We start from the raw sequence: 56970 nt of genomic DNA, 5'->3' as shown, positions 1-56970 counted from the left end.
TTCTCGGCGTCGGCGACCCAGCCGGCCCACCGGTCCCGGCGCTCGGCCGGGAGCTCGGCGACCAGGTCCGCGAGGTCCGGCACGACCCCGTCGAGCACGGCGACGCGGATCGCGTGGCACCACAGCACGCACGCGTCGCCGGCGAGGGGGTCCGCATGGGTCAGCCCCGAGATCGCGCGCGCCCGCTCGGTGAGGGCCGCGGGGTCGTCGAGGAACGCGAGGGCCACCGGCGCCGTGCGCATCAGCGAGCCGTTGCCGGCGGTGTGACCGGTCCGGGCGTGCAGGCCGTACGACGCCAGCCGGGCGTCCTCCGCCGGCGTGGAGCGCGACCCCGCGGCGACCTCGCCCAGCACCGCCCGGGTCTGGTTGCCGACGTCCGAGGCACCGCCGCGCAGCCAGTCGGTCCAGCCCTCGACGACCGCGTCGAGCGCGGCCCCGTCGCCGAGGCCACCCTCGGCAGCAACCCGGGCGATGACCACGGCCATCTGGGTGTCGTCGCTCCACTCGCCGGGAGCGTAGGGGCCGAGCCCGCCGCCGATCATCCGCGGGACCTCGCCCGCGGCCAGCGGCGCCGACCCGAACTCGTACGGCACCCCGAGCGCGTCGCCGCACGCCCCGCCGAGCAGCGTGCCCTCGACGCGGTCGGTCGTCCCACCCTGCGGCTGGACCGTCATCGCGCCTCGCGGCTCCTCGGGTGGAGGGAGGTCACTCGCTCCTCGACGTGCGTCAGGTCAGAGACCATCGCCGCTCCGATCATCCGGCCGCGTCGAGCTCGTTGGTGACACCCTGCACATCGACCAGCTCATCGGTCGGCGCCGTGGCCTCGTAGACGCCCGGCTCGACGAGGTTCGCCCCGACGGACAGGGCCTGCTCCTCGTCATCGGACAGGACCAGCAGGTGGCTGGTGGTGCCGTCGGACCGCAGCACACGGACCGGGACGTCGCGCCAGGTCGCCGTCAGGACGACCTCGAAGATCTCGCACTCCTGCAGCGGCAGCGCCGCGGTCCAGACTCCCGGCCGCACCTGCTCCCAGCCCTCCGGCCCGGCATCGGCCGCCGCGCTCACCAGAACGCCGTCGCCGACCACGTCGGCGACGAGCTCCGCACCGCGCCACCGGGCGCGCGGCCCGACCAGCGGGCTCCACGGTCTCCAGCCCTGCGCGCCACGCCAGCCTCGCGCTGCCCCCTGGTAGGCCGACAGGCACTTCTGCTCGCCGTCGGAGCGGATCCGCCAGTACTCCGCACCGTAGGAGTAGCGGGTGCGGGCGAGCTCCCACACCGGGACGACGGCGTCCGCGCGCAGGAAACCGGTGGGGTACGTCGGCCAGGACCGCTCCTCGGCGGACGGGCGCTCGAGCCGGGCGAGCGGCGGCGCCGCGAAGCGCACCACGTCGACGTACTCCTGGCCGCTGGCCTCGAACCCGTAGGCGGCGAGCAGGCGGTCGGGGGTGTCGAGCGTGACCGCGTCGGCCGCGCTCACGACGATGCCGCCGACGTGGTCGTAGCCGTCCTCGACGATGGCCTTGCCCAGGTCTGCCGTGAGCAGCTTCTGCAGCACGAGCCGGTCGGGATCGTTGCTGGTCATGACACCTTCTCCTCGGACACCTCGACGTCGCTCAGCTCGGCGACCGGCGCACGCCCGAGCCACCCCTGGTGCTGGTCGCCCGGGATCCCGAGCCTGGCTGCCCGACGAGGATCGGTCGTCGTCACGCCCACCGTGTCGTCGTGCTCGCTCCCGACGACCGCCACCCGCTCACCCTTCCACACGGCGCTGACGCCCACGCGCCACCACGTCACCTGCGCGGTGGGCAGCTTCACCCACTCCCCGCGGCTGTTGGAGCCGAACTCGAGGGCGTCCGGGAACTCGCCTTCAGGGGCACCGCCGTGCGCCAGCGCGCGCCAGCCGTCCCCGTGGAACAGCAGCTCGTAGCGCCTGCCGCGGTACTCGCCCTCGGCGTGGCTCACCTGCACGTCGTCGCTCCTCGGTCGTCCGCCACTAGTTGCCCTGCGGGATCCACTCGCCGTCGCGCAGCACGGCCGTCAGGCGCTGGTTCCCGTCGGGGAGAACCTCCCACATCTCCGCACCGTCCCTCATCGGCACACCCGCGTTGCCGGCGGCGTCGGGGTAGGACTGGTACTCCGGGATGATGTCGTCGCCGGACTTGGTGAAGCCGTTGCCGGTGAACGGGTCCTTCCAGCCGTCGTAGCTGCCCTGCGTCGTCTGGCCCATCTCCGACCGGAGCGGGGACTCGAAGCGGGGGTCGTCCGTGGCGAAGCGGATCAGGTGGGTGCTGTCGTCGTCGGGCCGGAACGTGGTGCCGTCGTAGTCGAGCCGCAGGCCGTCGTGGATCTGCCCGGGCGTCGTCAGCTGGCTGGTGTCGTCGGCACGCGTCACCGAACCGCGGACCTCGTTGACGTTGAAGTCGGGGTCGCGTCCCATGATGTAGCGGTCGGCCATCTCGGGCGAGATGACCTTCTGCATCACCGTGCTGGCGTCGGGCTTGACGATGTCGCCCTCGAGCGCGCGCATCGTGCGCCACTCGTCCGGCGTCAGCTGCGAGACGGGCTTGTTGATGAGGTCGATCGCCTGGTCGCGGGTGAGGCCGTGGCTGGAGAGGAGGTCGTCGGTGACCTGGCTGCGGCCGAGCTGCTCGGGCGAGAAGGCCGAGCGGTGCGGGACGTCGTCCATCATCGAGTAGATCCGCGAGCCGTCACCGAGGTCGTCGAGGTGCCGCAGGTCGCCCAGGTCGTCGAGGTGTCGGAGCTTGCTCATGTCACCGAGGGCGTCGATCGCGTCCAGGCCACCCTTGACGCCGCGGGTGGCGAGGGCGCCGGTGCCGGCGGTCGCGACGGCGACGATGGCGTCGGGCACGAGGTGTCCGATCGCCCGGGCCGGGTCGTCGGCCCAGGTGTCCCAGTCGAGCAGGCTCTTGCCGAGCTCCTTTCCGAAGCCGACCGGGTCGGTCGTCAGGCCGGTGTAGATGCCTTGGGCCATCGTCCACGCGTTCTCGGCCGAGAGCTCGTACTTGGTCATCAGCTCCTCGGGCGTGATGTCGCCCGTCGCGAGCTTGTAGTGGTCGATCACGAGGTTGACCGGGCTGAAGGGCGTCATCGTCAACAGGTCCCAGACGGCCTCGCCGGCCCCCTCGAAGATCCCGCCGACGAACTTCAGCCCCGACTCGAGCCAGTTGGGTTCCTCCGGCGCGTCGGCGCACCCTGCCTTCACCTGCCCGGCGCAGACGGCCGCGGCGTTGTCGAGGTCCGCGCGAACGGCCTGCATCGCCCGCAGTGCCTCCTGCTGGATCGGGTCGCCCCAGTCGACGAACGGCTCGGCCTGGTCGGTGCCGCCGCTGGCCCAGTAGGTGCGCATCCGGCCCATGTAGGAGTCGTACTGGGTGCGCGCGCTCTCCGACTCGCGCTGCCCGCGCTCGTACTCCGCCTTGGCCTCTCCCGCCCGGCGCTGCCCGTCCTCGAGCGCACCGGCGTACGTCGTCAGTCCCGCCGCGGCCTTCTTGAAGCCGTTGCCCGACTGGATCCAGCGTTCGGGCTCGAGGTCGTGCGCCTCGCGGAACTCGTCGGCGGCACGGCCGGTCCAGCCGGACACGTCGATCTTCGACAGCGCGTCGCCGGTGTCGTAGAAGAGCTGGCCCTTCTGCTCCATCGTGACGACCTTGGCGCGGATGTTGCCGGGGTTGCCCTCGACCTCGAAGTCCGGCACGTCACAGCACCTTGACCGCGGCGATGGTGCCCTTGAGCGCCGAGAGGGCGTCGTACCCGGCCTTGTCGGTCTCGAAGTAGTTCATCGCGATCTTGCCGAGGCGCCCAGCCATCTCCTCGACGTCCTGGCAGAGGTTGTTGACGCCCTCCTCCCAGCGACCCTCGAACTCGTCGATCGCGTTCCAGACGACGTCGCTGCCCACGTCACTCCTGGACGGGACCAGGTCCTCGACGTCCTTGTCCTTGAAGAGCTGGAGCGTCTCGTTGAGCCCCTGGGCAGCCTTGCCCATGCTCTCGAGGTCGACTTCGTAGTCGTAGGACGGCATGGCTCCTCGATTCCCCACGACGCGCTCGCCCAAACCGCGACAACTCCTGCAGTCACGTCGGTGTGAAGAGCGTCCCGCGCGGGTAGGGGCTCCTCGCCAGTGAGGAATCCGGAGACCTGACGGAGAGGGGGCGGCCGTGGCCGTCGGACTTGTGTACGCCGAGATGCAGGCCGCTGCGCAGGCGGTCGCCGACGCGATCGAGCCGCTGCAGACGACGCTGAGCGACCTCGGCGCGATCATCTCGACCGAGGCCGGCGCAGGTTTCAAGGGCCAGGCGGCCGCCGGGTTCGGCGAGGCGGTCAACGAGTGGTTCGACGTCGCCATCACCCTCGGCCCCGTCCTCGACGGCTACGCCCAGAGCCTCATGTACCTCGCGCAGGAGCACCAGACCAACGACGTCGTGCAGGCCGAGCGGGCCGGACAGCTGGCCGACCGCCTCGGCGGGGGACCCCGATGAGCGAGCGCGGGCTGGTCGTGCACCAGGGCGCCCTGTCGACGATGGAGACCGCGCTGGCCGACGCCACGACCGCCATCACCACCCAGATCACCGACCTCCTCGAGCAGGTCGAGACGCTCACGCCCGGCTGGGACGAGACCAGCGAGTCGCACCTAGTGCACGCCGAGCACCAGCAGAAGCTGCGCGACGGAGTCACGAAGCTCACCGAGGCGCTGGACCAGGTGAGGTCCAGGCTCGCGACCTACCGCGAGGACGCCCGCGAGATCGAGGTCGAGAACGTCGCCATCGTGAACTGACGCACGTCTCCTCGCGCGCGCAAGTTACCTGCGGGTAGGCTCTTTCTCACTGGCAGGAGCCCTGCCGCCGGCACGCAAGGCGGTCATATGCTCCGGCTCAGCACGCCCGATTCGAGGAGCAGCCCTTCATGCAGATGTTCGCGATCGTCGTCTCGTTCGCCCTCACCGTCGCCGCCGTGGCGATGCTGGTGCCGGCCGTACGACGCATGCTGGGCGTGATCCGCAGCGGTCAACCCGACACCAGCCGCGGCGAGAACCCGTCGGGCCGCGCGGTCACGATGCTCAAGGAGACGTTCCTCCACACTCGGATGCTCCAGTGGCACTGGGTCGGCATCATGCACTGGTTCGTCTACGCGGCGTTCCTGTTCCTCAGCACGGCCGTGCTGGCGGCGTACTTCCAGCTCTTCGAGCCGTCGTTCGCCTGGCCGCTCATCGGTCACTGGTACCCCTACGAGTGGTTCAGTGAGCTGATCGGCCTGCTGAGCACCGTCGGCATCGTCTACCTGATCGTCTACCGCCAGAGGCACCACCCGCGCAGCGAGGGACGCAAGAGCCGGTTCTTCGGCTCGAACTTCTGGCAGGCCTACTTCGTCGAGGCGCTCGCCCTCCTCGAGGGTGGCGCGATCCTGTTCGTGCGTGCCGCGGAGTGGAAGCTCGACGAGGACGCCGGGCGCAGCCACTACCCGATCGCGTCGTGGATCGGCGACGCGTTCTACTCCAACGACCCCGAGACGCTCTACAACGTCATCTACGCCATCGCGGCCTTCAAGATCGCGCTCGCGATGATCTGGCTGATGGTGATCGCCCGCAACATCACCATGGGCATCGCCTGGCACCGGTTCACCGCGTGGTTCAACATCTACTTCAAGCGCGAGGCCGACGGCACCACCGCGCTCGGCGCGATGAAGCCGCTCACGTCCGCCGGCAAGCCGATCACCCTCGACGACATCGACGACCTCGACGAGGACTCGGTGCTCGGCGTCGGCAAGGCCGAGGACTTCTCGTGGAAGGGCATCCTCGACTTCACGACCTGCACCGAGTGCGGCCGCTGCCAGTCGCAGTGCCCGGCCTGGAACACCGAGAAGCCGCTCTCGCCCAAGCTGCTCATCACCGCGCTCCGCGACCACACCTACGCCAAGCACGACGGGGTCGAGGGCCACGCCGAGCGCGCCCTGGTCGGCTCCGGCACGAAGGGCGAGTCGGCCGGCGCCGGCACCGACGTCCTCGACTACTTCTACAACCCCGAGGACGCGCCCTTCGTCATCGACGAGGACGTGCTGTGGAGCTGCACCTCGTGCGGCGCTTGCGTCCAGCAGTGCCCCGTCGACATCGAGCACGTCGACCACATCATGGACATGCGGCGCTACCAGCTGCTCGTCGAGTCGAACTTCCCCGCCGAGCTCAACCAGCTCTTCAAGGGCCTGGAGAACAAGGGCAACCCGTGGAACATGTCCGCGTCCGCCCGAATGGACTGGGCCAAGGGCCTCGACTTCGACGTGCCGGTCGTCGGGGAGGACCTGGAGTCCCTCGAGTCGGTGGACTGGCTGTTCTGGGTCGGGTGCGCGGGGGCGTACGAGGACCGCGCGAAGAAGACGACCCGCGCGGTCGCCGAGCTGCTCGACATGGCGGGGATCTCCTTCGGCGTGCTCGGCAACGGCGAGACCTGCACCGGTGACCCGGCCCGTCGCGCCGGCAACGAGTTCGTCTTCCAGGGCCTCGCGCAGCAGAACGTCGAGACCTTCAAGGAGTACAAGGTCAAGAAGGTCGTCTCGACCTGCGCCCACTGCTTCAACACGCTGAAGAACGAGTACAAGGACTTCGGCATCGAGCTCGAGGTCGTCCACCACACGCAGCTGCTCAACCGCCTCGTGCGCGAGGGCAAGCTCACCCCGGTCAAGGAAGGCGCGGGCGCCGCGAAGCGCTCGATCACCTACCACGACCCGTGCTACCTCGGTCGCCACAACGAGGTCTACTCCCCGCCGCGCGAGCTGCTCCAGGTGCTGCCCGGCGCCGAGGTCATCGAGATGGAGCGCAACTCCGAGCGGTCCTTCTGCTGCGGCGCCGGTGGCGCGCGCATGTGGATGGAGGAGAACCTCGGCGAGCGGATCAACATGAACCGCACCCGTGAGGCCGTCGGCACCGGTGCCGACCAGATCGCGGTCGGCTGCCCGTTCTGCCGCGTGATGCTCTCCGACGGCCTGACCTCCCAGCAGGCCAGCGGCGATGCCCGCGAGGAGGTCGAGGTCCTCGACGTCGCCCAGATGCTGCTCGCGTCGGTGAAGGGCGAGCAAGCCACCAAGGCCGCGCCCGCCGCTGCTCCCGCTGCGGCTGCCGCCGCTCCTGCCGCCGGGGCTGCCTCCTCCGCCTCCTCGGGGGACGTCGCGACCAAGGACGAGCCGGAGGCCGGCGACGTCACGATCACCGAGGACACCGTCACCGAGACCGCCGACGCCGGACCCGCCGCGAAGGCGTCGGGAGGTACGTCGCTCTTCGACACGCCCGCTCCCGAGGCCGAGGCTGCCGCTGAGCCTGCCGCCGGCGGGTCGCTGTTCGACCTCGGCGGATCGGAGCCGGAGCCGGCACCTGCTGCTGAGGCGCCTCAGGACGAGGACCCGGCCGGGCCCGTCGCCGAGGAGAAGCCCGCTGCGACCGACCTGGGCAGCAGCGGTTCGCTCTTCGACGTCGGCACCCCGGAGCCCGAGCCGGCGCCCGCCGCCGAGCCCGAGCCCCCGAAGGACGAGGCACCCGCCGAGCCGGTCGCCGAGGAGAAGCCCGCCGCGACGACCGACCTGGGCACCGGCGGCTCGCTCTTCGACATCGCCGCCCCCGAGCCGACCGAGTCCGCTGACACCACGGCTGAGCCGGAGCCGGAGCCGGATCCCGAGCCCGAGGCGGCAGTGGCCGTTGAGTCTCCCAGCGACTCAAAGCCGACCGAGCCGGCAGCACCGACGCAGCAGGCCGACCTGGGCAGCGGATCCCTCTTCGACATCGAGGCCCCCGCACCCGCCGCCGGGGCCCCCGCCGAGGAGGAGCCCGAGCCGGCAGTGGCCGGTGAGTCTCCCAGCGACTCAACGTCCAGCGAGCCCGAGCCCGAGGCGCCGGTGGACGTTGAGTCTCCCAGCGACTCAACGTCCAGCGAGCCCGAGCCGGCCGCCGCCTCGAGCGGTACGACGTCGGCGCCAGCGACGGACGTGGACCTGTCGAGCGTCGGCTCGCTGTTCGACATCGAGACGCCGGCAGCCGTTGAGTCTCCCAGCGACTCAATGCCCAGCGAGCCCAAGGCAGAGCCCGAGCCAGAGTCGCCCGCGGCTGTTGAGTCACCCAGCGACTCAGCGCCCAGCGAGCCAGAGCCAGAGCCAGAGTCCGAGCCCGAGGCGCCCGTGGACGTTGAGTCTCCCAGCGACTCAACGCCCAGTGAGCCCGAGCCGGAGCGCGACTCGGCTCCGAGCGCGCCTCCGAGCGGTGCCGACCTGAGCAAGGCAGCGCTGTTCGCCGAGCCGGAGGACGGCGACGCCCCCGCAGCCGAGGAGCCGGCAGCGGAGTCGAGCCCCGAGCCCGACTCCGCGAAGACCGAGGAACCCGACACGATCCTCGACTCCGACGACGACGGGGGCGCCGAGGCCGACGAAGCCGACGAGGAGAAGCCGGCGGTCAAGCCTGCCCCCGCTGCCGAGTCGCCCGGCCACACGCCACGCACGGACGCGGACATCAGCGGCTCGGGTTCCCTCTTCGACCTCTGACCTTGTCAGGGACTCGCTGAACTTGTCGGCCCGTGCATGGGCCGACAAGTTCAGCGATCCCCGGTCAGCCGGGGGTCACGAAAGAGGCGGTGACAGCGCCGCGATGTCACTCCGACATCAGATGACATCAGCTTGGTATTGACATGACATCACGGTGATGTCAGAGTGGTGCACATGGACCTCACCCCCTACGTCGACACCCTGCGCCGCGACCTCGTCGCGGCGGCCGAGGCGGGCAGCGACGACCTCAAGCAGGCAGCCGAGCGGCTCGCCTTCGCGCTCGACCCCAGCGCCCGGCTGGCCCTGATGGAGGCCATCTCCCACGCGGCCGCCGAGATCACCGCGGAGCTGCCCGACGGCAGCGTCGACGTACGACTCAACGGTCGCGAGCTGGACTTCGTCGTCGAGATCGCGCCGCAGGCAGAGATGCCCGCGCCTCCCCCGCCGCCGGCACCACCGGCGCCGCCCGAGGAGGAGGACGGCGACCTGGCTCGCATCACGCTCCGGATCCCGGAGGCCGTCAAGGCACGGGCCGAGGAGAAGGCCGCAGCCGCCGGGCAGAGCCTCAACACGTGGCTCGTCGGGGTCGTGCGCAGCGCGAGCAGCGAGCACTCGATCAACGTCGACATCGACCTCAGCAGCGTCCCCTTCGTGGGCTACGACCCCTTCGCCGCCAACCGCAGGCAGGGCAAGGGCAACAACCGCCGGATGACCGGCTGGCTCTGATCCCACTCGACCCACGCCGTCACGACTGACGGCCCCTCGCACCGCCCCAGCGGACCGGCACTCGCCGGCCCGGTAGACGAACACACCCGAAACCGGAGACCCCGATGAGCAACCAGATCGACCACACCTTCGACACCTCCGAGCCGATCGTGCTGCACGTCGAGAACGGTCGCGGCCTCGTCGACGTGACCGCCACCGACACCACGCAGACCACGATCCGGATCACCGGCGAGCGCGCCGACGAGTTCGACGTCCGCGACCTGGGCGACCGGATCGCGATCATCGCTCCGCACCGCAGCGGCGGGATCTTCGGCAAGGACGCCCGCGCCGAGATCGTCGTCGAGGTGCCCGTCGCCAGTGGCCTCAGCGCCAAGGTCGGCAGCAGCGACGTCGTCACGCACGGCCGCTTCTCCGACACCCGCGTCGACGCGGGCTCGGGCGACATCTCCCTCGACGTCGTCGACGGCGACGCCTCCGTGCAGTCGGGGTCCGGCGACGTGGTCGCCGAGCACCTCGCCGGCGACGCCCGGATCAAGACCGGCTCGGGCGACATCAGGGTCGTCCGCGCCGACTCCGAGGTCGTCATCACGACCGGTTCCGGCGACGTACGCGTCGAGCAGGCCTCCGACGAGCTCGCCGTCAAGACCGGTTCGGGCGACGTCCAGGTCGGTGCCGTCGACGGCGACGTGGTCTTCACCACCGGCTCGGGCGACCTCGTCATCGGCCGGGCCTCGTCGGGCCGGATCACCGCCAAGACCGCGAGCGGCGACGTCAGCATCGGCGTCGCAGGAGGTACGCCGGTGTGGACCGACGTCCGCACCGCGAGCGGCCGCCTCTCGTCCTCGCTGCCCAGCACGGGCGAGCCCGCCGAGGGCCAGCCGTTCCTCGAGGTCCGCGCCACCACCGCCTCGGGCGACGTCACCCTCCACCAGGGCTGACCCCCGCCAGCCACCTCAGACAGGAAGGAGCACGGCCGTGTTCGACTCACTCACCGACATCGAGCTCATCGCCCGCCACCGCATCGCCGAGCGCGTGCGCTACTCGCCCCGCGCCCCCAAGCGCCGCTGAACCACACTGGCCCGCCCGACTGGGAGGGCGAGTCCGACACTTGTAGGCCGTTGCAAAGGCCTCCGAGTGACAGAGTCCCCGCACGTGCGGGGACTCAGTCAATCGCGAGAGATCAGGACTTCATGGCGACACCGCGACGCCAGTACCCCATGAAGGCGACCTGCCGGCGGTCGAAGCCGAGCTCGTTCACCAGGTGCCGGCGCAGGCCGGTCACGACCTTCGACTCCCCCGCGATCCAGGCGTAGGTGCCGCCGACCACCGTCACGTCGGCGGGCACCTCCTCGCCGGACGAGGAGTAGGTCGGCGTCTCCCACAGGTCGGGGTCGACCTCGTCGGCCGCCACCTCGACCTCGGCCCCCGGGATGCCCAGGTGGGCGACGACCGCGTCGTGGAGGGGCTGGCCGAGGACCGCGTCCTCGCGGGCCAGCCAGGTGACCGAGACCCCGGCGGGACGGCGTACGTCCTGGATGTCACCGGCGTGCGGCACCTCCAGGAACACTGCTCCTCGCGCGTCGTCGGGCAGCTGCTCGAGCACGGTGCACATGGCCGGCAGGGCAGTCTCGTCACCCACCAGCAGCAGGTCGGCGCCCGGCGTCGGCGTGAACTCGATCCCGCCGTAGGGGAAGCCGCGACGCGGCGCCATCAGCACGATGCGGTCGCCGACCACCGCCCGCGAGGCCCAGGTCGAGCCGGGCCCCACGAGGTCACCGTCGAGGTGGAGCACCATGTCGACGACGAAGGTCGTGTGCTCGCCCGAGCCGCGGACGTCGCGGATCGTGTACGTCCGCATGTGGCCGCGCTCCTCCGAGGAGCGCTCGAGCCAGGTGGCCCACCACGACTCGTCGGCACCCTCGGTCGACGTGATGCCGCCGGTCACCGGGTCGGGGAAGATCAGCTTGATCCGCTGGTCCCAGCGCGGACCGTCCACGCCGAACTCCGCGAGCTCCGGGCTGGCGAGCTCGACCCGGGCGAAGGACGGCGAGAGCCGCTCGATCGAGACGACCTCGACCTCGGTGAAGAGCATGGGCAGGGTGGATGCGGTCACGGTCATCGGTTCTCCTGGAGAGGGGCGAGCGGGACGTGGCGGCCCACGGGCACCACGAGCGGGGTGTGCGAGACGGGGTCCTCGATGACCCGGTTGTCGAGGCCGAAGACGGTGCGTACGACGTCCTCGGTGACGACCTCGGCCGGCGTCCCCTCGGCCACGATCCGGCCGGCGTGGAGCGCGACGAGGTGGTCGGCGTAGCGGGCCGAGAGGTTCAGGTCGTGCAGCACCATCACGATCGTGGTGCCGCGGCGGGCGTTGAGCTCGACGAGCAGGTCGAGCATCTCGACCTGGTGCGCCACGTCGAGGTAGGTCGTCGGCTCGTCGAGCAGCAGCAGGTCGGTGCCTTGCGCGAGAGCCATCGCGACCCAGACGCGCTGGCGCTGTCCGCCCGACAGCTCGTCGACGGCCCGGTCGGCGAGGTCGAAGGTGTCGGTGAGCGCCATCGCCTCCTCGACGGCCGCCCGGTCCTCGGCGGTCCAGCGGGTGAAGACGCCCTGGTGCGGGTGCCGGCCGCGGCCGACGAGGTCGGCGACGACGACGCCCTCGGGTGCGATCGGGTTCTGTGGCAGCAGCCCGAGCACCTTGGCGACCTCCTTGGTCGGCCGGCGGTGGATCGCCTCGCCGTCGAGCAGCACGACGCCGCCCTGCGGACGTACGAGCCGGGCCAGGCCCTTGAGCAGCGTGGACTTGCCGCACGCGTTGGGACCGACGACCACGGTGACCTTGCCGTCGGGGATCGCGACGCTGACCTCGTGGACGACCTGCCGGTCGCCGTAGCCGAGGGTCAGGTCCTGGGTGAGCAACCTGTTGCTGCCAGTGGAGTGGGTCATCCGGTCCTCCCGGTCGCGGCGCCGCGCGCCAGTAGCCAGAGCAGGAACGGTCCGCCAACCGCTCCGGTGACGATGCCGACGGGCAGCACCACGTCGGGGACGAGGTACGCCGCGACGTGATCGGCGAGCAGCACGAGGACCGCGCCGACCAGGGCGCCGGCCAGCAGGCTGTGCCGTCCGCCCATCAGGGCGCGCGCGATCGGGCCGGACATGAAGGCGACGAACGCCACCGGCCCGGCGGCCGCGACCGCGACGGCGGTCAGCAGCACGCCCACGAGCAGGAGTGCGTCGGTCCGGTGCCGTCCGACGCCGAGCCCGGCGGCTGCCTCGTCGCCGAGCTCGAGCACCTCGAGCGAGCGCGACATCACGGCGAGGGTCGGCAGCAGCACGGCGAGGCTCACGGCCAGCAGGCCGACGGTCGACCACGGGACGTTGTTGAGGCTGCCGACGAGCCACCGCAGGGCGAGCTGGACGTCCCAGGTGCTGGAGCGCGCAAGGAGGTACTGCACGACCGAGACCATCGCGGCCGCGACGCCGACGCCGGTGAGGACGAGGCGGTAGCCCCCGGTGGTCCCGGCGACCCAGCGCACCACGGCCGAGACCGCGACAGCGCCCACGACGGCGAACGCCGACACCGCTCCGTCGCGCAGGCCGAGGGTCAGCAGCGCGAAGATGCCGGCGGCGCTGGCACCGAGGCTGACGCCGACGATGTCGGGGCTGGCCAGCGGGTTGCGCAGCAGCATCTGGAAGAGCGAGCCCGCCGACCCGAGCGCGAGCCCGACGAGGACCGCGAGCACGGCCCGCGGGAGCTTGCTCTCCATCAGGATGAAGGTCGAGACCGGCAGCTGCTCGCCGAAGAGGATCCGGAAGAAGTCGGGGACGGTGAAGGTGTAGTCGCCGAGCAGCACGCGGATCGCGAACGCGGCCACGAGCGCGACCACGAGTCCGCCGATCACGAGGCGGCGGCGACGGCGAGGGCGCCGCGTCGCGGTGCGGAGGTCGGGCCGGACCTCGGGCTCATCGGGCAGGGTCGTCGTCACGGGCATCGTCGGCGCACTCATCTAGAGCCCCATCCGTCCGCGGCGCACGAGGAGCAGGAAGAACGGCACCCCGACGACGGCCGTCATGATCCCGACCTGCACCTCCGAGGGCGGCAGGACGACCCGGCCGACGGTGTCGGCGAGCAGCACCAGCACCGCGCCGTACCCCGCGCTCAGCGGGAGCAGGTGGCGGTGGTCGGACCCCGTCCGGGTGCGTACGAGGTGGGGGACGATGAGCCCGACGAAGGCGATCGGTCCGGCGGCGGCGGTCGCGGTGCCGGCGAGCAGGACGATGGCCAGGCCCACGAGGACCCGGTCACGGGTCGTGTGCCGGCCGAGCCCGGCGGCCATCTCCTCGCCGAGCGCGAGGGCGTTGAGGGTGCGGCTGAGGGCGAGCGCGAGGACGACGCCGACAGCGAAGACGGGAGCCAGCGAGACGACGACGTCCCACGACCGGCCGCCGATCGAGCCGACCTGCCAGCGGCGCATCACGTCGAGCGCGGTCTGGTCGACGAGCTGCACGGCGACGGTCCAGCTGCTCGCCGCGGCGGCGAACGCGGCCCCGGCCACGGTGAGCTTCGCAGGAGTGGCGCCGTCGCGACCGATCCCCGCGATGGCGTGGACGGCGACCGAGGCGAGCGCCGCACCGACCAGCGCGAGGACGACGTACGACGTCATCCCGCCCGCACCGAGGTAGGCGATGCCGAGCACGATCGCGAGCGCGGCACCGGCGTTGACGCCGAGGATGCCGGGGTCGGCGAGCGGGTTGCGCGTCAGGCCCTGCATGCACGCACCGGCCAGTCCGAGCGCCACCCCGACGAGGACGCCGAGTGCTGTGCGGACCGCGCGGACCTCGAGCACCGTGCGGTCCGGGCCGGCCTCGAGGAGCGCTGTCGGCGAGATCGTCCGCGAGCCGATGAGCACCGACGCGACGGCGGCGACCGCCACCAGCCCGAGCATGACGGCGTACGCCGTCGCCGGGCCGGCCGCGGAGGTGCTCCGCGGCCGGTCCAGCAGCTGGGTCGTGGTGATCGCCATCGTCGTTCGGTCAGCCCTGCCCGGTCAGGACGGCGTGGATCCGTCGCCGTCGACAGCGGCGGCGACCTGCGGGATGTAGCGCTCCATGCCGACCGGGATCGACAGCGGCGACGGCGCGGAGAGACCGATGGCCTCGGTGAGCTCGACGGTCGCGTACCAGCGGTTGTCGGCCACGGCCGGGATCTGCTGGAAGAGCGGGTCGTCGGCGAGCTCCTTCACGTTGGCCTCGGAGGTGGCGTAGGTGAGGAACACGTCGGCGTCGAGCTGCTCGGTGCGCTCGGCGGAGACGTTGAAGAGGAACTGGCCGGGCTCGCTGCGCTCCTCGACGAGGGGCGAGTTGACCATGCCGAGCTCGGCGAGCAGGCGGGGCCGGTTGTCCATCGAGGTGTAGACGTAGAACGACGACGGGTCGGCGTTGGGCCCGGCGAAGGTGAAGGTCTTGCCCTCGAGCTGCGGGAACTCCGCGGCGGTGTCGGCGATGACCTGCTCGGTCTCGGCCTTCAGCTCGTCCGCGACGTCGCTGCGACCCAGCGCCTCGCCGACCATCTCCAGCGACTCCTGCCACGTGGTGTTGTAGGGAGCGTTGGGGTAGGCGACGACGGGGATGCCGGCCTCGGTGAGCTTGTCGTACTCCTCCTGCGTCATGCCGGACTGTGTCGCCGTCACCAGGTCGGGCTGGAGCTTGACGATCTCGTCGACCGGTACGCCGTCGGTGGTGCTGAAGCGGGTCGGCTGCTCGGCGCCGTCGATCTCGGCGAGCGCCTCGTCGAACCAGTCGGACGACGCGTTCTCGTTGCCGGCGTACGCGATCTTGTCCGCACCGACGGGGACGACGCCCAGCGAGAGCGGGTAGTCGGCCTCGGCGTAGCCGACCGCCACGACGCGGGTGGGCTCCGCCTCGATCGTCGTGGTGCCGAGCGCGTGCTCGATCGTGACCGGGAACGCGTCGGCCTCCACCTCGGTGGTGGCCTTCGGCTCGGCGGCCGTGTCGGCGCTGGTCGATCCGGTGCTGCAGCCGGTGAGGGCGGCGACCAGCAGGGTGGCCAGGACGAGAGGGCTGGCAAGCGTGCGCTTCATCGATGCTCCGTGGAGGTGGTGAGGGTGACCTAAGTAAGGCCAGCCTAACCACGCCCACCGGCATTAACGCAACGCGGGTGTGTCCTAATCCACGATCCGGACTAGATCTCCGTGCGGTGGAACCCCTGGAAGGACCGGCTCGGCGTCGGTCCGCGTTGGCCCTGGTAGCGCGAGCCGTACTTCTCCGAGCCGTAGGGGTGCTGGCTCGGCGAGGAGAGCCGGAAGAAGCAGAACTGGCCGATCTTCATCCCCGGGTAGAGCTTGATCGGCAGCGTCGCGACGTTGGCGAGCTCGAGGGTCACGTGGCCGGAGAAGCCGGGGTCGACGAAGCCGGCGGTCGCGTGCGTGAGCAGGCCCAGCCGGCCGAGCGACGACTTGCCCTCGACGCGCGCGGCGACGTCGTCGGGCAGCGACACCACCTCGTACGTCGACCCGAGGACGAACTCGCCCGGGTGCAGGATGAACGGCTCGTCGCCCTCCGGCTCGACCTCCCGCGTGAGCTCGGACTGGTCGGCGGCCGGGTCGATGTGGGGGTAGCGGTGGTTCTCGAAGACCCGGAAGAACCGGTCGAGGCGTACGTCGATGCTCGACGGCTGCAGCATCTGCGGGTCCCACGGGTCCAGCGCGATCCGGCCGGCGTCGATCTCAGCGAGGATGTCGCGATCAGAGAGCAGCACGCGGCCAACCTAGCGGCCGTTTTCTCCCCCGGGGAACGGGTCGCCACAATGGATCGGTGACCTTCCACCGCTACGTCGCCCTCGGCGACTCGTTCACCGAGGGCGTCGGCGACCCCGACCCCTCGCGCCCCAACGGACTGCGCGGCTGGGCCGACCGCGTCGCCGAGGTGCTCGCGACGCAGACCGACGACTTCGGCTACGCCAACCTCGCGATCCGCGGCCGCAAGCTCGCGCCGATCGTCGCCGAGCAGGTCGACGCGGCGATCGCGCTGGAGCCCGACCTGATCACCGTCCACGGCGGCGGCAACGACGTGCTCCGGCCGCGGGTCGACATCGACGCCCTCGCAGCGACGTACGACGCCGCGGTCGCGCGCCTGGTCGCCACGGGTGCGCGCGTGGTGATGTTCACCGTCTACGACCCGGGCGCGGGCGGGATCTACGGACCGATGCGCGGGCGGATGGCGATCTTCAACGAGTGGGTGCGCGAGATTGCCGACCGCCACGACGTGACCCTCGTCGACATGTGGCGGATGCGCGAGGTCGAGATCACCGCCGCGATGGACACCGACCGGATGCACCTCAACTCCTTCGGCCACACCTACATCGCACGCGCCGTGCTCGACGCGATCGGCGTGACGCACACGATCCCGCCCGTCGAGCTCGAGCCGCTGCCCGTCCTCCGCCGCCGCGAGACCTGGGCCGCGAACGCGCAGTGGACCCGCGAGTTCCTCGTGCCGTGGGTGCACCGCCGGATCACCGGCCGCTCCTCGGGCGACACCGTCTCCGCCAAGCATCCAGCACTGTCCAGGGTGCAGTTGCAGGTCAGGTAGCATTCCTGAGCCGTCCACGGACGGCATGCGGATGTAGCTCAGCTGGTAGAGCGCGACCTTCCCAAGGTCGATGTCGCGAGTTCGAATCTCGTCATCCGCTCCACTTCTTGCCTGCAGGTCGAGTGCGAGGCGCTGCAGCGACTACTGCCCCAAGCGCACTCGACCCGATCGAGGCTGAGGCGCGTGGGGAACTTGCGCCTGGTGTGACCAGAGAGGACAGTGAGGCGTCCGCATTCTCGGATCGAAGGCCTTCCCCATGCCCGTGCTTCCCCGCCTCATCGCCCACCGCATCGCCTCGGACGACACCTCCCGCCCGCTGTGGCGGCACCCGGCCACGATCGCCGCGGCCACGCTGGCGCTGACCCTCGGGGCCGTGCCGCTGCTCCCGGACGACGTTGACGACGAGCGCGGCACGATCACCCAGACGGCGGAGACCACCGGGAGCGTCGGCCGGGCGGGTCGTGGCGAGGTGACGCCCGAGATGGAGGCGGAGATCGAGCGCGTGCTGGCCGCGGGCGCCGGGCTCGACCGGGCACAGGGTCGTACGGCGACCGCGCGGGCGTCCGTCCGCTGCGCCACCTTCGACGGCCAGCGCTACTGCCTCGGGTTCGGCTGGACCCACCAGTCGCGCGCGAGCCTGGCCGCCCGGCTCGAGACGCCGCCCACCTTCGGCGCGCGGGCCGAGCGCACGGGCGACCTCGACGCGGACGGCGTACTGGCGCGCACCCAGGCCCTCAGCGCGGCGGCCCGCACCGAGGCCGAGCGCGCCGAGCTCACCATGGCCGCGCAGTCCGTCGGCAAGGTCTGGATGCTGCGCCACGAGATCCAGGGCGTCCCGCTGCCCGACGACTTCGCCGAGGCGCACCCCGAGGTCACGACCGGGTCGTCGGGGATCGACGCCCGCGGCGGGTTCGGCGAGTCGTACCCGATCAAGGACAAGATCCTCACCAGCAAGGTCGCCAAGGCGCAGAACCAGACCTACTGGTGCGGCCCCGCGACGCTGCAGGCCATCGGCTGGAGCTCGCAGGGCAAGCGGAAGACCCAGGGCTACTGGGCCCGTCGCCTCGGGACGACGTCCGCCGGCACCGCGATCACCGACGTGGTGCGCGTCATCAACAACAAGACCGACTACGACGAGGAGACCGCCGCCGGCCCCTACGTCGTGCTCGACATCAGCGACTTCACCCTCAAGCAGTGGTACCGCGTGATGATGCGCCACGTCACCGACTACCGCGCGCCGGTCGTCCTCCACCCCGTGCTGCACAAGCAGTTCTACCCCTACCTCGACGACGACGCGAGCGGGCACTTCCAGGTCGGCCGCGGCTTCGACCAGGACCCCGACGGCAACCGCAAGATCGGCTACTTCGAGCCGTGGGACCAGTCGAGGTTCGACCCCAGCGAGCCGGCGATCGAGCGCGTGCAGTGGCGCAACGCCTACAAGTCCTACCGCGCCAACCTCGACCACTTCCAGCACAACCTCGGCGTCTGACATGAGGGCTCGTACGACGATCGCGCTGGCGCTCGCGATGGCGCTGACCGGCTGCAACGGCACGGTCGACGGCGCCCGACCTGCTCCGAGTGGCGGCGCGATCGACGAGCCGTCGGTCGTCGAGCCCACCACCGACCTGCTCGACTGGCAGGACGCCGGCGCGCCAAGCGGCACCCAGGTGCGCGGCCCCGACTGGCAGGGCTCGTGAGCGAGGACCGCTCGACCGCGGACGTGGCAGGCATCCGCAACCAGCTCACCATTGCGGCGGGGCCGGGCCGCCGGATCTCCGAGCTCCTGATGAGCGAGGGCTGGGCGGTCGTGGTCCGTCAGGACACCGCCGAGACCGACCCCAGCGACGTCGACGTGGTCGACCTCGCGACCGGCGAGCGGAGCGAGCTCGTCGGGCCCGAGCCCGCCAGCGGCGGCTCCTGGGCACTCACCGGCGGCGACCTCTACTACCCGACCTACGGCGACGACCGGGCCTACTGCCTGGCCACCAGCGCACTGGCCGACAGCAACGGCGAGGACGGCTGGTGCGCGCCGGCACGCACCGGCTTCTCGAACCTCACGGCGAGCGAGCACGGCATCGGGATGATGACCTTCGACGACTCGCGCCCGGCCTGCCGCACCGTCAACCTGCTCGAGGCCGGCTTGCCACAGCCGATCGACGGCCCGACGGAGTGCGTCGCGTGGGACGTCGCGGCCACCGCCGACGGCGCCGTCTGGTCGGAGGTGCCGAAGCCGCGACGCCAGGAAGAGGCAGTGTTCCGCGCGTCCGCCGACGGGACGTTCCTCGACCTCGGGCCCGGCACGACCGGGACTGCACTCCCCTGCGGCGACTCCGTCTTCTTCGTCCGCGACCCGCAGGGTCCGGGCGACCCTGCCCGGCTGATGCGCTGGACCCCCGACCACACGCTCGAGGTCGCCTACGAGTCCGCGTCCACCGGCAACGCCTTCCTCGGCGAACCGACCTGCGGCGGCGGGGTGCTCACCCTGTCGTCGTACGGCGAGGAGGGCGACGAGAGCGTCTGGGCGGCCGTCGACTGACGGCCTTCAGCGCGCCTTAAGCGGCTCGCCGCACGCTCTCCCCGACCGTCGTCACCCGGGCGACGCGGAGAGGAGAACCTCATGTCCTTCCTGAGATCCGGCCACGCGCGTGCGACTGCTGCAACCGCCGCACTGCTCGCCCTTCTGGTGCCCACGGCTGCCCACGCCATCGTGTACGGCGAGGCCGACGCCGGTCGGCACCCCTACGTCGGGTCGTTCCTCATCGAGGTGACACCTCCGGGCGGCGAGACCTACCTGTCCCAGTTGTGCACCGGGACACTCGTCACCCCGCGGGTCGTGCTGACTGCCGGCCACTGCATGGAGACACAGGAGTTCCCGGAGGAGTACGGGACGACCATCTGGTTCACGCTCGACGAGGTGATCGACGCCGACGGCGACTGGACGGTCGACCCGACCGTGACCAAGCTTGCGGGCACTCCCGTGCCGCACCCGAAGTACTTCGGCTCGGCCCACTACCGCTACGACGTGGGCGCCTTCGTGCTGGATGCGGACGTGATCCGGGAGACGTACGGGACTCTCGCACCTGTCGGGGCTCTCGACGACAAGGGGCTGCGCCGGCAGCACCGGGCGTTCATCGCCGTCGGCTACGGCATCGAGCGCGAGACCCGGACGAAGTCGACGCAGTCCTTCCTGTCGCCGAAGCGCCGGATGCTGGCCTACCAGACGCTCACCACGGTCAACCGCGACTTCGCGACGTACTCGATGAACCAGGCGACCGGCAACGGAGGCACCTGCTACGGCGACTCCGGCGGCCCGCACTTCGCGCCCAACGGGACGATCGTCTCCATCACGACGACCGGCGACCTCCCGTGCAAGGCGATCGACCAGACCTACCGGGTCGACACCACGATCGCCCGTGACTTCCTGAAGACCGTGGGAGTGCAGTTCCACGACTGAGGACCGGATGGCGCGCACGGGTCTAGCCCGGCAGCCGATGTCCCGGGCATCGGCTGTCGGGCCGGGCCGCGACGACCTACGATCGCGACCACGAGCCAGGCGCCCGACCGGCTCGGCCGGGGGTGCGAGGTGGGGACCAGCGCCGATCCCGACGAGCCCAGGGTCCGGCTCCTCGGTCCGGTCGAGGTCGTCGGGGGCGGCGGCGCAGTCACGCTGGCTCCTCGCGAGCGGGCGCTGCTGGCGAGGCTCGCCATCGACGCCGGGCGCACGGTCACCGTCGACCGGCTCGTGGACGACCTGTGGGGAGACACACCCCCGGCCAGCGCCCGCAACGCGCTCCAGGTGTACGTCTCCCACCTCCGCGCCCGGCTCGGCGCCCGGGCCATCGCGTCGATGGGCGGCGGCTACCGCATCGAGCTGGCAGCGGAGCGGGTCGACTCGCTGGTGCTCGAACGGCTCGTCGCGGTGGCGATGGGCCTGCGCAGCTCCGGTCGGGCCGTGGACGCGATCGCCTCGCTCGACGAGGCCCTGGCCCTGTGGCGCGGCGACGCGATGGCCGACCTGCAGGAGTACGCCTTCGCCCGCGTGGAGTCGGCCCGGCTGACCGAGCTGCGGGCCACGGCGCTGGAGCACCTCGCCGAGGCGCTCCTCGACGCCGGGCAGCTGGACCGGCTGACCGACGAGCTGGCCCACCGGGTGCGCGAGCTCCCCTTCCGAGAACGACTGAGGGCGGCGGTGATGACGGGTCTCTACCGACAGGGCCGCGCCGTCGACGCGCTCGCCCTCTACGCCGAGGTGGTCGACCAGCTCCGCGAGGAGCTCGGCCTCGAGCCCGGCCCGACCCTCAAGGCGCTGCAGCGCGCGATCCTCACCGACGCACCGTCGCTGAGCAGCTCGACCGGCGTCCTCCCCACGGGCGAGCTGACCCTTCTGGCGACGGCACTCGACTCGCCGGCGTCGCTCGAGAGCCAGCTCGGGGACGCGTACAGCGATGCCGTGCTGGCACACCGGGACCTGCTGCGGTCGACCTTCTCCGCCCACCACGGCCTCACCGTCCCCACCGACGGGGAGCGCCTCCTCGCCGCCTTCCCCAGCGCCGCTGAGGCGGTCCGCGCCGCAATCGCGGCGCATCGCTCGCTCGATGACCACCACGTGGCCGGGGTGCCGGCCGACCACGTGCGGATCGGCGTGCACACCGGCACGCCTCGCGTGGTCGACCAGCACTACATCGGCGCGGACGTGCACCGCGTCGTCCAGGTTGCCCAGGCCGCCGCGGGGGGCCAGGTGGTCCTGACCGGGCCGACGGTCCAGCACCTCGACCCGGCACTGCTTGGCGCGGACGGCCTGGCGATCACGGATCTCGGGATCCACCGGCTGCCGGAGGTCGTCGTCCCCGAGCACCTCCACCAGGTCGCTCCACCAGGGACGTCGTTCCCGCCGCCCCGCTCGCTCGGCGGTCGCACGATGCTCCCGCGCACGACCGTCCCTCTGGTCGGTCGTCGCGCCGAGCTCGCGACGCTGGTGGATGAGGCGACCCGGTCGGGTCGCGGCGTCACCACGCTGGTCGGCCCGGGTGGCACCGGCAAGACCCGGCTGGCGGTCGAGGTGGCCGAGCACATCGGTGGGTCGTTCCCGGGAGGCGTCTACTTCGTCGCGCTGGAGGCAGCCACCACGCTCGACGAGGCCTGGGCTGCGATCGGCGCCGCCCTGGACCTCCCCGCCGACGCGCGCGACGAACAGGGGGTTGCCGCGCACCTGGGCGAGCAGCGCACGTTCGTGGTGCTGGACAACCTCGAGCAGCTGCCGGAGGCGGCTGTCGCCGTCGATCGCCTGCTTGCCACGGCAGAGACGCGGATCCTCGCCACCTCGCGGCGCCCGACCGGCGTGGCCGGCGAACGCGTGCACACCCTCGAGCCACTCGAGGACTCCGGGGTGAGCGCGGACGCCTCCGTCCTCTTTGCATCGTTCGCCGAGCTGGCCAGGCCGGGTTTCGAGATCGACGCCGACAATCGTGAAGCCGTGGCCCGGATCTGCCGTCGCCTGGACGGGCTGCCGCTCGCGATCGAGCTCGCGGCCGCGCGATCGCGACAGCTCTCACCGCAGGCTCTGGCGAGCCAGCTCGAGTCGAGCCTCGACCTGGTGTCGGGCGGCATCGGCCGACCGGACCGCCAGCGCAGCCTGCGCGCCCTCGCGGGATGGTCGCTCGACCTGCTCACGACCGCGCAGCAGGAGATGCTCGAGGTCGTCGCCCTCTTCGTGGGCGGTGTCGACCTCGAGATGGTCGCGCGGTTCCCGTGCAGCGACGGTGACCCGACCGCGACGGTCCTCGACCTCGTCGAGGCCAGCCTGGTCCGAGTCTCCGACGACGCCGCCCCGCGCGTCACGATGCTGGAGACGATCCGGCAGTTCGCGCTGGAACGGCTCGACGTGTCGGACCGGGCGGACGAGGCCCGCGACCTCCATCTCGGCGCTTTCGTCGAGCTGGCCCGCCAGCTGCACCCCCGCCACGGGAACATGATTCGCGCGTCCGCCGTCGTGCGTCGCGAACGAGCCAACATCGAAGCCGCCCTCGCGTGGGCGTTACGCCGCCCGGGCGGCGTCGAGTCGGCCGCCGACATCATCATCGGTCTCGCCGAGGCATGGCACGAGGTCGGCGACCACACGTTCGACTACCTCGCCCGCACCTCGGCCGGCCTGCCACCGGGCTCACCGCGCCGAGGGTGGTTGACCTACTGGGAATTCAGACGCATCTGGGACACCCAGACCGAGTGCCTGACGGTCTACGACGCGATGATGAAGGCGGAGCAGCGGTTGCGCGCTGCAGGGGACCCCGCTCCGCTGGCGGCACTGCTCGCCTACGGCACGCTCCTGGGACCAGACGTCGGCCTCTCCGCGGACTGGGGAGTCGTGCGGGCCCAGGAGGCAGCCTCCCTGGCCACCGAGATCGGCGAGGACTGGCTCACGTCCCGCGTCCAGGGATCGCTCGCCAGGGCCTTGATCGACGCGGGCCGGCACCGCGAGGCCGCAGGGCCGCTCGCGGCAGCGCGCGCCGCCGCCGCACGCATCGGTGACCTCCACCGGTTCGACATGCTGGCCCTCACCGAAGCCCAGCTCGCTTCTCTCAGGGGTGACCACGCGCGCGCCTGGGGGCTCGCGGTCGACTCGGCGCCCGGACTGCTCGCGGTGCGACTCAACGGCTCTCTCGCACAGGTCTTCCACCAGCTCGCGCGGCTGACTGCGGCCGAACGTCCGACCGCGTCAGCACTGCTGACCGGAATGGCGATGGCCAGCTGGCGCCGCATGGACAGCATCCCCAACGCAGAGGATCTCGCATACGTCCGAGCGTCGGTGCAGAGCGCCATCTCCTCCCTGGGCGAGGAGACGTTCGCGCGATTGCAGGCCGAAAGCGAGTCGTGGTCGGCCGACGATGCCGTCGCCTGGGCGCTCGACCTGCTGACTGCCGACGCCACTGAGGGTCGTACGCCCATCGACTACCGTCGGGTGACGTGAGCTTCACCGGATTCCCCGTCGCCGCGCTCGACTTCTACGACGACCTCGAGATGGACAACACCAAGTCCTTCTGGGAGGCCAACAAGCCGGTGTGGAAGGACGCGGTCGAGGCGCCGATGAAGGCACTCGTCGCCGAGCTCGAGCCGGAGTTCGGCCCGCCGAAGGTGTTCCGGCCCTACCGCGACGTCCGCTTCGCCAAGGACAAGACTCCCTACAAGACCCACCAGGGTGCCTATGTCGGCGCCGGGCCGTCGACCGGGTGGTACGTCGAGATATCCGCGCGCGGCACCAGGGTCGGCGGCGGCTTCTACGACGCCGACGGTCCACGGCTGGCGGCGATCCGCGAGGCGATGGCCGACGAGAAGACCGGCAAGGCGCTCGAGCGGCTGCTGAAGAGGCTCGAGAAGGACGGCTTCGAGATCGGCGGCGACCGGCTCAAGACCTCGCCACGCGGCTACGACGCCGACCACCCGCGGATCGAGCTGCTCCGCTGCAAGCAGCTCATCGCCAACAAGTCCTACGGGTTCGAGTCCGATGCGATCGACGCGGGCCTCGTCGACCGGGTCCGCGCGGACTGGAAGACCTTGCGCCCGCTCGTCAGCTGGCTCCGGGCGATCAGGGTCGACTGACCGGCAGTGTTCGACCCACGTTCACACGGACGACGTACGCAGCGGCAAGGCTGGCGCCATGGCCAAGAGACTGTTCCTGCTCCACCTCGGTCCGGACACGGTTGACCTCGACGAGATGCGCGAGAGCCTCGACCTCGGCCGGATCGCCACCCCCGACGTCGATCCCGAGGTCCTCGAGCTCGCCGGCATCGAGATCACCCGCACCCACAAGGCCGCTGGGATGAGCCGCAAGGAGGTCGAGGGCGCCTGGGCGAAGGTGTGCCGCAAGGCTTGGAAGGCCAAGGCCGACGTCTTCGTCAGCGCGCCAGGTTTCTTCGACGCGTCCTCCGAGCAGGCGGCGCTCGCCCTCGACGGCCTCCCCGGCTTCAAGGTGGTGCTCGTGGTGACCAGCGGCTTCGCGGTCCAGCCGCCCGCCGCCTGGCTGTCGCTGGTCAAGGAGGACCGGGTCCACGTGCTGCCGGACAACCTCGGCGCCGAGCAGCTCGCCGCGCAGGTCGCCCGGATCGCGCTGATCGAGGAGGAGGCCCGCCTCGACAAGAGGCTCCGGAAGATCTCGCGCAGGCGCAAGCAGGTCAACAAGCGGCTGGCCGCCTAGGACGCGCCCTGGCTGTCAGTGCGGCTGCCAGGCGTCCTCGTCGCGGGTGAGGGCCGCGACGCCCTCGGGCAGCTTGCCGTCGGCGAGGTCCTGGATGCTGACCTGCTCGAAGACCGCGCGCAGCGAGCTGCGGGCAGCGATCCAGACGTGCTGCAGCACCTGCGCCGAGTCGTCGTACTCGACCGCCTCGGGACGCAGGCCGTAGACCGACACGAGCGGCCCGTCGACGGCGCGGATCACGTCGGCCACCGTGACGGTGCGCGGCTCCCGCGCGAAGCGCCAGCCTCCCGACTGGCCGCGCTGCGACACCACGACGTCGGCGCGGCGGAGGTCGGCGAGGATGGCCTGGAGGAAGCCGTGCGGGATGCCCTGGGCCTTGCCGAGCTGCTCGGCGCTGACGGCCGTGCCGTCGGTGCGCACCGCGATCTCGATCAGGGCCCGGAGGGCATAGTCGGCTTTGGCGGAGACGCGCATAGGTGCAGTTTGTCAGATATGTCCCCAGAGACAGTGGTGCTTGCCGCGAGGCCGGCCCACATGTTCGTACGCCGTCGCCCCCGCGAGGTGCGGGAGCGACGGCGTACGACCATGCACGTCGGTGGTTGCAGGTCAGGCGGGGGCGGACTCGAGCGCCGGCTCGTCAGCCGTTGCCGCCTTCGCGAGGCGCTCCTGCTTGACGGCCCAGACGATGCCGGAGATCCAGAGCACGAAGATCACGGCGGCGGCGACGGCGACGCCGACACCCGGGACGCCGACGGCCTCGAGCAGCGTCTTGGAGTTGGTGAGGATGATCAGGCCACCGGCGGCCACACCGAGGACGCGCGCCGCGAGGTGCTTGACCAGCCACGCCGCGATGGGAGCGGCGATGACGCCACCGGCGAGCAGCGCACCGGCGTAGCCCCAGTTGATCCCGGCGGAGCCCAGTCCGAAGAGGAAGCCGAGCGAGGCGCCGACGGCGACCACGAACTCGGAGGTGTCGATCGAGCCGACGACCTTGCGCGGCTCGAGGCGACCGCTCGAGAGCAGCGACGTGGTGCCGACGGGACCCCAGCCGCCGCCACCGACGGCGTCGAGCGTGCCGGCGACGAGGCCCATCGGGGCGAGGAACAGCGCGGAGGGGTGACCCTTGAAGGTCGGGCGCTGGCCGCCGAGGCGGAGGAAGCGGTAGACGACGTAGAAGCCGAGGCTGAGCAGGATCACGGCGACGACGGGCTTGGCGACCGCGGCGTCCATGTTGGACAGGAGGGTCGCGCCGAGGAAGGCGCCGACGAAGCCCGGCAGGGCGAGGATCGAGACCGTGCGCCAGTCGACGTTGCCGAACTTGTGGTGCGAGGCGCCGGAGACCAGCGACGTGCCGATCTCGGAGAAGTGGACGGCGGCGGAGGCCGCGGCCGGCGCGACGCCGGCGGCGAGCAGCAGGGTCGAGGACGTCACGCCGTAGGCCATGCCCAGGCTTCCGTCGATCAGCTGGGCGATCAGGCCCACGATGCCGAGAACGATGAGCTTGCGCATCGCGCGGCTCCTTTCGCTGGTCTGTAAGACGCGTAGATCGAGTGTCTGTGGTTTGTCGGGTGAAACAGTAGAGATAGTCGGAGTGATAGGCAACTCCTCGCGCCTCCTCGGCGCGTCCTGCCACGCGACGGCTGTGACCGGCGACATCGGCCATTCGTGTTGCGCGGCGTCGATCCGCGAGGCATGATCTTGTTACCGGCCAGTAAACCGACCAGTAGCCGTGACCAGAGACCGCTCGCACATGGAACAGGTGGAACGCACGTGAGCCACTACAAGACCAACCTCCGCGACATCGAGTTCAACCTCTTCGAGGTCCTCGGCCGCGACGAGGTCCTCGGCACCGGCCCCTTCGGCGAGATCGACGCGGAGAGCGCGCGCGAGATCCTGCGCGAGGTCGAGCGCCTGTCGCGCGAGGACATCGCCGCGTCCTACGAGGACAGCGACCGCAACCCGCCCGTCTTCGACCCCGCCACGCACACCGCGCCGGTGAGCGAGTCGTTCAAGGCGTCCTACCAGGCGTGGATGGACTCCGAGTTCTGGCGCCTGCAGGTCTTCGAGGAGATGGGCGGCACCCCCGCCCCCTCGTCGCTGATCTGGGCGATCGGCGAGATGGTGCTCGGCGCCAACGCGCCCGTCTGGATGTACGCCGCGGGTCCCGCGTTCGCCAACGTCGTGCACCGCAACGGCAACGACCGCGACAAGGCCGTCGCCCAGTTCATGGTCGACCGCCAGTGGGGCTGCACCATGGTGCTCACCGAGCCCGACGCCGGCTCCGACGTGGGTGCCGGTCGCGCCAAGGCAGTCGCCAACGACGACGGCTCGTGGAACATCACGGGCGTCAAGCGCTTCATCACCAGCGCCACCCACGACATGAGCGAGAACATCATGCACCTCGTGCTCGCGCGCCCCGAGGGCGTCGAGGGCGCGGGCGGCCCGGGCACGAAGGGCCTCTCGCTCTTCTGGATGCCCGAGCAGCACTTCGACCTCGAGACCGGCGAGCTGACGGGTGAGCGCAACGGCGTCTACGTCACCAACGTCGAGCACAAGATGGGCATCAAGGTCTCCAACACCTGCGAGGTCACCTTCGGCGACCCGCAGGTCGGCGGCGGCGAGCCCGCCAAGGGCTGGCTGCTCGGCGAGGTCCACGACGGCATCGCCCAGATGTTCCAGGTCATCGAGAACGCCCGGATGATGGTCGGCACCAAGGCCATCGCCACCCTTTCGACCGGCTACCTCAACGCGCTCGACTACGCCAAGGAGCGCGTCCAGGGCGCCGACCTGACGCAGGCCGCCGACAAGACGGCTCCCCGCGTCACGATCACCCACCACCCCGACGTACGCCGCTCGCTGATGACGCAGAAGTCGTTCGCCGAGGCGATGCGCGCGCTGGTGCTCTACACCGCGACGTGGCAGGACCAGGTGATGATCGCCGAGCACGTGGGCACCTCGGACTCCGACGAGGCCCGCCTCGCCGCAGCCGTCAACGACCTGCTGCTCCCGATCGTGAAGGGCTACGGCTCGGAGCGCTCGTGGGTGCTGCTGGGCACCGAGTCGCTGCAGACGTTCGGCGGCTCCGGCTTCCTGCAGGAGTACCCGATCGAGCAGTACGTCCGCGACGCCAAGATCGACACGCTCTACGAGGGCACCACCGCGATCCAGGGCCAGGACTTCTTCTTCCGCAAGATCGTCAAGGACCAGGGCAAGGCGCTCGGGCACCTCGCGAAGGAGATCGAGGGCTTCATCGCCTCCGAGGCCGGCAACGGTCGCCTCAAGAACGAGCGGGCCCTGCTGGCCACCGCGCTCGAGGACGCCAACGCCATCGTCGGGCACATGATCAACGACCTGATGTCGTCGGCCGAGGAGCTGCGCAACATCTACAAGGTCGGGCTCAACACCTCGCGCCTGCTGATGGTGCTCGGCGACGTCGTCTGCGGCTGGCTGCTGCTGCGCCAGGCCGAGGTCGCCCTGCAGAAGCTGTCGGGCGAGGTGTCGGCCAAGGACAAGGCGTTCTACGAGGGCAAGGTCGCCGCGGCCCAGTTCTTCGCGCAGACCAACCTGCCGAAGATCAGCGCCGAGCGCGCCATTGCCGAGGGCATCGACCTCGACCTGATGGACCTCGACGAGGCCTCCTTCTGACCGACTGATCCACCATCGAGCGGTGGTCCAGCCACATTCCCCGGTCGGGGAACGTGGGTGGGCCACCGCTCGTGCGTCCAGGTCGGCGTGGCGCTCAGTCCAGCGGTGCTCCAGCCACATTCTCGGCACTGGGAATGTGGGTGGACCACCGCTCGGGTGGACGGCGAGTAGTGCGATGACAGGTGTCACGGCGAGGTCGTGACCTCTGGCCCGTGCGGGCAGGGACGTACGGCGACAGGCTGGGCCCATGATCGACGTCGCCGCCTCAACGCCCGCCATCCGTGCCACCGGCCTGCGCAAGACCTTCCGGGCCACGGACGGAAGCACGGTCGTGGCGGTCGACGGTGTCGACCTCACCATCGCGCCGGGCGAGATCGTCGCGTTCCTCGGGCCCAACGGGGCGGGCAAGACCACGACGGTCGACATGCTCCTCGGGCTGACCCGCCCCGACGCGGGCACGGTCGAGGTCTACGGCACGGACCCCGGCAGGGCCGTCCGGGCAGGTCGGGTGTCCGCGGTGATGCAGACCGGCGGCCTGCTTCCCGACTTCACCGTCGAGGAGACCGTCCGGGCGATCGCTGCGACCCACGGACGCAGCGACCGCGTCGCGGCCGTCATCGAGCGCGCCGCGCTGACCGAGATCGCCGACCGCCGCGTGCAGGCCTGCTCCGGCGGGGAGCAGCAGCGCCTCAAGTTCGCCCTCGCGCTCGTCCCGGACCCCGACCTGGTGATCCTCGACGAGCCGACCGCGGGCATGGACGTCGCCACCCGCCAGCACTTCTGGGACACCATGCGCGCCGACGCGGCCCAGGGCCGCACCATCGTCTTCGCCACCCACTACCTCGCCGAGGCCGACGAGTTCGCCGAGCGCACGGTGCTCATCGCGCGCGGGCGCATCGTCGCCGACGGCCCCACCGCCGACGTCCGAGCCTCCTTCGGCGGGCGCACGGTCTCGTTCCGCCCGCCGGAGGACGTCGTACGCCCCGACGGGCTCGACCCCGCGTGGCTGGCCCGCGTCGAGCAGGCCCTCGCGCCCCTCGGCGTGACGGGCGTCGAGGTGTCGAGCGCCAGCCTGGAGGCGGCCTTCCTCGCCCTCACCGGGGATGCGCCGGCCACGGCTGAACCCTCCCCGATGTCCCTCGACCTGACCGGAGCGACCCGATGAGCGCCACGACCACCGCCGTCCCCGCCGCGACCCGGCGCCCGCGCCCCGCGCTGGCGACGTACGTCGGCCTCGACCTCAGGCGCCAGCTGCGCGACCGCGTGGGGATGTTCTTCATCGTCGCGCTGCCGTCGTTCATGTACGTCGTCTTCGGGCTCGGGTCCGACGAGCGCGTCGGCAGCGGCAACGTCGCGATGTACGTCATGACCTCCATGGCGACCTACGCCGCGGTGACCGCCACGACGACGGTCGCGGGCACCGCGACGGTCGAGCAGACGATGGGCTGGGGCCGCCAGCTCGCCCTGACCCCGCTCCGTCCGCTGGCGATCGTCGCCATGAAGGCCGCCGTGGCGATGACGGTGGCGGCGGTCGCGGTGGCGCTGGTCTTCGCCGTAGGCGCCCTCACAGGGGCATCGGGCAGTGCGACCGACTGGCTGCTGTCGGGGGTGATCATCTGGATCGGATCGGCGATGTTCGCGATCTACGGCCTGGCGATCTGCCTGGTGTTCCGCGGCCCCAACACTCCCGGCATCGCGTCGGGCCTGATCGTGGTGATGGCCTTCCTGGGCAACCTGTTCACGCCGATGGACGGGCTCATGCTCGACATCGGGCGGCTGACACCGATGTACGGCTTCGCCGCCCTGGCGCACTATCCGCAGACCGACGGGTGGCTCCCTATGGGCGACCACGACCCGCTGTGGCTCCCGGTCGCTAACGTGCTCGCGTGGACGGTGATCTTCGCGACCCTCGCCCTCTGGGGCATACGCCGGAGCCGGGCGCGCACGTGACCGGCGAAGCAGCCGCGGAGGAGCTCCCGGACAACCCCTGGGAGAAGTGGGGCTGGGCGTTCGCAGCGATCTGGCTGGTCTTCCTCGTCTTCCCGATCGTCGCCGTCACCGAGTCCTCGGTGCCGGTCGCGGGCAAGGCGGTCGCCTTCCTCTGCATCGCCGGCTTCGCGGTGGCCAACGTGCTGGGCTACTCGCACCACAGGAGCACCTGGGTGTGCCTCGCCGTGTGTGTCGTGCTCTCCCTCGCCACCGTGCCGGTCATCGGGATCAGCGTCATCTCGTTCACGCCCTACCTTGCGATCCTGTCGGCCCTCGAGCTGCCGAGCCCGGCCTGGAAGTGGGCCGTGGGCGTGTGGTTCGTGGTGCCGCTGCTGTCCCTGCTCGACATCGACGGGTTCCCGACCTACTTCTTCCTGATGCTCTGGCCGATCATCCTCGGGGCGGTGATGCTGCGGCTCTTCGGCGAGCGCGAGCAGCTCGCCATCGAGGCGCGCGGCCAGCACGCCTTGGTCGCCGAGCGCGAGCGGGTGGCCCGCGACGTGCACGACGTGCTCGGCCACTCGCTGACCGCCCTGTCGGTCAAGGCCGAGCTCGCGGCCCGGCTCATCGACCTCGACCCCGAGCGCGCGAAGGAGGAGCTGGAGTCGATCCAGGCCACCGCCCGCCAGGCACTCGCCGAGGTGCGTGCCACGGTCGGCGGACTCAGGGCGGGCAACCTCGAGGCCGAGCTCGCCGCCGCACCCCGGGTGCTCGCCGATGCCGGCATCTCGGCGACCGTCGTCGGCGACGTCGCCGACACCGACCCGCGCCACCGGGCGCTGATGGCCTGGGTGCTGCGCGAGTCGGTCACCAACGTCGTACGCCACGCGCAGGCACGCTCCGTCGTCATCGAGCTCGGCCGCGACGGCATGACCGTCACCGACGACGGTGCCGGCTGCACCGGCGCCGAGGGCAACGGGCTGCGCGGGATGCGCGAGCGGGTCGGCGGTGCCGGCGGCACGCTCGACGTCTCGACCGGGAGCCCGGGGACCCGCGTCCGGGTGGCGCTCCCGTGATCCGGCTGCTGCTCGCCGACGACCAGGCGCTCGTACGCGGTGCGCTGGCCGCGCTGCTCGATCTCGAGTCCGACCTCGAGGTGGTCGCCCAGGTCGGCCGGGGCGACGAGGTGGTCGAGGCGGCCCGCGCCTCCGAGGCCGAGGTCTGCCTGCTCGACATCGAGATGCCCGGGCTGAACGGCATCGACGCGGCCGCGGCGCTGCGGCGCGAGCTGCCGGGCGTGCGATCGCTGATCGTGACGACCTTCGGCCGGCCGGGCTACGTCCGCCGGGCCATCGAGGCGGGCGCCTCCGGCTTCGTCGTCAAGGACACGCCGTCGCGACAGCTCGCCGACGCCGTCCGCCGGGTGCACAACGGGCTGCGGGTGATCGACCCGGACCTCGCCGCCGAGTCGCTGATCGACGGCCCGAGCCCGCTGACCGGCCGCGAGCGCGAGCTGCTGACGTACGCCCTCGACGGGTCGCCGGTCGCGGCGATCGCCGCGCGGGTGCACCTCTCGGAGGGCACGGTGCGCAACCACCTGTCCGCCGCGATCGGCAAGACCGGCGCGACCACGCGCAGCGAGGCCGCGCGGATCGCGCAGGACCGCGGGTGGCTCTAGCGGCCTCGGTGCGAGGTCACATCTCGCGGCGCTCCTCCACGTGGGTGGTCTTCGAGCGCTGGTTGTTCATGACGAGGCCGAGCACGAGCGACAGCACGCCCGCGATGAGGAGGATCCAGCCGACGGTCGTCGGGTCGACGACGTCCTGGACGGCGGCCGGGAACTCCTTGATGGCGAACAGGATGATCAGACCGAGGACGAGCAGCAGGATGCCGATGCCGATTCCCATGACGACTCCCTCTTTCAATGGTGTGTCGAGGCGTGGCCGGCTCGGGACCGACCCTTCGCCACGAGCGTAGGGCCGCCGGACGTGCGGACGGCGCAACCCGGTCCCCTTCAGGGGTGGGTTGCGCCGTCCGGTGGTCGTCAGGGTCGGGTCAGGAGACCTTGCCGACCTTGAGCTTCACCGACCTCGACGTCGAGGCAGCGGTCGCGGTGACCTTCACCGCGAGCTTCTTGCCCTTCATCGCCTTGGTCACCTTCAGCTTGGACTTCGTGGCCTTCTTGATCTTCTTGGTGCCGGCGTACCACTGGAACTTGTACGACACGGCGGTGCTGGCGCGGAACATCGCGTCGAGGCCCGTCACCTTGATCGTCTTGCCCACCTTGGGCTTGCCCGAGGTGTCCACGCCCTTGAGGACCGCCGCGAGGCCGGCCGCGAGGCCGGCCGCGACGTCGACCACGGGCGGGGTGACCACCGGGGGCGTGACGACGGACGGGACGACGACGGGTGTCGTCACGACCGGCTGGGCGGGCGCGGGGACGACGACGCCCGACGCGACCGCGGATCCGCGGCTGGTGTCGTATCCGGTCGCAGTGACGTAGACGTCGACCGAGATCTCCCTGCCGATGTCGGCGACGACCGGGACGTAGGTGTTCGACGAGGTGTCCTGGCGGAGCTCCTCACCGGCGAACCACGCGTAGCGGATCGAGGTCGGGCTGGGTGACCAGGTGCCGGGCGACGCGGTGAGGGTCGAGCCGACCTGGGGCGTGCCGGAGATCGTCGGGTCCGTCACCGGCTGGAGCGAGGGGGACTGGTTCTGCCCGAACGCGAGGACTGGACTGATGGCGCCTTCCGTCTCACCGACACCGAGCTCGATCCCGGTCGCGGTCAGGACACTGGGCTGGTCATCCCAGTACTCCTGCGCCCGGCCCCCGGCAACGTCCGCCCGGAAGCGGACGTAGTAGGTGTCGGCGGACAGGCCGTCGATCACGTAGCTGCCGTCGGACTGGACGTCCACCTCCTCGATCTCCAGGTAGGCGTCGTCGACCTTGGCGTAGACCACGGCGGTGCCGTTGTCAGTCGGGGTGCCGCTCGTGGTGTCGTACACCGCGCCGGAGATCTCCGAGTCGAGCTCGAGCTGGGCGTCGATGGGCACGTCGGGGGTCCCGCCGTCCGCGACGGTCACCAGGTCCGCGACGTAGCGGTTGGGCGCGTTGTCGTAGTACTCGATCGCGTAGGCGTGCATCCCCTGGGGGGCGTACGCCTCGAACTCGATCAGGTAGTCGCCACCCGGCAGCCCGCCGATGTCGTACGAGCCGGGAAGGGCATCGGGGTTGAAGAAGCCAGCCGTGTGGTCGAAGCCCACCTGCCGGTACTCGGTCTCGCCGTCGACCACGACGGGGCGGTAGGCGACCACCGTGGCGAACGTCAGCGGGTCGCCGTTCGGGTAGAGGACCGTGCCCGTCACGTGGGCCGCAGGGACCAGCGCGGTGGCGAGTGGGGCACCGGGCACCGTGACCGGGTCAGCATCCTCGACGACGTCTGCGTCGTTGTAGAACTCGGCGGCGTAGGTGTCGGTGTAGTCGTCGAAGCCGACCGCGTACTCGCCCTCCGGCACGCTGAACGTGTAGGCACCGTCGGAGCCCGTGTCCGTGAAGTCACCGGTGTCGCGCCAGCGACCGTCCTCGGTGTCGAACTGGTAGAGCTCCACCCGCACGTCACCCAGCAGGGCGCCGCCCGGGCCGGTCACGGTGCCGGAGAGGGTGCCGTCGACGGCGCTGGCAGCGGGCGCGATGGCCAGGACGCCGGCGGCAAGCGTGGTCGTGATCAGTGCGACGGCAGGCCGACGCAGACGTGCGGACATGGAGTTCCCCCAGTGAGGCCGCTGCGCCGCGTCTCGGCCCGGTCGGTGCCACTGACGCTAGGCGGCGAGCATCTCCCAGCGGTGCGGAATGGAGGGATTGGGTGAACGTGTGTCCCGCCATGACCCCTACGGGTGAGCCCTAGGCTTCGCCCATGACCGACGCCACCCCAGATCGGGCCCGCCTCGCCGCCCTCGTCGCCGTGTGGTGGGAGGCGGTGGACTCGTTCACCCGCGTCCTCGAGCACGTCGACGAGGACCAATGGGCGACCCCGACCGACCTGCCGGGGTGGGACGTCCACGCCGTCGCCGCCCACACCGCGCACCTCGAGTCGCTCCTCGCCGGACGGCGTCACGAGGAGGTCGACATCGGCGACGCGCCGCACGCGATCGGGACGATGGGCCAGTTCACCGAGCAGGGCGTCGTGGTCCGTCGCGACGAGACGCCGGACGACCTCATCACCGAGATCCGCGAGTCCACGACGGCCCGGCACACCCAGCTCCTCGCCGACCCGCCGACCGACGGATCGGTCCCCGCCCCCGGCCTGTTCGGCGCGATCGGCTGGACCACCGGACTGCTCCTGCGCAACCGGCCGCTCGACATCTGGATGCACGAGCAGGACGTGCGCCGTGCGCTCGGCATGCCCGGCAACCTCGACTCGGCACCCGCGCTCCACAGCGCCACCTACCTGATGGAGAGCCTGCCCTTCATCGTCGGCAAGCGCGCCCAGGCGCCGTCGGGCGACGTCGTACGCCTCGAGGTGGACGGGCACGAGCCCGTGTCGGCCGTCGTCGGCGAGGACGGGCGCGGCCGGGTCGCGACGCCCGACGACGCGACGCCCGACGACGCGACGCCCGCCGTCACGCTCGGCATGGACCGCGAGACCTTCATCGTGCTGGCCGGCGGGCGCCGGGCCGCCGAGCCCGGCGTCGTACGCATGTCGGGCGACACCGGGCTCGGCGAGCGCGTGGTGGCCGCGATGGGCGTGACGCCGTGAGCGAGTCAGCCTGGACGATCGACGACATCGGCGACCTGACCGGGCGCACGGCCGTCGTCACCGGCCCGACGCAGGGCGGGCTGGGCTTCCACACCGCCCTCGAGCTCGCCCGCCACGGTGCCCGCGTCGCGCTCGCAGGTCGTACGCCCGCGAAGCTCGACGCGGCCGCCGAGGCCATCACGGCCAGGGTCCCGGAGGCCCGGCTCGACACGGTCGTCGTCGACCTCTCCGACCTCGGGTCCGTGCGCGAGGGAGCGTCCGCTGCCGCCGGTCTGGGCCCGGTCCACCTGCTCGTGAACAACGCCGGGATCATGGCCCCGCCGCTGCGCCGCACGTCCGACGGGCTCGAGTCGCAGATGGCGACCAACCACTTCGGGCCGTTCCTGTTCACCGGCCTGCTGCTCGACCAGCTCGTCGCGTCCGGCGCGGGCCGGGTGGTGACGCTGTCGTCGCAGGCCCACCGGATGGCACGGTCGGCGCCCCTCGGTGACCCGCGGGCCGGGCGGCGTTACAGCCGGTGGATGGTCTACGGCCAGACCAAGCTCGCCAACCTGCTCTTCACGCACGAGCTCGACCGACGGCTGCGCCGGGCCGGGCTGCCGGTGTCGGCGCTCGCCGCCCACCCCGGGCTGGCCGGCACCCACCTCGTCGTCAACGGCCAGATGCGTGGCATCGAGGCGCGCGGCGCGGCGATCCTCGACGCCGCGGTCAAGGCCGTCTCGCAGTCCGCGGAGGCCGGTGCGTGGCCGGCCCTGATGGCGGCGACCGCCGACCTGCCGGGAGGGACGTACGTCGGACCGGGTGGCCCGGGGCAGGCCGGTGGGCGACCCCGCATCGTCGGGTCGACGCCGCTGGCGCGCGACGAGATGGCGCAGCGGCGGCTCTGGGAGCTGAGCGAGGAGACGGTGGGCCTCACCTGGCCCTGACCGGCGTTGCTCAGCTGCGGTCGCGGACGCGGACCAGGCCGGCGAGGGTGCCCAGCCAGGCGGAGCCGTCGGCGCCGAGGGTGATCCGGGAGCCGTCGCTGCCGGCCATCAGCCCCGTGCCCGTGCGCACGCTCCACATCGCGCGGCCGGACACGGCGTCGAGGGCGGTGAGGTACCAGGCGCTGACTCCGGTGAGCGACGGTCGCTTGGTCCACGCGTAGACCAGCCCGGTGGGCCAGCTGGCCGTCGCGCCCGAGCTCGGCGAGACCGCGTCGCTGGTCCAGCGCAGCACGCACCCGCTCTCCGCGAGGTCGACGCGCGCGATGCCCGGGTCGCTCGTGAAGCCGAGCAGGGTGCTCCGCGGTGACGAGTACCCGTGGTTGTTGGCGACCACGACGCCACGGCCGAGCGACGCGAGCGTGCTGTCGGTGGCACCGGCACCCTTCCCGAAGACCGCCTGCCGGCAGAGCGCCGCCCCGGAGTCGCGGGCCAGGAAGACCACCCCCAGCCGCCCTTCCTGCTCGTCGGTGACGGCCACGACTCCACCGTCGAGCAGCACGGGGGCTGACCCGCTGTCGGCGTTCCCGGTGCGCCAGCGGACCTCCGGCGTGCCGTCCGCGCCGGCCGCCAGCCGGAGGAGCGCGGCGTCCGAGACGACGTACGCACCTCCCTCATCGACCGCGAGGCCGTGACGGACCGGCTCGGCCAGGTCGAGGACGGCGACGCGACCCGAGGCGGGCTCGATCGTGCCGACGAGTCCGTCGCGCGACACCCACCAGACCAGGCCCGCCCAGTCCGGGGCGATGCCGACGACGCAGTCGCCGAAGGGGATCCACGGCTTCAGGTCCCAGGTGCCGTCGACGTCGAGCTCGGACCCCGCCGTGCCGTACGCCGACACGGTGCGCTCGGCGGCCACCACCGCGCGGTCGCGGTCGTCGACGTAGAACGCGTCGCCCGCGCACGCCGCGTCGTCGTCGACCTCGCCGAGGTCGTGCGTGGCCGTGGTCCTGCGCGTCTCCGGATCGACGAGGCGCAGGAGCGAGGTCGGGCCCTCGGTGCAGCGGGCGACGAGCACGCCGGACGAGGTGGGAGCGAGGTCGCCGCACCGCTGCGTGCCCAGCCACGCCGTGTCCACCTCGGGCTGCAGGCCGAGCGGCCCGGGCCGGGAGGCCGGCACACCGGCGGCGCGGTGCGGGTTCTGCGGGGCCTCGGTGGCGATCGGGTGCGGCGCGGCCGGTCGGCCGACGTAGGCCGGCACGGCCCACGCGCCCGGAGCCGGCGGGATGGGCAGCCAGCCGTCGGGGATCGCGACCATGGCCGCGACGAGTCCGGTGACGGTCGCCGCCACGATGCCGACCGAGCGGGCGTCGGGCTGCGCGCGGTCCTGCACCCACCAGCGGACGCGCGGGACGCACAGGAGCACGGCGGCCAGGAGCAGGACGATCGGACCCCAGGCGAGCCAGAGCAGGAGGAGCGCACCGACCAGCCAGACCACCGGGAGACCCTAGGCGAGCCGATGGCCCTCCCCGGGGAGGCTCGGCCGGTGGCCGGCGATCATGGTCGAGCTGGTCAGTCGCTCAGTCGGTCGCGGGACGGGGTGCGGTCACCGTGAGGTCGGCGTAGGCGCCGAAGCCCTCGGCCCCGCGGACGAAGATCCGCGAGCGGCTCGGCACGGGCACCCGGACCGGCGCCGACTCATGGACCGGGATCGCGTCGGCCTCGGCCCGCGGCCGCACCACGAGCGGACCGCTGAACTGCTCGAGTGCCTTGATCCGACCCGCGACGTCCCAGGTCTCGCTGCTGTCGTTCTTGTGCCTCCGCATTGCGGACTCCTCTGATGCCTGGAGCGGCCCCCCACGGACCGCCACACCCTCAAGGCTAGGAGCGCCCGAGGGCGGCGGAGGCGACTAGGCGAACCCTTCGGGAAGTCTTCGGAAGACGGTCCAGACCGCTGGACCGAGGTGTGGCACCACCCGTCCGGACACGCCGAAGGACCGGCTCACGCAAGCGTGAGCCGGTCCATGAGAACCGTGCCGCGGCGACCTCTCCCCAAAGAGGTCGCCGCGACCAGGTCAGGCAGCCGGCGGTCGAGATGCCGAGCTGGTGTCCACCGCGCCACGTTGGCGCGGGATCACCGGCTGTGGCGTCTCCGCACGGACGTCGTACGACGTCGTGGCCGTCGCCGGCCGGTCCTTCTGCCCCACTGCACCGACCCTGATCATCGGGTGCCTCCCTGATGTGTTGTCTGGTTCATCCGTGTCTCGATCCCCACGATCGATATCCCGTTGATAGGAAGGATGGTCCCAGTGTGCTCCTGATACATCCGTACAACTACTGATGATCCGCAATCGGTACGGAGGTCCAGTCCAGCGGATTCCGTGGCAAGAAGTGGCAAAGAGTGTGGAAACCGTCAGGCAGCGGCCCGTGCTTCGCTCTCCAGCTTGCGTCCGAGCAGGCGACGCGTACGTCGGTCACCGGTCGCCATCTTGTAGAGGATGGCAAGTTGCTGGGGCGCGTTGCGCGTGTTCGTGGTGGCCAACCAGCCGTTGGGGAGCGACAGACGGATCACCTTGTGCCAGGCCGACGCGACCTGCTGGGGCATCGGACGGGCGCAGTAGGTGAGGTCGTACTTCTCGAAGAGCGCCTGGACCTTGGGCGCGATCTCCGCGTAGCGGTTGGACGGCAGGTCGGGGAACAGGTGGTGCTCGATCTGGTGGGACAGGTTGCCGGTCATGACGTGCAGGGCCTTGGACCCGGAGATGTTGGCGCTGCCCAGCATCTGGCGGACGTACCACTCGCCCTTGGTCTCGCCCTCGATCGAGCGCTTCTCGAAGGTCTCGACACCCTCGGGGAAGTGACCGCAGAGGATGACCGAGTTGGACCAGAGGTTGCGCACGATGTTGGCGGTGAAGTTGGCTGCGAGGGTCGGCAGGAACGAGCCGGTCGGGATCGACAGGACGGGGTGCACGACGTAGTCCTTGGTGGCCTGCTTGCGGATCTTGCCGAGGACCTGCTTCGCGCGGCGGCGGAAGTCGGGGTCCTTGGTCTGCTTCTTCGCGATGACCGAGCCGAGCTCGAGGTCGTAGGCGGCGATGCCGTACTCGAAGAAGACGGCGTTGATGAAGCAGAAGACCGGCTGGGCGAGCGAGGCCGGGGTCCACGGCTGGTCCTCGTCGACGCGCATGATGCCGTAGCCGAGGTCGTTGTCCTTGCCGATGACGTTGGTGTAGGTGTGGTGGAGCTCGTTGTGGCTGTGCTTCCACTGCTCGGCCGGCGAGGCCATGTCCCACTCCCACGTGCTGGAGTGGATCTTGGGGTCGCGCATCCAGTCCCACTGGCCGTGGAGGATGTTGTGGCCGATCTCCATGTTGTCGAGGATCTTCGAGACGCTCAGGCCGAGCGTGCCGAGCACCCACGCGGGCGGGAACGCGCTGAAGAGCAGCACCGCGCGCGAGCCGAGCTCGAGCTTGCGCTGGATGTCGATCACGCGGCGGATGTAGGCCGCGTCGTCGGCGCCACGGTCGTCGAGGATGTCCTGGCGGATCGCGTCGAGCTCGATGCCGAGCTGCTCGATGTCCGCCTCGGTGAGGTGGGCGATCGGGTTGGCCTGGCCGAGGACGGCCTTCTTCTGGATCGTGGTCATGTCGAGCTCCTGGGGGTCGTGGGAGGTCTGGATCAGTGGTCGATGTGGCAGGGGCCGGCGGCGGCGTTGATGCAGGTCTGCACCTTGAGGTCGCCGGTCTCGCCGGGGACTGCGGTGGTGATGGCGCCGTTGCGCAGGTCGCGCACGCTGCCCTCGCGCAGCGGGATGACGCAGCCCATGCAGATGCCCATCCGGCAGCCGCTCGGCATGAGGAGGCCGGCAGCCTCGGCGGCGTCGAGGATCGGCGTGGCGCCGTCGAGGTCGAGGGTGGTGCCGGAGGTGAAGCTCACGGTGCCGCCGTCGCCGGGCTCGACGCGGGCAGTGCGGAACTGCTCGGTGGTCAGGGTGATGCCCGCGGCCTCGTGGTGGGCGGCGAGGGCGTCCAGCAAGCCGGCCGGCCCGCAGGCCAGCGTCGTGCGCTCGGCGAGGTCGGGCACCAGGTCGGCCAGGTGGTCGACGTCGAGGACGCCGTGCTCGTCGTCGTACCTCGCGACGAGGCGGATCGCGCCGGCGGCGGCGAGGGACTCGAGGTCGCGGATGAAGATCGAGTCGGGGTGGCTCGGCGCGACGTGGACGACCACGATGTCGTGGACCTCGCTGCGCGGCAGGCGCAGGACGCCGTCGTCGGTGCTCGGGTAGAGGTTGCGCAGCATCCCGATGACCGGCGTGATGCCGGAGCCGGCGGTGACCATGAGGAACTTGCCGCCCGCGGGCGGGAGGACGAACTCGCCGGCCGCCTGCTCGAGGTGGACGAGCGTGCCGGGACGGGCCTCGTGGACGAGGTGGTTGCTCACCAGGCCGTCGGGCACGGCCTTGACGGTGATGGAGATGCGGCCGTCGCGGCGCGGGCCGTGGGTGAGCGAGTACGCGCGCCACTGGCGTACGCCGTCGACGTCGATGCCGATCCGGAGGTACTGGCCCGGCACGTGGCCCGCCCAGTCGGCGCCGGGGCGGATCACGATGGTCGCGGCGTCCGCGGTCTCGGGGTGCACGGACTCGATGCGGCCGCGGAGGTCGCCGCCCGAACGGAGCGGGGCGAAGAGGTCCATGAAGTCGGCGGGGAGGTAGGGCGTGGTGGCGGCCTCGGCGACGCGGACCAGCTGGTCGCGTACGCGCTTGCCACGCACCTGTGGCTCGAGAGTCGTGCTCATGTCGTCAAATGTCGCGGATCCGGGCCGTTCCTTCCTGCCCTGCACACGTGAATCGGGGCTAGACTCTTGTTCGCTGCGAACAAAGACAACCCCTGGAGTCACGATGGCCACCCATCCTGTGCGCCCCACCACACAAATTCAGACCGTTGTCGGGCTCGATCCCGTCGTGACCGACGCACTGCGCTCCCACCTGGCCGAGATCGCCGACAGCGCGGTGCTCTCGATCGTCGAGGAGGTGCCGAGCTATGCCGGCGCGTGGAGCGGGCGGATGGGCGAGGTGATCCGCAACGCGGTGCAGCTCGCGCTCGGCGGCTTCCTCACCCTTGCGACCAGGCTCGACGCCGAGGCGCCGAGGGCGCCGGCGATCGAGGGCGCCTACCAGCTCGGCCGCGGCGAGGCCCGCCAGGGACGTACGGTCGAGGCGCTGCTCGCGGCCTACCGGATCGGCGCCCGGTCCTCGTGGCACCACATGTCCGACGTGGCGGTCGAGGCAGGCGTGGCCGCGGGCCAGCTCGCGCGGTTCGCCGAGCTCGTCTTCGCCTACATCGACGAGCTGTCGGCCGCGTCCGTGGCCGGTCACACCGACGAGCTCGAGAGCAGCGGGCGCGTCCGGCAGCGCAACCTCGAGCGGCTCGCCCGCGCGCTGCTCACCGGCGCCCCGGCCGACGCCGTGAACGCCGCCGCCGAGCGGGCCGACTGGGAGCCGCCGGGCGCGCTCACCGCCCTCGTCCTCCCGGAGTCGCAGGTCTCCCACGCGCTGACCGCGCTCGACCAGACCACCCTGCAGCCCGACGACGTGCCCGGCCTGCCCGAGGGGCACGCGTCGCTGCTGGTGCCGAGCACGGGCTCGGCCACGGCACGCCCGACCCTGCTCTCCGCGCTCCGCGGCACCGACGCCGTCGTCGGACCGTCGACGCCCTGGCTCGAGGTCGGTGCGTCCCACCGACGGGCCGTGCGCTGCGCGGCGCTCGGCCTGTCCGGGCTCGTGGACACCGACGACCACCTCGCCGCCCTCGTGCTCGGCGCCGACGCCGACGCCCGCGCCGACCTGCGGGCCCGCGTGCTCGCCCCGCTCGCCGACCTGCGCCCCTCGACCGCCGAGAAGCTCACCGACACGCTCCGCAGCTGGCTGCTGAACCACGGCCGCCGCGAGGCCGTCGCCGAGGAGCTCTTCGTGCACGCGCAGACCGTGCGCTACCGCGTCGGGCAGCTCCGGGAGGTCTACGGCGACCGGCTCGAGGACCCCGCCTTCGTGCTCGACGCGACGCTGGCCCTGGCGTAGGCGGCGGCGACCAGCCCTTGTAACGCCGGGTTAGTGCGACTACCCACTGTGTTGCAACCCAGTGGGTAGTCGCAGTAACCCGGCGTTACAGCGGGGGTCCGGGGAGGTCAGGGGCGCACGTACGCCCGAGAGCCGGCCACCCAGGTCGCGACGACGTGGTCGGCGAAGGCCGCCAGCCGCTGCGCGTGCGCGCGGTCGTCGCCACCGGCGCCGTCGAGGGGGTCGGCGTCGAGGAGGACGAGGTCGGCGGGGTGCCCGACCGCGACGGTGCCCCAGCCGTCGGTGGAGGCGGCGAGCGCCTCGCGGGCCGTGATCGCCTGCTCGGGGTGCCACGGCTCGCGCTCGTCGCCGGAGCGGTGGACCGCCGCCGCGACCGCCAGCCACGGGTCGAGCGGGGAGACCGGGGCGTCGGAGCCGAGGACCACGTCGACACCGTCGTCGAGCATCCAGCGCAGCGGGAAGCAGCGCTCCGCCCGACCCGGCCAGAGCCGCTCGGTCACGTCGCGGTCGTCGAGGAGGTGGGCGGGCTGCACGCTGGCGCGGACGCCGAGGGCGGCGAGGCGGCGTACGTCGTCCCGGGTGGTGAGCTGCACGTGCTCGATGCCACCGCGGGCACCGGTGTCGGCGAAGGCGTCGAGCGCCTCGGTCACCGCGCGGTCGCCGATCGCGTGCACGGCGACGTCCAGCCCGCCGGCGGCGGCGCGGGCGAGCAGCGCGCGCAGCTCGGCAGGCGTCTGGTTGGGCTGGCCCTCCTCGAACCCGGGCACGGCCTTCTCGGCATAGGGATCGCAGCACCAGGCCGTGCGGGTGTTGAGCGAGCCGTCGCTGATGATCTTGAGCGGCCCCATGGTGAGGCGGGGGTCGTCGCCGAGCGGGTCGCCCGAGCGCAGCCCGCGGGCGAGCACGTCGTCGAGGCCGTCGGCGTAGCAGGCGTGCCGGATCCGCAGCAGGTCGGCGCCGGCGGACCAGCGCTCGACCCAGTCGGCGACGCCGCCGCTGAACTCGAGGTCGACGAGCCCGACCACACCCAGCGCGGCCGCCGCCTCCATCGAGCGGCGGTAGGCGTCGGGCCCGGTGCCGTCCGAGCCCATCACGCCGGCCAGCCGCCCGTAGGCCTGGAACCACTCCCCCTCGCTCACCATGCTGTCGCGCGTCGAGAGCGCCAGCATGTGGAGGGCGGTCGTGTTGAGCCACCCGTGGTGGCCGTCGCCGGCGATCAGCACGATCGGCTGGTCGGTGTCGATCGCGTCGAGGTCGGAGACGGCCGGGTTGTCCGGCCACGCGGTCGGCCGGTGACCCCAGCCGATCACCGGGAGGTCCGGCCACTCCTCGAGCCGTTCGCGGACCGCGGCGACGGCCTCGGCGCCGGACCGCACCGACGCCAGGTCGAGCCGCGCGGACGCGAGGGTCCACTGGCCGAGGTGCACGTGCTGGTCCCAGAGGCCGGGCATCAACCAGCGGCCCGCGGCGTCGTACGACTCACCGGGACCCTGCGGCAGCGTCGGGCCGACCTCGGTGACCCGACCGTCCTCGATGCGTACGTCGACGGCGCCGTCCGCCACCGGACCACCCAGCGCCACGAGGCGCGCGTCACGGATCAGCATGGCGCCACCGTAGGACGTGCGCGTCCCCAGCCGGGAGTCGCCTAGTGTTGCCGTCATGGATTGGCGGGGGCCTGCGGTGCTTGTCGCGCTCCTGGCGATCGGCACCGGGAGCGGCTACGCCGCGTCCGGCGCGACCCGCGACACGACCATCGGCACCGGGTCCGCCGCGCCGGTGCCGGCCTCGAACCCCGAGTTCCCCGTGGAGGCAGAGCTGCCGCCCGCCAAGGACCCCGACGACCCGGCCCTCCAGCCCGGCCTCCAGATGAGGACCGAGACGCGCGGGTCGGGCAAGTTCGAGATCACCTTCCCTGCTCCCGTCGGCTGGTCCACCAACGCCAACGCCACGAACGAGTGGAAGTGGAAGGAGCCCGGCACCTCCAACAACACCTACGTGATGCGCATCGAGCAGATCAACAGCCAGGACATCACCGTCGAGGACGCCATCGACGTCCGGATCGAGCGGCTCGAGCGCGAGCAGGAGGACGTCGACATCCTCGACCGCGGCGCGGACTCGCTGGAGTACACCTACCGCAGCAACGAGGGCAACGCCCGCCACAGCTTCATGCGGTGGCTCGACCTCGACCAGAGCGGCCAGGCGGACGTCGAGATCGTCGTGCACGGGCGCGAGCGCGACGTCCCCGGCACCAGCGACCTGATCCGACGGGTGGCCGACGGCATGCGGGGCGCGACCGGCGGCGTCGTCGAGACTCCCTGACCACGCCCGTGGTCTAGGTTGTCGGCCGTGACATGGCGGGGGCCGGTGGTGCTGGTGCTGCTGCTGGCGCTCGGCGTCGGGGCCGGATTCGGGGCGTCCTGGGCGCTGGGTGACGGCCAGACTGTCGACGGGGTGGCCGCACCCATCGTGGCCGCCTCACCCAGCCTCCCGGTCGACCCACGACCCGAGCTGTTCCCCGACCCCGACTTCCCTGCACTGGAGCCGGGCATCGAGCTCGTCGACCAGCGCGTCGGCACCGGTGACTTCGGCCTCTCGCTCCAGGTGCCGGCCGGCTGGCGGTTCACCACCAACTCGCTCACGGAGTGGCAGTGGCGCCCGCGCGACTTCACGACCTTCGGCTACTACATGCGCGTCGAGCAGGTGATCAGCAACCGCCGCTCCATCGCCTGGACCCTGGACCGCCGCATCGACGAGCTCACCGAGGACGAGCAGTCGGTGTCGATCAAGAGCCAGAGCGGCGGCCGCCTCCACTACACGTACGTCACGAGCAACCACCTGCGCCACGGGTTCCTCGCGTGGCTCGACCTCACCGGCTCCGACAACGCGCAGGTCGAGATCGCCGTCACCGGCCGCGCGGCCGACGTGCCGGGGATGTCGGAGCTGGTCGGCCGGGTCGCCGAGTCGATGACTCTGGGTCGGGGCGAGGGCCCGGCCAGTCCGAGCTAGTAGCCGTACGTCTTCACCGACTCCAGCACCCGGCTCGCCGTGCGTTCGTCGTCGCTGGCCACCTGGATCCACAGGAGCCGGTTGGAGGTCAGCTGCACGACGCGCTCGACGATGACGTCGGTGCCCGGGCAGCCCTCGAAGAAGACCGTCCTCGACAGGTCACCGTCCTGCAGGTCCTCGATCGGCTGACCGTTGCTCTCGCAGGCGAAGTGCTGCGGGACGCGGGCCGGCAGCTTCTCGCTCTGCAGGAGTCCGACGAAGACGCCCGGCGCCGGGTCGTCGACGCTGTTCCAGCCGGGTCTCGACCCCGTCGCGAGCGCGGGCTGCTCCGTCTGTCCGTCGAGCGGCGGGACCCACTGCTCGGGGTCCACCTGGGTCGCCCAGGACTCGGGCACGGTGACCTCGATCCTCCCGGTCTCGTCCTCGACCGTGCGCTCCGTCGTCGACGACTGCTCCGCGGCCCAGCCGATGCCGAACCCGCCCGCGAGCACGGCGATCCCGGCGACCAGCCACGGCAGCCGACGCCGACGGCGCGGGCTCACGGGGTCCGCGGTGTCGCGCATCGGGTCGGTGTCCGTGGGCCGCGCGACCGCCTCGGTGAGCTCGGGGTCGGCGGGCACCCACACCAGCGGCGCCTCCTCCACGTGGCCGCCGAGCGCCTCGACCAGCGCGGAGGTGAAGGCCTCGACGTCGTCGAACCGGTCCTCGCGATCCTTGGACAGGGCCTTGAGCACGACTGCCTCGGCCTCGGGGTTCCCGATGCCCATGGGCGGGGGCGGCGCCGGGTCCTCGGCCGCCGCCAACGTGGTGTGGTCGAACGGCTGGCGACCGGCCAGCAGGTAGTAGCCGAGCGCGGCCAGCGAGAACTGGTCGGCCCGACCGTCGAGCCCCTCCCCCTGCGCCTGCTCGGGAGCGACGTAGGTCGGAGTGCCGCCGACCATCGTGAGCCGCGACGACATGTCCATCGCCTTGCCGAGCCCGAGGTCGCCGACCATCGCGACGACCTGGGCGCCGCGGGCGCTCTCGACGGTGCGGAACAGGACGTTGGCGGGCTTCACGTCGCGGTGGAGGACGCCCCGGTCGTGCAGCGCGGTGAGCCCGCGGCCGACCTGGGTCAGGACGGTCAGCGCCTGCGAGGGCTCGAGCGCCGCCAGTTCGAGCCGGTCGGCCAGCGTGCCCTGGTCGGCGTACGCCATGACGAGGTAGGGACGCTCGTCCGGGAGCTCGCCCGCGTCGTAGACGGTCACGACGTGGGGCGACTCGACCTTGCGGAGGAAGCGGCCCTCCTCGACGAAGCGCTGGCGGATGTGGAGATCGCCGCTCCAGTTGTCGGCGAGCACCTTGATCGCCACCGGCGAGTCGAGGTGCTCGTCGTAGGCGAGCCAGACGGTCGCGAAGGCCCCCGACCCGATGCGGCGGCGCACCGGATAACGACCGAGACGAGAGGGAGCGGACACCCGGGCATTATCGTGCAGGGGTGACTGAATCGGGGGACCACGGTGCCGGACTGACGCCGGACGACATCGACGACCTCGCGCGCGACGCGCGCGACGGTGACCGCGACGCCCTCGAATCGTTGCTCGCCGCCATCCGTCCGCGGGTGCTCAACATCTGCCGTGGCGTCCTGCCCTACTCCGGCGACGCCGAGGACGCGTGTCAGGAGGCGATGCTCAACGTCGCGACCAAGATCCACACCTGGGGAGGCCGCGGCAGGTTCACGACGTGGCTGCACGTCGTGGCCGTCAACAGCGCGCGGACGACGTACCGCCGACTGAAGAACCTGGCCACGCCGACCGACTTCGAGGACGGCGCCCACGACCGGCCCGACCCGCGCACGACGAGCGTCATCGCGGGGACCCGCCTCGACCTGCTCGAGGCGATGGAGACGATCGAGCGCGACCACCCGCAGTACGTCGAGCCGCTGATGCTGCGTGACGTCTACGGACTTCCCTACGACGAGATCGCCGCGCTGGTCGACGCGCCGCTCGGCACGGTGAAGGCGCAGATCCACCACGGTCGCAAGCTCGCGAGGCCGTTGCTGCGGGGCGAGCGGTGACCGCTGACCCGGGGTCGAGTGCGCTCGCGGCAGTAGTCGCCACGAGGCTGCGCACTCGACTCGCCGTCCTCTCGCTGGTCCTCGTCGCCGGCTGCTCGTCCACGTCCGACCCCGCCGACGACGAGCTCGTCACGCCCTCGGCGGCTCCGTCGTCCGCCACCACCGACACCGGGGCCGAGCAGGGCGCGGTGGCCGCGACCTCGGCGCCCGTGATCAGCCCGGCGGTCGAGCAGGACCTCGACAGCGCCCTGTCCACGCCCGTCGAGGACAGCGTCTACCCGGCCGTCGGCGACCCGCGGATCGACGCCCTGCTCTACGACCTCGACCTCGACTGGGACCCGGAGGCACGCCGCCTCGAGGCCAGCGCGATCGTCACCTTTCGGGCCGCGAGGACGGCTCCTCGCTTCCAGCTCGACCTCGGGCCCCGCCTCACGGTCGGCCGGCTCGCCCTCGACGGCGAGGCCGTCGACTTCGCGCGCCGCGGCAAGGACTTGGTGGTCAAGGCGCGCATCCGGGCCGACCAGCGCTACGAGCTCACCCTCGACTACGTCGGCACGCCCGAGCCCGCGCAGGCACCGACGACGCGGAGCGACTTCTCCACGACCGGGTTCACCATCACCGACACCGGCGAGGTGTGGACGATGCAGGAGCCCTACGGCGCCTACACGTGGTACCCCGTCAACGACCAGCCGTCCGACAAGGCGCTCTACGACGTCACCGTCCACGCGCCGATGCCGTGGACCGGGATCTCCAACGGCCGCCTCACCGAGCTGACCAACGACGGCAAGACCACCACCAGCTCGTGGCAGCTCACCGAGCCCGCGTCGTCGTACCTCGTCACCCTCGCCATCGGCGACTACACCCACAGCGCCAACACCAGCGCGAGCGGCCTGCGCGTCGACTACTGGACGCCGCGCGGCATGGCCACGGGCTTCGACGGGCTGCAGACGGCCGCCGAGTCGGTGGACTGGATCGAGGAGAAGCTCGGCCCCTACCCGTTCGACTCCCTCGGCCTCGTCGTCACCGACTCGATGAGCGCGATGGAGACCCAGACGATGGTCACGCTCGGCAACAACGACTACGTCCTCTCGCCGCAGGTGGTCGCGCACGAGCTCGTGCACCAGTGGTACGGCGACCAGGTGTCGCCGGCCGACTGGAGCGACGTCTGGCTCAACGAGGGCATGACGATGCTGATGCAGTGGTTGTACGAGGACGACTTCGACATCCGCCCGCTGCGCGGGACGATCCAGGACGCACGCGCCGGCGACCAGGGACTGCGCGACGACTACGGCCCGCCCGGGGCGTACGACCCGCAGCAGTTCGGCAGCTCGAACATCTACTACACGCCCGGCCTCATGTGGAACGAGCTGCGCGTCGCGCTCGGCGACGACGAGTTCTTCCGGATCGCCCGGTCGTGGCTGGAGGAGAACGACAACACCTCGGTCACCCGCGAGAAGATCTTCGAGCACTGGGAGACCGAGACGGGTCGCGAGCTGTCGGACTTCTTCGATGCGTGGATCACCGGCCCGACCACGCCGGCGCCCGGGGTGCCGAAGGGCTGACCGGCCCGCACGTAGCCTGCGGCCATGGGCCGCCTCTCCGCGCACGACCTCATCGACCTGGTGCTGGACGACGACTCCTGGACGTCGTGGGACACCGCGCCGTCGCGTGTCGGGATCGATGACGCGTACGCCGCCGAGCTGGCCGCGGCGGCCACGAAGTCGGGCGTCGACGAGTCGGTGCTCACCGGAGAGGCGCGACTGCGCGGTCGGCGGATCGGCGTGCTGGTGGGCGAGTTCGGCTTCCTCGCCGGGTCGATCGGCCGCGCCTCGGCCGACCGGATCGTCGCCGGCATCGAGCGCGCCACCCGGGAGGGTCTGCCTCTGGTCGCGGCCCCGATCAGCGGTGGCACGCGAATGCAGGAGGGCACGCCGGCGTTCGTCCAGATGGTGCGGATCTCGGCGGCGGTGGCGGCACATCGCACGGCGGGCCTGCCCTACCTCGTCTACCTCCGCAACCCCACCACCGGCGGGGTGATGGCGTCGTGGGGGTCGCTCGGCCACGTGACGGTCGCCGAGCCCGGCGCGCTGGTCGGCTTCCTCGGTCCGCGGGTCTACGAGGCGCTCTACGGTCGCGCCTTCCCCGAGGGCGTGCAGACCTCGGAGAACCTCTACGCCCACGGCATCATCGACGCGGTCCTGCCGCCCGACGAGATCGCCGACATCCTCGACCGGGCGCTGACGATCCTGATGGCCGCGCGCGAGGGTGTCGCGCCGGTGGCCGACCCGGGCCAGGAGTCGGTGCCCGACGTCGACACGTGGGACTGCGTCACCCGCTCACGCCGACCGGACCGGCCGGGCGTACGCCGTCTGCTGAGGTACGGCGCCAGCGACGTCGTACCCCTCAACGGGACGGGGCAGGGCGAGCGCGACCCCGGACTGCTGATCGCGCTCGCGCGGTTCGGCGAGGCGCCGTGCGTCTTCCTCGGCCAGGACCGCCGCGGTCAGACGACCGACCACCCGATGGGTCCCGAGGCGCTGCGCGAGGCCCGGCGCGGGATGCGGCTGGCCTCCGAGCTCGGGCTGCCGCTGGTGACGGTGATCGACACCCAGGGCGCCGCGCTGTCGGCCGACGCCGAGAACGGCGGGCTCGCCGGCGAGATCGCCCGCTCGCTCGCCGACCTGGTGACGCTGGACGCGCCGACGCTGTGCCTGATGCTCGGCGAGGGCAACGGCGGCGGCGCCCTCGCGCTGCTGCCCGCCGACCGGGTCATCGCCGCGCAGCACGCCTGGTTGTCACCGCTGCCGCCCGAGGGCGCGTCGGCGATCGTGCACCGCGACCTCGACCACGCCGCGGAGATGGCGCGCGCCCAGCAGGTGCGCGCGCTCGACCTCTACCGCCGCGGCATCGTCGACCGCATCGTGGCGGAGAAGCCCGACGCCGCCGACGAGCCCGAGGAGTTCTGCCGCCGGGTCGCCGCAGTGCTCGAGCACGAGCTCAGCGCGCTCCTCGCCGCTGGGCCCGGGTCGGCGGAGAAGCGGGCGCGGCGCTACGTCTGAGCCCCGCTTTTCGTGATCCCCGGCTGACCGGGGATCACTGAACTTGTCAGGCCGTGCACGGGCCGACAAGTTCAGCGATAGCCCGACACGTCACGTCGTCGGAGGCGTGTCCGACCGCTCCTCGACGTCGGCGGCCGCGTCCTCCTGGGCCTCGACGACCTCGGCCTCGGTGACGGCCTCGGGCTCGTCAGCAGGCTCGTCGGCCGGCTCGGCCGGTACGTCGTCCGCGACCGGCGCCGGCTCCTCGGGCAGCGCCACGCCCGGGACCGTGCCGGTGAGGGTGGCGAGCATCTGGCGGACGTTGGAGAGCTGGGCGTTGATGCTGTCGCGACGCTGGGCGGCGGCGGTGAGCTCGCGCTCGGACTCCACGCGCACGCGGTCGGCCGTGGCACGGGCGTCGGCGACCATCGTGGTCGAGCGCTCCTCGGCGTCGGCGAGCATCCGCGCGATGCGGGACTCGGCCTCGGCGCGGTTGCGCTCGAGGGTCGCCTCGGCGTCGCGGTTGCGGGCGTTCATCGCGTCGAGCTCGGCCTGCGTGGAGGCCTGCTGGGCCTGGAACTCCGAGGTCGCCTTCTGACGACGCTCGGCCAGGGTGGTCTCGAAGTCGGCGGCGGACTGGGCGGCCTTCGCCCGGGCGTCCTCGTAGAGCGCCTCGGCCTCGGCACGGCGGGCCGAGGCGTCGCGCTCCGCGGCGTCGCGCTCGGACTCTGCGGCCGTGCGTGCGTCGGCGACGACGCGGGCGCCCTCGGCCTCGGCGTCGCGGCGGGTCTCCTCGGCGTAGCGGTCGGCCTCGGACCGGACGGCGCCGGCCTCCTGCTCGGCGTCCTTGCGCAGCGCCTCGACCTCGCCGACCACGCGGTCGCGGATCTCGGCGGCCTCGGTCTCGGCGAGGGAGAGGATCTGGCCGATCCGCTCACCGAGGTGGGCGTACGTCGGCAGCTCGGGCTCCTGGGACTCGCGTGAGACCAGCGCCTCGCGGGAGGTGCTCGCCTCGCTACGGGCCTGCTGGGCGTCGGCCTCGGCGGCCTGCACCCGCGAGCGGAGGTCGGCGACCTCGGCCCGGGCCTGGCCGAGGGCCTTCTCGACCTCGGCGGGGTCGTAGCCGCGTCGCACGGTCGTGAACATCTCGTCAGGCATCGGGGGGCTCCTGGGCAGGGGTGGTGGGGGTGGGGGCGTGGGGGACGTCGGAGGTGGCGGCGAGCTGTTCGCGCTCGGGGACCGAGAGCGCCTCGATCACACCGGAGAGCTGGCCGAGCTCGGCGGCGATGCCGTCACGGCGGGTCTGCAGCTGGGCGATCTCGGCGCGGGCCCGCTCGAGGGCCTGGCGAGCGCTCTCGCGGAGCTGCTCGGCCTCGGCACGACCCTCCGCGACGAGGGCGAGGGACTCCTCACGCGCCCTGCGGCGGTCCTCGGCTGCGCTCGCCCTGCTGGTGGTGACCTCCTGCGCCACGAGGGCGCGCAGGCTGGCAGCGCCGGTCTCCGCCTCGGCGCGACGCCGCTCGAGGCGCTCGACGGCGCGTTCGGACTCGTCGGTGGCGTCGGCGATGATCCGTGCCGCCTCGGCATGCGCCTGCTCGAGGGCTGACCTCGCCTCGGCACCCCGCTCGGCGGCGGTGGCGGTGGCGGCCTGGGTGATCTCCTCGGCACGGACCTTGGCCTCGGCGAGCTCGATGGCCATCCGGCCGTTGACCGCGGCGATGACGCCCTGCACCCGCTCACGCACCAGGCGCACGTGCTCGCCGGCCTCGGCGTGGGCGGCCTTGCGGGTCGCGTCGGCCTCGGCGGCGGCCCCGGCGAGCACCGACTCGACGGTCGCGGTCGCCCATTCCGTCTGCTCGGCCGCGCGCCGCAGCTGCTCGTCGCTCTCGGTCCGTGCGGCGGCGAGGGTCTGCTCGGCTGCCTCGCGCAACCGTTCGGTCTCGGCCCCGGTCGTACGTCGCAGCTCCTCGGTGTGCAGCGCCGCCTCGTCGCGCATCCGGGCGGACTCGACGGAGGCGGTGGCACGCAGCGACTCGGCCTCGGTGGTCGCGGAGTCGAGGTGCTGCTGGCCCGCCGCGCGACCCTCCTCGACGAGGCGGGCAGCGGTCTCCTGGGCCGCAGCGATGGCGGCGTCGGAGTCCGCCTTCGTGGCGTCGAGCAGTGCCGTCCGCTCGCTCGCGGCGCTGTCGCGCAGCTCCTGCGACTCCGCACGGAGCACGATCGCGTCGTCCTGCGCCTGTGCCCGCAGCTGCTCGGCCTCGGCCCGCGCAGCCTCGACCGCCTCGTCGCGCGCGCTCTCTGCGGAGCCCATCAGCAGGGCTGACTGCTCGTTGGCGTCGACCACGATGGTCGCCGCCTCCTCGGAGGCCCCGGCCAGCACCTGCTCGGCCTGCTTGCGCGCCCGGCCGGCCTCGGCCCGGCCCGCCTCGGCCTCGGCAGCGAGCCGGCGGGCCTCCTCGCGCAGCACGGCGAGGTCGGCGGTCAGGCGCTCGGCCTCCGCCCGTGCCTCGGCCTGCAGCTGGTCGGCCACCTGCTGCGCCCGCGCCAGGAGCGCGGCCGTGGGCTCGCCCGAGGAGGCGGTGGCGGCATCGAGGGCCATGTGCCCGATCCCTTCGCGCGCAAGATCCGAGAGGCTCCGAGACGAGCATTGTGGCAGCGCGACAGCACCCCTGACAAAGGGTCCACCGCCGGTTGCGCCGACAGCGAACCACCTTGTCGATGCAGGAGGCAGGCGGTGGAGTGCTCCCATGAAGCTCCTCGTGCTCGGCGGAACCCGATTCCTCTCCCGTGAGACGGCCGTACAGGCGGTCGCCCGCGGCTGGGACGTGACCTGCGCCTGCCGCGGCGAGTCCGGCCCGGTGCCCGAGGGCGCCACACACCTGAGGTGGGACAGGTCGGACGATCCGCCCGACGCGATCCTCGACGGCTCATGGGACGCCGTCGTCGACGTCACGCGCCTGCCCTCGCAGGCACGTACGGCGGTCGCGGCGGTCCCCGACGCGCACTGGGTCTTCGTGTCGACCATCAGCGTCTATCCCGACAACTCCTCCGCCGACACCGCCACGCTGGCCACGCCGATCACCGAGGACGTCGACCTCGCCGTCGACCCCGACGCCTACGGCGGCATGAAGGTCGCGTGCGAGCAGGCCGTGCAGGAGCGCGCCGCGACGTCCGTCATCGCGCGTCCTGGGCTCATCGTCGGTCCCGGCGACCCGACCGGGCGCTTCGCCTACTGGCCGCAGCGGCTGGCCCGCGGCGGCGAGGTGCTGGCACCCGGCACGCCCGCCGACCTGGTCCAGGTGATCGACGTACGCGACCTGGCAGCCTGGCTGCTCGACCTCGCCGAGTCGCGCACGACCGGCACCTTCGACGCGGTCGGCCGACCGGTGCCGTTCGGCGACCTGCTCGCCGAGGTGGGGGCGGGCGTCGGTGCCGAGCCCGAGCTCACGTGGGTCGACCAGGACTTCCTCGAGGAGCACGAGGTCGCACCGTGGGCGGGCGAAGGGTCACTTCCGCTGTGGCTGCCGCGCCCGGAGTACGACGGCATGCTGGCGCACGACCCCGGTCCGGCCGAGGCGGCGGGACTGCGGCTCCGCCCCCTCGTCGAGACCGCGCCCGACTGCCTCGACTCCCCCGTCGTCGCGCTCACGTCCGAGCAGGAGGCCGAGCTGCTGGCCGCCTGGCACGCCCGCTGACCGGGCGATCCCTCGCGCTGAATCCTGCTGACCGGGCACTTCCTCGCGCTGTATCGCGACGAAGTGCCCGGTCAGCAGGATTCAGCGCGAGCAACTGCCCGCTCAGAAGAGCAGGGCCGTCCCCGGGTCCGACAGCATCCCGGCCACGTCGGCGAGGAAGCGCGAGCCCTTCTCGCCGTCGATGTGGCGGTGGTCGAAGGACAGCGCCAGCGTGGTGACGTCGCGCACGACGATCTCGCCGGTCTCCTCGTCGACCCAGGGTCGTTTGTTGATCGCGCCGAAGCACAGGATCGCGGACTCGCCCGGGTTGATGATCGGGGTGCCCGCATCGACACCGAAGACGCCTACGTTGGTGATGGTGAACGTGCCGCCCGCCATCTCCGCCGGCTGCGTCTTGCCGTCACGCGCGGTCGCCGTGAGCTCGCCGAGCGCGGCCGCCAGCTCGGTCATCGACAGGCTGTCGGCGTCCTTGACGTTGGGCACGACCAGGCCGCGCGGCGTGGCGGCCGCGATGCCGAGGTTGACGTAGCTCTTGTAGACGACCTCCTGCGCGGCGTCGTCCCAGAACGTGTTGATCTCCGGGGTGCGCTTCATCGCGAGGATGACGGCGCGGGCGAGGAGGAGCAGCGGGCTGACCCGGGCGTCCTTGAACTCCGGGCGCTTCTTGAGCCGCGCGACGAGCTGCATCGCGGCGGTCACGTCGACAGTGATCCACTCGGTGACGTGCGGGCTGGTGAAGGCGGACTGGCTCATCGCCGTCGCCATCATCTTGCGCACGCCCTTGATCGGCTCGCGCGTCTCGCGCTCGCCGGACGCGGCCGTGAAGGCGGCCGGGGTCTCGATACGTCCCTCGTCCCTCGGGCCTACTCGACCAGCGAGTGAGGATGCCCCTTGCACGTCGTCACGGGTGATCGAGCCCGACGGACCGGAGCCCGTCACGGTCGTCAGGTCGACGCCGAGGTCCTTGGCGAGCTTGCGCACCGGCGGCTTCGCCAGCGCGCGTACGTCGCCGGGCTCGGCCTGCGCGGACGCCGGGACGAGCGCCTCGGCCGGCGCCGCCGCGGGAGCGGGGCGCTGGTCGACGGCCGGCACCGGCGGCTCGTCGGCCGGCAGCACGTCCTGCGACTGGGCACCACCGGGGGCGAACGCCCCCTGCAGCTGCATCTGGGTCTGCGCGCCGGCGTCGGTGCTCGGCGAGGCCGACCCGCGGCGGGCCCGACGCATCGGGCCGCGCTCGGCCTTGATCCGGCCGACGAGGGACGCGCCCTCCATCGACCCGGACGCGGCCGGGTTGGAGAGGTCCATCTCCGTGAGGTCGGCCTCGGCCTGCCCCGCCTTCTCGGCCATCCCGAGATAGGGGTCGGACTCCGTCTGCTCGGCCGGTGCGGCCGGGGCGGCAGGCTCTTCGCCCGCCGCACCGATCGAGATGATCGGGGTGCCCACGGGGACCATTACGCCCTCCTCAACGAGGAGCGCGAGGACGGTGCCCTCGAAGGGCGAGGGCAGCTCGACCAGCGACTTGGCGGTCTCGATCTCGACGATGACGTCGTTGATCTCGATCGTGTCGCCGACCTTGACCTTCCACGCCACGATCTCGGCCTCGGTGAGGCCTTCACCGACATCGGGCAACAGGAACTCGGACATCGCGTGCCTCTCAGAAAGCGAACGTGCGGTCGACGGCGTCGAGGACCCGGTCGAGGTCGGGGAGGTACTCCTCCTCGATCCGCGACGGCGGGTAGGGCATGTCGAAGGCACCGACCCGCAGGACGGGAGCCTCGAGGGAGTAGAAGCACTGCTCGGTGATGCGAGCCGCGACCTCGGCACCCATGCCGAGGTTGACGTGTGCCTCGTGGGTGATGACGCAGCGACCGGTACGACGTACGGACTCGTAGACCGGCGCCATGTCGAGCGGCGAGAGGGTGCGCAGGTCGATCACCTCGAGGTTGCGGCCCTCGGACTCGGCGGCCTCGGCGGCCTTCAGCGCCGTCTTCACGGTCGGGCCGTAGGCCAGCACCGTCGCGTCGCTGCCGGCGCGGACGACCCGCGAGGTGAACAGCGGCTCGGGTGTCGCGGAGTCGTCGAGCTCGGCCTTGTCGGCGTGGTACTGCCGCTTGGGCTCGAGGAAGATGACCGGGTCGTCGTGGGCGATGGCCTGCTGGATCATCCAGTAGCCGTCGACCGGGTTGGAGCAGGCCACCACCTTGAGTCCGGGGGTGTGCGCGAACTGCGCCTCCGGGCTCTCCGAGTGGTGCTCGACCGCACCGATGCCGCCGCCGAAGGGGATGCGGATGACGATCGGCATCTTCACCTTGCCCTGCGAGCGGTAGGTGTACTTGGCGACCTGGCACACGATCTGGTCGTAGGCGGGGTAGACGAACCCGTCGAACTGGATCTCGACGACGGGGCGGTAGCCGCGCAGCGCCATGCCGACCGCGGTGCCGACGATGCCGGACTCGGCGAGCGGCGAGTCGATGACGCGGTCCTCGCCGAAGTCCTTCTGCAGGCCGTCGGTGATGCGGAAGACGCCGCCGAGCTTGCCGACGTCCTCACCCATGAGCAGGACCTTGTCGTCGGCCTCCATCGCCTTGCGCAGGCCCATGTTGAGGCCCTTGGCGAGAGTGATCTTCTGCGTCGTCATCAGTGAGCCCCCTCCGACTCGAAGCTGGCCAGGTAGGCCTGGAATCCGTCCCGCTGCTCGCGGATCTCGTCGGTCATCTCGCTGAAGACGTAGCCGAACTGGTCCATCGGCTTCGGGTCGGGCAGCGCCTTGCACCCTTCGCGC

At 71.8% G+C, this 56970-nt stretch carries 53 protein-coding genes and 1 tRNA gene (2 of these 54 only partly in view); 28 read left to right on the top strand and 26 right to left on the bottom strand.

All coding sequences use genetic code 11. The annotated features are described in order from the left end of the window. The 5 genes from EUA06_RS16430 to EUA06_RS16410 all read right to left on the bottom strand — a co-directional run. Window positions 1-674, bottom strand: partial view of an ADP-ribosylglycohydrolase family protein gene (locus tag EUA06_RS16430; RefSeq protein ID WP_129477737.1) — the 5' portion only. Its footprint begins 295 nt before the window's first position; only the first 674 of its 969 coding nucleotides appear in the window; its start codon is at window positions 672-674; the stop codon falls past the left edge of the window. Between the two features lie 79 nt (window positions 675-753). Further along, window positions 754-1584, bottom strand: coding sequence for a hypothetical protein (locus EUA06_RS16425; protein WP_129477735.1), 831 nt, complete (start codon window positions 1582-1584; stop codon window positions 754-756). Further along, window positions 1581-1970 (bottom strand): hypothetical protein, encoded by a 390-nt coding sequence (locus EUA06_RS16420; protein ID WP_129477733.1) that lies wholly within the window; start codon window positions 1968-1970, stop codon window positions 1581-1583. The genes EUA06_RS16425 and EUA06_RS16420 overlap by 4 nt, the downstream gene beginning before the upstream one ends. 25 nt (window positions 1971-1995) lie before the next feature. Next, entirely contained in the window at window positions 1996-3717 is a 1722-nt protein-coding gene (locus EUA06_RS16415) for a putative T7SS-secreted protein (RefSeq protein WP_129477731.1), read from the bottom strand. Between the two features lies 1 nt (window position 3718). Next, a complete protein-coding gene (locus EUA06_RS16410; protein WP_129477729.1) occupies window positions 3719-4042 on the bottom strand; it encodes a hypothetical protein in 324 nt (107 codons plus the stop codon). Window positions 4043-4178: 136 nt separating this feature from the next. Between EUA06_RS16410 and EUA06_RS16405 the strand changes: the two genes are divergently transcribed. The 5 genes from EUA06_RS16405 (at window position 4179) to EUA06_RS16385 (ending at window position 10199) form a co-directional block, all read left to right on the top strand. Next, window positions 4179-4499, top strand: a complete 321-nt coding sequence (locus EUA06_RS16405; RefSeq protein WP_129477727.1) for a WXG100 family type VII secretion target — start codon at window positions 4179-4181, stop codon at window positions 4497-4499. Continuing rightward, window positions 4496-4795, top strand: a complete 300-nt coding sequence (locus EUA06_RS16400) for a hypothetical protein (RefSeq protein WP_129477725.1) — start codon at window positions 4496-4498, stop codon at window positions 4793-4795. Before EUA06_RS16405 ends, EUA06_RS16400 begins: the two co-directional genes overlap by 4 nt. Before the next feature lie 128 nt (window positions 4796-4923). Then, window positions 4924-8535 carry a heterodisulfide reductase-related iron-sulfur binding cluster gene (locus EUA06_RS16395; RefSeq protein WP_129477723.1) on the top strand — a complete coding sequence of 1204 codons (3612 nt, stop codon included), beginning with the start codon at window positions 4924-4926 and terminating at the stop codon, window positions 8533-8535. A gap of 174 nt (window positions 8536-8709) precedes the next feature. Beyond that, the gene (locus tag EUA06_RS16390) at window positions 8710-9261 is read left to right on the top strand and encodes a toxin-antitoxin system HicB family antitoxin (RefSeq protein ID WP_129477721.1); all 552 of its coding nucleotides are present in this window, start codon (window positions 8710-8712) and stop codon (window positions 9259-9261) included. Between the two features lie 104 nt (window positions 9262-9365). Then, window positions 9366-10199, top strand: a complete 834-nt coding sequence (locus tag EUA06_RS16385; protein WP_129477719.1) for a DUF4097 family beta strand repeat-containing protein — start codon at window positions 9366-9368, stop codon at window positions 10197-10199. Between the two features lie 242 nt (window positions 10200-10441). Here EUA06_RS16385 and EUA06_RS16380 read toward each other — a convergent pair whose 3' ends face one another. The 6 genes from EUA06_RS16380 to dcd form a co-directional block, all read right to left on the bottom strand. Continuing rightward, complete coding sequence (locus EUA06_RS16380) at window positions 10442-11380, bottom strand: siderophore-interacting protein (protein ID WP_242498197.1); 939 nt, start codon at window positions 11378-11380, stop codon at window positions 10442-10444. Then, on the bottom strand, window positions 11377-12207 hold the full coding sequence (locus tag EUA06_RS16375) for an ABC transporter ATP-binding protein (protein WP_129477717.1): 831 nt from the start codon (window positions 12205-12207) through the stop codon (window positions 11377-11379). The genes EUA06_RS16380 and EUA06_RS16375 overlap by 4 nt, the downstream gene beginning before the upstream one ends. Further along, window positions 12204-13268 carry a FecCD family ABC transporter permease gene (locus tag EUA06_RS16370; RefSeq protein WP_242498196.1) on the bottom strand — a complete coding sequence of 355 codons (1065 nt, stop codon included), beginning with the start codon at window positions 13266-13268 and terminating at the stop codon, window positions 12204-12206. The genes EUA06_RS16375 and EUA06_RS16370 overlap by 4 nt, the downstream gene beginning before the upstream one ends. Beyond that, the gene (locus EUA06_RS16365) at window positions 13269-14285 is read right to left on the bottom strand and encodes a FecCD family ABC transporter permease (protein WP_242498195.1); all 1017 of its coding nucleotides are present in this window, start codon (window positions 14283-14285) and stop codon (window positions 13269-13271) included. A 24-nt stretch (window positions 14286-14309) separates the two neighbouring features. Further along, entirely contained in the window at window positions 14310-15362 is a 1053-nt protein-coding gene (locus tag EUA06_RS16360) for an iron-siderophore ABC transporter substrate-binding protein (protein WP_129477715.1), read from the bottom strand. Between the two features lie 101 nt (window positions 15363-15463). Next, window positions 15464-16039 carry a dCTP deaminase gene (dcd, locus tag EUA06_RS16355; protein ID WP_129477713.1) on the bottom strand — a complete coding sequence of 192 codons (576 nt, stop codon included), beginning with the start codon at window positions 16037-16039 and terminating at the stop codon, window positions 15464-15466. Window positions 16040-16095: 56 nt separating this feature from the next. Here dcd and EUA06_RS16350 point away from each other — a divergent pair, with 56 nt between their 5' ends. From EUA06_RS16350 to EUA06_RS16310, 9 genes are all read left to right on the top strand, one after another. After that, window positions 16096-16869, top strand: a complete 774-nt coding sequence (locus EUA06_RS16350) for an SGNH/GDSL hydrolase family protein (protein ID WP_129477711.1) — start codon at window positions 16096-16098, stop codon at window positions 16867-16869. Window positions 16870-16896: 27 nt separating this feature from the next. Then, window positions 16897-16972, top strand: a tRNA-Gly gene (locus tag EUA06_RS16345). A gap of 153 nt (window positions 16973-17125) precedes the next feature. Then, the gene (locus tag EUA06_RS16340) at window positions 17126-18358 is read left to right on the top strand and encodes a C39 family peptidase (RefSeq protein WP_129477709.1); all 1233 of its coding nucleotides are present in this window, start codon (window positions 17126-17128) and stop codon (window positions 18356-18358) included. A 1-nt stretch (window position 18359) separates the two neighbouring features. Further along, window positions 18360-18566 carry a hypothetical protein gene (locus EUA06_RS16335; protein ID WP_129477707.1) on the top strand — a complete coding sequence of 69 codons (207 nt, stop codon included), beginning with the start codon at window positions 18360-18362 and terminating at the stop codon, window positions 18564-18566. Next, window positions 18563-19405 (top strand): hypothetical protein, encoded by an 843-nt coding sequence (locus EUA06_RS16330; protein WP_129477705.1) that lies wholly within the window; start codon window positions 18563-18565, stop codon window positions 19403-19405. The genes EUA06_RS16335 and EUA06_RS16330 overlap by 4 nt, the downstream gene beginning before the upstream one ends. 81 nt (window positions 19406-19486) lie before the next feature. Continuing rightward, the gene (locus EUA06_RS16325) at window positions 19487-20323 is read left to right on the top strand and encodes a trypsin-like serine protease (RefSeq protein WP_129477703.1); all 837 of its coding nucleotides are present in this window, start codon (window positions 19487-19489) and stop codon (window positions 20321-20323) included. A 129-nt stretch (window positions 20324-20452) separates the two neighbouring features. After that, window positions 20453-23833 (top strand): AfsR/SARP family transcriptional regulator, encoded by a 3381-nt coding sequence (locus EUA06_RS16320; protein WP_129477701.1) that lies wholly within the window; start codon window positions 20453-20455, stop codon window positions 23831-23833. Continuing rightward, window positions 23830-24462 (top strand): DUF2461 domain-containing protein, encoded by a 633-nt coding sequence (locus EUA06_RS16315; RefSeq protein ID WP_129477699.1) that lies wholly within the window; start codon window positions 23830-23832, stop codon window positions 24460-24462. Before EUA06_RS16320 ends, EUA06_RS16315 begins: the two co-directional genes overlap by 4 nt. A gap of 58 nt (window positions 24463-24520) precedes the next feature. Continuing rightward, complete coding sequence (locus tag EUA06_RS16310; protein WP_129477697.1) at window positions 24521-25057, top strand: hypothetical protein; 537 nt, start codon at window positions 24521-24523, stop codon at window positions 25055-25057. Between the two features lie 15 nt (window positions 25058-25072). Here EUA06_RS16310 and EUA06_RS16305 read toward each other — a convergent pair whose 3' ends face one another. After that, the gene (locus EUA06_RS16305) at window positions 25073-25531 is read right to left on the bottom strand and encodes an RrF2 family transcriptional regulator (RefSeq protein WP_129477695.1); all 459 of its coding nucleotides are present in this window, start codon (window positions 25529-25531) and stop codon (window positions 25073-25075) included. A 132-nt stretch (window positions 25532-25663) separates the two neighbouring features. Further along, window positions 25664-26566 (bottom strand): sulfite exporter TauE/SafE family protein, encoded by a 903-nt coding sequence (locus EUA06_RS16300; RefSeq protein ID WP_129477693.1) that lies wholly within the window; start codon window positions 26564-26566, stop codon window positions 25664-25666. A gap of 261 nt (window positions 26567-26827) precedes the next feature. On the opposite strand from EUA06_RS16300, the gene EUA06_RS16295 reads away from it, so the two are divergent. The 5 genes from EUA06_RS16295 to EUA06_RS16275 all read left to right on the top strand — a co-directional run bounded on the left by EUA06_RS16295 (window position 26828) and on the right by EUA06_RS16275 (window position 32309). Next, window positions 26828-28702: an acyl-CoA dehydrogenase gene (locus tag EUA06_RS16295; RefSeq protein ID WP_129477691.1), complete on the top strand. Its 1875-nt coding sequence runs from the start codon at window positions 26828-26830 to the stop codon at window positions 28700-28702. Window positions 28703-28949: 247 nt separating this feature from the next. Next, a complete protein-coding gene (locus tag EUA06_RS16290) occupies window positions 28950-29867 on the top strand; it encodes an ABC transporter ATP-binding protein (protein ID WP_129477690.1) in 918 nt (305 codons plus the stop codon). Then, the gene (locus EUA06_RS16285) at window positions 29864-30652 is read left to right on the top strand and encodes an ABC transporter permease (protein ID WP_129477688.1); all 789 of its coding nucleotides are present in this window, start codon (window positions 29864-29866) and stop codon (window positions 30650-30652) included. The genes EUA06_RS16290 and EUA06_RS16285 overlap by 4 nt, the downstream gene beginning before the upstream one ends. Continuing rightward, window positions 30649-31707, top strand: a complete 1059-nt coding sequence (locus EUA06_RS16280; RefSeq protein WP_129477686.1) for a sensor histidine kinase — start codon at window positions 30649-30651, stop codon at window positions 31705-31707. Before EUA06_RS16285 ends, EUA06_RS16280 begins: the two co-directional genes overlap by 4 nt. After that, window positions 31704-32309, top strand: coding sequence for a response regulator transcription factor (locus tag EUA06_RS16275; RefSeq protein ID WP_129477684.1), 606 nt, complete (start codon window positions 31704-31706; stop codon window positions 32307-32309). Before EUA06_RS16280 ends, EUA06_RS16275 begins: the two co-directional genes overlap by 4 nt. A 16-nt stretch (window positions 32310-32325) precedes the next feature. On the opposite strand, the gene EUA06_RS16270 is transcribed toward EUA06_RS16275, so the two are convergent. After that, window positions 32326-32538 carry a DUF6458 family protein gene (locus EUA06_RS16270; protein WP_129477682.1) on the bottom strand — a complete coding sequence of 71 codons (213 nt, stop codon included), beginning with the start codon at window positions 32536-32538 and terminating at the stop codon, window positions 32326-32328. A gap of 148 nt (window positions 32539-32686) precedes the next feature. After that, the gene (locus EUA06_RS16265) at window positions 32687-34396 is read right to left on the bottom strand and encodes a hypothetical protein (RefSeq protein ID WP_129477680.1); all 1710 of its coding nucleotides are present in this window, start codon (window positions 34394-34396) and stop codon (window positions 32687-32689) included. A gap of 152 nt (window positions 34397-34548) precedes the next feature. Here EUA06_RS16265 and EUA06_RS16260 point away from each other — a divergent pair, with 152 nt between their 5' ends. Both EUA06_RS16260 and EUA06_RS16255 read left to right on the top strand, forming a co-directional pair. Continuing rightward, window positions 34549-35391, top strand: a complete 843-nt coding sequence (locus EUA06_RS16260) for a maleylpyruvate isomerase family mycothiol-dependent enzyme (protein ID WP_129477678.1) — start codon at window positions 34549-34551, stop codon at window positions 35389-35391. After that, window positions 35388-36317 (top strand): oxidoreductase, encoded by a 930-nt coding sequence (locus EUA06_RS16255; protein ID WP_129477676.1) that lies wholly within the window; start codon window positions 35388-35390, stop codon window positions 36315-36317. Before EUA06_RS16260 ends, EUA06_RS16255 begins: the two co-directional genes overlap by 4 nt. A 10-nt stretch (window positions 36318-36327) precedes the next feature. Here the strand turns inward: EUA06_RS16255 and EUA06_RS16250 are convergent, their stop codons facing one another. From EUA06_RS16250 to EUA06_RS16235, 4 genes are all read right to left on the bottom strand, one after another. Continuing rightward, window positions 36328-37812: a hypothetical protein gene (locus tag EUA06_RS16250; RefSeq protein ID WP_129477674.1), complete on the bottom strand. Its 1485-nt coding sequence runs from the start codon at window positions 37810-37812 to the stop codon at window positions 36328-36330. 82 nt (window positions 37813-37894) lie between these two features. Next, complete coding sequence (locus EUA06_RS16245; RefSeq protein WP_129477672.1) at window positions 37895-38140, bottom strand: hypothetical protein; 246 nt, start codon at window positions 38138-38140, stop codon at window positions 37895-37897. Window positions 38141-38727: 587 nt separating this feature from the next. Then, window positions 38728-39960, bottom strand: a complete 1233-nt coding sequence (locus EUA06_RS16240) for a fatty acid desaturase family protein (RefSeq protein ID WP_129477670.1) — start codon at window positions 39958-39960, stop codon at window positions 38728-38730. A gap of 32 nt (window positions 39961-39992) precedes the next feature. Then, window positions 39993-41111: a ferredoxin reductase gene (locus EUA06_RS16235; protein WP_129477668.1), complete on the bottom strand. Its 1119-nt coding sequence runs from the start codon at window positions 41109-41111 to the stop codon at window positions 39993-39995. 166 nt (window positions 41112-41277) lie between these two features. Here EUA06_RS16235 and EUA06_RS16230 point away from each other — a divergent pair, with 166 nt between their 5' ends. Further along, a complete protein-coding gene (locus EUA06_RS16230) occupies window positions 41278-42393 on the top strand; it encodes an RsbRD N-terminal domain-containing protein (RefSeq protein WP_242498194.1) in 1116 nt (371 codons plus the stop codon). A gap of 107 nt (window positions 42394-42500) precedes the next feature. Here EUA06_RS16230 and EUA06_RS16225 read toward each other — a convergent pair whose 3' ends face one another. Further along, window positions 42501-43997, bottom strand: a complete 1497-nt coding sequence (locus EUA06_RS16225) for an amidohydrolase (RefSeq protein WP_242498193.1) — start codon at window positions 43995-43997, stop codon at window positions 42501-42503. A 55-nt stretch (window positions 43998-44052) separates the two neighbouring features. Between EUA06_RS16225 and EUA06_RS16220 the strand changes: the two genes are divergently transcribed. Both EUA06_RS16220 and EUA06_RS16215 read left to right on the top strand, forming a co-directional pair. Then, window positions 44053-44712 (top strand): hypothetical protein, encoded by a 660-nt coding sequence (locus tag EUA06_RS16220; protein ID WP_129477663.1) that lies wholly within the window; start codon window positions 44053-44055, stop codon window positions 44710-44712. Between the two features lie 27 nt (window positions 44713-44739). Continuing rightward, complete coding sequence (locus EUA06_RS16215) at window positions 44740-45399, top strand: hypothetical protein (protein WP_129477661.1); 660 nt, start codon at window positions 44740-44742, stop codon at window positions 45397-45399. Here the strand turns inward: EUA06_RS16215 and EUA06_RS16210 are convergent. Further along, window positions 45396-46856, bottom strand: coding sequence for a serine/threonine-protein kinase (locus tag EUA06_RS16210; protein WP_129477659.1), 1461 nt, complete (start codon window positions 46854-46856; stop codon window positions 45396-45398). The genes EUA06_RS16215 and EUA06_RS16210 overlap by 4 nt on opposite strands. Window positions 46857-46876: 20 nt before the next feature. Between EUA06_RS16210 and EUA06_RS16205 the strand changes: the two genes are divergently transcribed. From EUA06_RS16205 to EUA06_RS16195, 3 genes are read left to right on the top strand one after another with little or no spacing between them, the layout of a single operon-like run. Beyond that, window positions 46877-47455, top strand: coding sequence for an RNA polymerase sigma factor (locus EUA06_RS16205; protein WP_129477657.1), 579 nt, complete (start codon window positions 46877-46879; stop codon window positions 47453-47455). Continuing rightward, complete coding sequence (locus EUA06_RS16200; protein WP_129477656.1) at window positions 47452-49017, top strand: M1 family metallopeptidase; 1566 nt, start codon at window positions 47452-47454, stop codon at window positions 49015-49017. The genes EUA06_RS16205 and EUA06_RS16200 overlap by 4 nt, the downstream gene beginning before the upstream one ends. Window positions 49018-49041: 24 nt before the next feature. Beyond that, entirely contained in the window at window positions 49042-50514 is a 1473-nt protein-coding gene (locus tag EUA06_RS16195; RefSeq protein ID WP_129477654.1) for a carboxyl transferase domain-containing protein, read from the top strand. Between the two features lie 90 nt (window positions 50515-50604). Here the strand turns inward: EUA06_RS16195 and EUA06_RS16190 are convergent, their stop codons facing one another. Continuing rightward, the gene (locus EUA06_RS16190) at window positions 50605-51651 is read right to left on the bottom strand and encodes a coiled-coil domain-containing protein (RefSeq protein ID WP_129477652.1); all 1047 of its coding nucleotides are present in this window, start codon (window positions 51649-51651) and stop codon (window positions 50605-50607) included. Beyond that, window positions 51644-53092, bottom strand: coding sequence for a hypothetical protein (locus EUA06_RS16185; RefSeq protein WP_129477650.1), 1449 nt, complete (start codon window positions 53090-53092; stop codon window positions 51644-51646). The genes EUA06_RS16190 and EUA06_RS16185 overlap by 8 nt, the downstream gene beginning before the upstream one ends. A 148-nt stretch (window positions 53093-53240) precedes the next feature. On the opposite strand from EUA06_RS16185, the gene EUA06_RS16180 reads away from it, so the two are divergent. Continuing rightward, complete coding sequence (locus EUA06_RS16180) at window positions 53241-54188, top strand: NAD-dependent epimerase/dehydratase family protein (protein WP_129477649.1); 948 nt, start codon at window positions 53241-53243, stop codon at window positions 54186-54188. A gap of 102 nt (window positions 54189-54290) precedes the next feature. On the opposite strand, the gene EUA06_RS16175 is transcribed toward EUA06_RS16180, so the two are convergent. The 3 genes in view from EUA06_RS16175 to pdhA are tightly spaced (at most 10 nt apart) and all read right to left on the bottom strand, a layout consistent with a single transcriptional unit that may run on beyond the window. Continuing rightward, window positions 54291-55832, bottom strand: a complete 1542-nt coding sequence (locus tag EUA06_RS16175) for a dihydrolipoamide acetyltransferase family protein (protein WP_129477647.1) — start codon at window positions 55830-55832, stop codon at window positions 54291-54293. A gap of 10 nt (window positions 55833-55842) precedes the next feature. Further along, window positions 55843-56826, bottom strand: coding sequence for an alpha-ketoacid dehydrogenase subunit beta (locus tag EUA06_RS16170; RefSeq protein WP_129477645.1), 984 nt, complete (start codon window positions 56824-56826; stop codon window positions 55843-55845). Further along, window positions 56826-56970: the 3' end of a pyruvate dehydrogenase (acetyl-transferring) E1 component subunit alpha gene (gene pdhA / locus EUA06_RS16165; RefSeq protein WP_129477643.1), read on the bottom strand. It continues 1016 nt past the right edge of the window; only the last 145 of its 1161 coding nucleotides appear in the window; the start codon falls outside the window, past its right edge; the stop codon is at window positions 56826-56828. The genes EUA06_RS16170 and pdhA overlap by 1 nt, the downstream gene beginning before the upstream one ends.

Source organism: Nocardioides glacieisoli, from assembly GCF_004137245.1.
In the GTDB taxonomy this organism is placed as follows: Bacteria; Actinomycetota; Actinomycetes; order Propionibacteriales; family Nocardioidaceae; genus Nocardioides; species Nocardioides glacieisoli.
The sequence above is the reverse complement of the archived record's forward strand: the minus strand, read 5'-3'. Positions and strand labels throughout refer to the sequence as shown.

Coding starts and splice junctions, on each gene's coding strand:
- EUA06_RS16270 (WP_129477682.1), bottom strand. CDS start 32,538: ATGGGAATCGGCATCGGCATCCTGCTGCTCGTCCTCGGTCTGATCATC.
- EUA06_RS16190 (WP_129477652.1), bottom strand. CDS start 51,651: ATGCCTGACGAGATGTTCACGACCGTGCGACGCGGCTACGACCCCGCC.
- EUA06_RS16260 (WP_129477678.1), top strand. CDS start 34,549: ATGACCGACGCCACCCCAGATCGGGCCCGCCTCGCCGCCCTCGTCGCC.
- EUA06_RS16425 (WP_129477735.1), bottom strand. CDS start 1,584: ATGACCAGCAACGATCCCGACCGGCTCGTGCTGCAGAAGCTGCTCACG.
- EUA06_RS16240 (WP_129477670.1), bottom strand. CDS start 39,960: ATGACCACGATCCAGAAGAAGGCCGTCCTCGGCCAGGCCAACCCGATC.
- EUA06_RS16290 (WP_129477690.1), top strand. CDS start 28,950: ATGATCGACGTCGCCGCCTCAACGCCCGCCATCCGTGCCACCGGCCTG.
- EUA06_RS16335 (WP_129477707.1), top strand. CDS start 18,360: ATGAGGGCTCGTACGACGATCGCGCTGGCGCTCGCGATGGCGCTGACC.
- EUA06_RS16170 (WP_129477645.1), bottom strand. CDS start 56,826: ATGACGACGCAGAAGATCACTCTCGCCAAGGGCCTCAACATGGGCCTG.
- EUA06_RS16235 (WP_129477668.1), bottom strand. CDS start 41,111: ATGAGCACGACTCTCGAGCCACAGGTGCGTGGCAAGCGCGTACGCGAC.
- EUA06_RS16410 (WP_129477729.1), bottom strand. CDS start 4,042: ATGCCGTCCTACGACTACGAAGTCGACCTCGAGAGCATGGGCAAGGCT.
- EUA06_RS16385 (WP_129477719.1), top strand. CDS start 9,366: ATGAGCAACCAGATCGACCACACCTTCGACACCTCCGAGCCGATCGTG.
- EUA06_RS16340 (WP_129477709.1), top strand. CDS start 17,126: ATGCCCGTGCTTCCCCGCCTCATCGCCCACCGCATCGCCTCGGACGAC.
- EUA06_RS16285 (WP_129477688.1), top strand. CDS start 29,864: ATGAGCGCCACGACCACCGCCGTCCCCGCCGCGACCCGGCGCCCGCGC.
- EUA06_RS16310 (WP_129477697.1), top strand. CDS start 24,521: ATGGCCAAGAGACTGTTCCTGCTCCACCTCGGTCCGGACACGGTTGAC.
- EUA06_RS16175 (WP_129477647.1), bottom strand. CDS start 55,832: ATGTCCGAGTTCCTGTTGCCCGATGTCGGTGAAGGCCTCACCGAGGCC.
- EUA06_RS16370 (WP_242498196.1), bottom strand. CDS start 13,268: ATGAGTGCGCCGACGATGCCCGTGACGACGACCCTGCCCGATGAGCCC.
- EUA06_RS16180 (WP_129477649.1), top strand. CDS start 53,241: ATGAAGCTCCTCGTGCTCGGCGGAACCCGATTCCTCTCCCGTGAGACG.
- EUA06_RS16305 (WP_129477695.1), bottom strand. CDS start 25,531: ATGCGCGTCTCCGCCAAAGCCGACTATGCCCTCCGGGCCCTGATCGAG.
- EUA06_RS16300 (WP_129477693.1), bottom strand. CDS start 26,566: ATGCGCAAGCTCATCGTTCTCGGCATCGTGGGCCTGATCGCCCAGCTG.
- EUA06_RS16380 (WP_242498197.1), bottom strand. CDS start 11,380: ATGACCGTGACCGCATCCACCCTGCCCATGCTCTTCACCGAGGTCGAG.
- EUA06_RS16220 (WP_129477663.1), top strand. CDS start 44,053: ATGGATTGGCGGGGGCCTGCGGTGCTTGTCGCGCTCCTGGCGATCGGC.
- EUA06_RS16365 (WP_242498195.1), bottom strand. CDS start 14,285: ATGGCGATCACCACGACCCAGCTGCTGGACCGGCCGCGGAGCACCTCC.
- EUA06_RS16265 (WP_129477680.1), bottom strand. CDS start 34,396: ATGTCCGCACGTCTGCGTCGGCCTGCCGTCGCACTGATCACGACCACG.
- EUA06_RS16390 (WP_129477721.1), top strand. CDS start 8,710: ATGGACCTCACCCCCTACGTCGACACCCTGCGCCGCGACCTCGTCGCG.
- EUA06_RS16360 (WP_129477715.1), bottom strand. CDS start 15,362: ATGAAGCGCACGCTTGCCAGCCCTCTCGTCCTGGCCACCCTGCTGGTC.
- EUA06_RS16400 (WP_129477725.1), top strand. CDS start 4,496: ATGAGCGAGCGCGGGCTGGTCGTGCACCAGGGCGCCCTGTCGACGATG.
- EUA06_RS16195 (WP_129477654.1), top strand. CDS start 49,042: ATGGGCCGCCTCTCCGCGCACGACCTCATCGACCTGGTGCTGGACGAC.
- EUA06_RS16245 (WP_129477672.1), bottom strand. CDS start 38,140: ATGCGGAGGCACAAGAACGACAGCAGCGAGACCTGGGACGTCGCGGGT.
- EUA06_RS16225 (WP_242498193.1), bottom strand. CDS start 43,997: ATGCTGATCCGTGACGCGCGCCTCGTGGCGCTGGGTGGTCCGGTGGCG.
- EUA06_RS16185 (WP_129477650.1), bottom strand. CDS start 53,092: ATGGCCCTCGATGCCGCCACCGCCTCCTCGGGCGAGCCCACGGCCGCG.
- EUA06_RS16375 (WP_129477717.1), bottom strand. CDS start 12,207: ATGACCCACTCCACTGGCAGCAACAGGTTGCTCACCCAGGACCTGACC.
- EUA06_RS16325 (WP_129477703.1), top strand. CDS start 19,487: ATGTCCTTCCTGAGATCCGGCCACGCGCGTGCGACTGCTGCAACCGCC.
- EUA06_RS16395 (WP_129477723.1), top strand. CDS start 4,924: ATGCAGATGTTCGCGATCGTCGTCTCGTTCGCCCTCACCGTCGCCGCC.